At 39.7% G+C, this 57,671-nt stretch carries 59 protein-coding genes (1 of these 59 running past the window's edge); 40 read left to right on the plus strand and 19 right to left on the minus strand.

Annotated elements, in window-relative coordinates:
• Window positions 1-602: 602 nt before the first annotated feature.
• From BM100_RS15965 to BM100_RS15980, 4 genes are all read right to left on the minus strand, one after another.
• The gene (locus BM100_RS15965) at window positions 603-851 is read right to left on the minus strand and encodes a hypothetical protein (RefSeq protein ID WP_092512711.1); all 249 of its coding nucleotides are present in this window, start codon (window positions 849-851) and stop codon (window positions 603-605) included.
• 810 nt (window positions 852-1,661) lie between these two features.
• Window positions 1,662-2,201 carry a helix-turn-helix domain-containing protein gene (locus tag BM100_RS23125; protein WP_092512714.1) on the minus strand — a complete coding sequence of 180 codons (540 nt, stop codon included), beginning with the start codon at window positions 2,199-2,201 and terminating at the stop codon, window positions 1,662-1,664.
• A gap of 261 nt (window positions 2,202-2,462) precedes the next feature.
• Window positions 2,463-3,746: a DGQHR domain-containing protein gene (locus tag BM100_RS15975; RefSeq protein WP_092512716.1), complete on the minus strand. Its 1,284-nt coding sequence runs from the start codon at window positions 3,744-3,746 to the stop codon at window positions 2,463-2,465.
• Window positions 3,747-3,818: 72 nt separating this feature from the next.
• Entirely contained in the window at window positions 3,819-4,244 is a 426-nt protein-coding gene (locus BM100_RS15980; RefSeq protein WP_092512718.1) for a hypothetical protein, read from the minus strand.
• 75 nt (window positions 4,245-4,319) lie between these two features.
• Between BM100_RS15980 and BM100_RS15985 the strand changes: the two genes are divergently transcribed.
• Window positions 4,320-4,601: a hypothetical protein gene (locus BM100_RS15985; protein ID WP_092512720.1), complete on the plus strand. Its 282-nt coding sequence runs from the start codon at window positions 4,320-4,322 to the stop codon at window positions 4,599-4,601.
• A 263-nt stretch (window positions 4,602-4,864) separates the two neighbouring features.
• Here the strand turns inward: BM100_RS15985 and BM100_RS15990 are convergent, their stop codons facing one another.
• Window positions 4,865-5,113, minus strand: a complete 249-nt coding sequence (locus BM100_RS15990; protein ID WP_092512722.1) for a hypothetical protein — start codon at window positions 5,111-5,113, stop codon at window positions 4,865-4,867.
• A gap of 41 nt (window positions 5,114-5,154) precedes the next feature.
• The gene (locus tag BM100_RS15995) at window positions 5,155-5,844 is read right to left on the minus strand and encodes a division plane positioning ATPase MipZ (RefSeq protein ID WP_092512724.1); all 690 of its coding nucleotides are present in this window, start codon (window positions 5,842-5,844) and stop codon (window positions 5,155-5,157) included.
• Between the two features lie 202 nt (window positions 5,845-6,046).
• Between BM100_RS15995 and BM100_RS16000 the strand changes: the two genes are divergently transcribed.
• Window positions 6,047-6,373, plus strand: coding sequence for a hypothetical protein (locus BM100_RS16000; protein WP_092512726.1), 327 nt, complete (start codon window positions 6,047-6,049; stop codon window positions 6,371-6,373).
• A gap of 78 nt (window positions 6,374-6,451) precedes the next feature.
• Here the strand turns inward: BM100_RS16000 and BM100_RS16005 are convergent, their stop codons facing one another.
• The 7 genes from BM100_RS16005 to BM100_RS16035 are packed head-to-tail and all read right to left on the minus strand — an operon-like array spanning window position 6,452 to window position 12,743.
• Complete coding sequence (locus tag BM100_RS16005; RefSeq protein ID WP_092512728.1) at window positions 6,452-6,715, minus strand: PAAR domain-containing protein; 264 nt, start codon at window positions 6,713-6,715, stop codon at window positions 6,452-6,454.
• A 3-nt stretch (window positions 6,716-6,718) separates the two neighbouring features.
• Window positions 6,719-7,441 (minus strand): Imm52 family immunity protein, encoded by a 723-nt coding sequence (locus BM100_RS16010; RefSeq protein ID WP_092512730.1) that lies wholly within the window; start codon window positions 7,439-7,441, stop codon window positions 6,719-6,721.
• 11 nt (window positions 7,442-7,452) lie between these two features.
• Window positions 7,453-8,067 (minus strand): Tox-REase-5 domain-containing protein, encoded by a 615-nt coding sequence (locus BM100_RS16015; RefSeq protein ID WP_092512732.1) that lies wholly within the window; start codon window positions 8,065-8,067, stop codon window positions 7,453-7,455.
• 1 nt (window position 8,068) lies between these two features.
• Window positions 8,069-8,416, minus strand: a complete 348-nt coding sequence (locus BM100_RS16020; protein ID WP_244590705.1) for a hypothetical protein — start codon at window positions 8,414-8,416, stop codon at window positions 8,069-8,071.
• The gene (locus tag BM100_RS16025; RefSeq protein ID WP_092512736.1) at window positions 8,413-8,907 is read right to left on the minus strand and encodes a DUF4123 domain-containing protein; all 495 of its coding nucleotides are present in this window, start codon (window positions 8,905-8,907) and stop codon (window positions 8,413-8,415) included. Before BM100_RS16025 ends, BM100_RS16020 begins: the two co-directional genes overlap by 4 nt.
• The gene (locus BM100_RS16030; RefSeq protein WP_092512738.1) at window positions 8,904-10,919 is read right to left on the minus strand and encodes a type VI secretion system Vgr family protein; all 2,016 of its coding nucleotides are present in this window, start codon (window positions 10,917-10,919) and stop codon (window positions 8,904-8,906) included. Before BM100_RS16030 ends, BM100_RS16025 begins: the two co-directional genes overlap by 4 nt.
• Before the next feature lie 36 nt (window positions 10,920-10,955).
• On the minus strand, window positions 10,956-12,743 hold the full coding sequence (locus BM100_RS16035; protein WP_092512740.1) for a type VI secretion system baseplate subunit TssF: 1,788 nt from the start codon (window positions 12,741-12,743) through the stop codon (window positions 10,956-10,958).
• 560 nt (window positions 12,744-13,303) lie between these two features.
• Between BM100_RS16035 and BM100_RS16040 the strand changes: the two genes are divergently transcribed.
• Window positions 13,304-13,915: a hypothetical protein gene (locus tag BM100_RS16040; RefSeq protein WP_092512742.1), complete on the plus strand. Its 612-nt coding sequence runs from the start codon at window positions 13,304-13,306 to the stop codon at window positions 13,913-13,915.
• Window positions 13,916-14,030: 115 nt separating this feature from the next.
• On the opposite strand, the gene BM100_RS16045 is transcribed toward BM100_RS16040, so the two are convergent.
• The 3 genes from BM100_RS16045 to BM100_RS16055 all read right to left on the minus strand — a co-directional run bounded on the left by BM100_RS16045 (window position 14,031) and on the right by BM100_RS16055 (window position 16,413).
• A complete protein-coding gene (locus tag BM100_RS16045) occupies window positions 14,031-14,621 on the minus strand; it encodes a DUF459 domain-containing protein (RefSeq protein ID WP_092512744.1) in 591 nt (196 codons plus the stop codon).
• A gap of 610 nt (window positions 14,622-15,231) precedes the next feature.
• Complete coding sequence (locus BM100_RS16050; protein WP_169924772.1) at window positions 15,232-16,104, minus strand: hypothetical protein; 873 nt, start codon at window positions 16,102-16,104, stop codon at window positions 15,232-15,234.
• A 12-nt stretch (window positions 16,105-16,116) separates the two neighbouring features.
• Window positions 16,117-16,413, minus strand: a complete 297-nt coding sequence (locus BM100_RS16055; RefSeq protein ID WP_092512748.1) for a hypothetical protein — start codon at window positions 16,411-16,413, stop codon at window positions 16,117-16,119.
• A gap of 683 nt (window positions 16,414-17,096) precedes the next feature.
• On the opposite strand from BM100_RS16055, the gene BM100_RS16060 reads away from it, so the two are divergent.
• From BM100_RS16060 to BM100_RS16070, 4 genes are all read left to right on the plus strand, one after another.
• On the plus strand, window positions 17,097-17,717 hold the full coding sequence (locus BM100_RS16060) for a recombinase family protein (protein ID WP_092512750.1): 621 nt from the start codon (window positions 17,097-17,099) through the stop codon (window positions 17,715-17,717).
• A gap of 95 nt (window positions 17,718-17,812) precedes the next feature.
• Window positions 17,813-18,172 carry a hypothetical protein gene (locus BM100_RS16065; protein ID WP_092512752.1) on the plus strand — a complete coding sequence of 120 codons (360 nt, stop codon included), beginning with the start codon at window positions 17,813-17,815 and terminating at the stop codon, window positions 18,170-18,172.
• A gap of 82 nt (window positions 18,173-18,254) precedes the next feature.
• Window positions 18,255-18,419: a hypothetical protein gene (locus BM100_RS23130; RefSeq protein ID WP_169924773.1), complete on the plus strand. Its 165-nt coding sequence runs from the start codon at window positions 18,255-18,257 to the stop codon at window positions 18,417-18,419.
• A gap of 121 nt (window positions 18,420-18,540) precedes the next feature.
• Window positions 18,541-18,882, plus strand: a complete 342-nt coding sequence (locus tag BM100_RS16070) for a hypothetical protein (protein ID WP_092512754.1) — start codon at window positions 18,541-18,543, stop codon at window positions 18,880-18,882.
• A gap of 42 nt (window positions 18,883-18,924) precedes the next feature.
• On the opposite strand, the gene BM100_RS16075 is transcribed toward BM100_RS16070, so the two are convergent.
• Window positions 18,925-19,299 carry a helix-turn-helix domain-containing protein gene (locus tag BM100_RS16075; RefSeq protein ID WP_092512756.1) on the minus strand — a complete coding sequence of 125 codons (375 nt, stop codon included), beginning with the start codon at window positions 19,297-19,299 and terminating at the stop codon, window positions 18,925-18,927.
• A gap of 239 nt (window positions 19,300-19,538) precedes the next feature.
• Here BM100_RS16075 and BM100_RS16080 point away from each other — a divergent pair, with 239 nt between their 5' ends.
• Window positions 19,539-20,042, plus strand: a complete 504-nt coding sequence (locus BM100_RS16080; RefSeq protein ID WP_092512758.1) for a hypothetical protein — start codon at window positions 19,539-19,541, stop codon at window positions 20,040-20,042.
• A 161-nt stretch (window positions 20,043-20,203) separates the two neighbouring features.
• Here the strand turns inward: BM100_RS16080 and BM100_RS16085 are convergent, their stop codons facing one another.
• A complete protein-coding gene (locus BM100_RS16085; protein ID WP_092512760.1) occupies window positions 20,204-21,091 on the minus strand; it encodes a hypothetical protein in 888 nt (295 codons plus the stop codon).
• 1,057 nt (window positions 21,092-22,148) lie between these two features.
• Window positions 22,149-23,096, minus strand: a complete 948-nt coding sequence (gene repA, locus BM100_RS16095) for a plasmid replication initiator RepA (protein WP_092512764.1) — start codon at window positions 23,094-23,096, stop codon at window positions 22,149-22,151.
• A gap of 965 nt (window positions 23,097-24,061) precedes the next feature.
• On the opposite strand from repA, the gene BM100_RS16100 reads away from it, so the two are divergent.
• The 32 genes from BM100_RS16100 to BM100_RS16260 all read left to right on the plus strand — a co-directional run.
• A complete protein-coding gene (locus BM100_RS16100; protein ID WP_092512766.1) occupies window positions 24,062-24,544 on the plus strand; it encodes a transcription termination/antitermination NusG family protein in 483 nt (160 codons plus the stop codon).
• A gap of 381 nt (window positions 24,545-24,925) precedes the next feature.
• Entirely contained in the window at window positions 24,926-25,879 is a 954-nt protein-coding gene (locus tag BM100_RS16110) for a TcpQ domain-containing protein (protein ID WP_092512770.1), read from the plus strand.
• A 2-nt stretch (window positions 25,880-25,881) separates the two neighbouring features.
• The gene (gene pilM, locus BM100_RS16115) at window positions 25,882-26,307 is read left to right on the plus strand and encodes a type IV pilus biogenesis protein PilM (protein WP_169924774.1); all 426 of its coding nucleotides are present in this window, start codon (window positions 25,882-25,884) and stop codon (window positions 26,305-26,307) included.
• A 48-nt stretch (window positions 26,308-26,355) separates the two neighbouring features.
• Window positions 26,356-27,990, plus strand: a complete 1,635-nt coding sequence (gene pilN / locus BM100_RS16120; RefSeq protein WP_092512774.1) for a PilN family type IVB pilus formation outer membrane protein — start codon at window positions 26,356-26,358, stop codon at window positions 27,988-27,990.
• Window positions 27,991-27,993: 3 nt separating this feature from the next.
• Window positions 27,994-29,316 carry a type 4b pilus protein PilO2 gene (gene pilO2, locus BM100_RS16125; RefSeq protein WP_092512776.1) on the plus strand — a complete coding sequence of 441 codons (1,323 nt, stop codon included), beginning with the start codon at window positions 27,994-27,996 and terminating at the stop codon, window positions 29,314-29,316.
• The gene (pilP, locus tag BM100_RS16130; RefSeq protein ID WP_244590706.1) at window positions 29,303-29,869 is read left to right on the plus strand and encodes a type IV pilus biogenesis protein PilP; all 567 of its coding nucleotides are present in this window, start codon (window positions 29,303-29,305) and stop codon (window positions 29,867-29,869) included. Before pilO2 ends, pilP begins: the two co-directional genes overlap by 14 nt.
• 5 nt (window positions 29,870-29,874) lie before the next feature.
• Window positions 29,875-31,353, plus strand: a complete 1,479-nt coding sequence (locus BM100_RS16135) for a GspE/PulE family protein (RefSeq protein ID WP_092512778.1) — start codon at window positions 29,875-29,877, stop codon at window positions 31,351-31,353.
• A complete protein-coding gene (locus BM100_RS16140; protein ID WP_092512780.1) occupies window positions 31,350-32,480 on the plus strand; it encodes a type II secretion system F family protein in 1,131 nt (376 codons plus the stop codon). Before BM100_RS16135 ends, BM100_RS16140 begins: the two co-directional genes overlap by 4 nt.
• Before the next feature lie 36 nt (window positions 32,481-32,516).
• Window positions 32,517-33,110: a type 4 pilus major pilin gene (locus BM100_RS16145; protein ID WP_092512782.1), complete on the plus strand. Its 594-nt coding sequence runs from the start codon at window positions 32,517-32,519 to the stop codon at window positions 33,108-33,110.
• 82 nt (window positions 33,111-33,192) lie between these two features.
• The gene (locus tag BM100_RS16150; RefSeq protein WP_244590707.1) at window positions 33,193-33,657 is read left to right on the plus strand and encodes a lytic transglycosylase domain-containing protein; all 465 of its coding nucleotides are present in this window, start codon (window positions 33,193-33,195) and stop codon (window positions 33,655-33,657) included.
• Complete coding sequence (locus BM100_RS16155; RefSeq protein ID WP_092512786.1) at window positions 33,641-34,315, plus strand: prepilin peptidase; 675 nt, start codon at window positions 33,641-33,643, stop codon at window positions 34,313-34,315. Before BM100_RS16150 ends, BM100_RS16155 begins: the two co-directional genes overlap by 17 nt.
• Window positions 34,312-35,604 (plus strand): shufflon system plasmid conjugative transfer pilus tip adhesin PilV, encoded by a 1,293-nt coding sequence (gene pilV, locus BM100_RS16160; RefSeq protein ID WP_175494972.1) that lies wholly within the window; start codon window positions 34,312-34,314, stop codon window positions 35,602-35,604. The genes BM100_RS16155 and pilV overlap by 4 nt, the downstream gene beginning before the upstream one ends.
• A gap of 352 nt (window positions 35,605-35,956) precedes the next feature.
• On the plus strand, window positions 35,957-36,415 hold the full coding sequence (locus BM100_RS16165) for a DotD/TraH family lipoprotein (RefSeq protein ID WP_244590708.1): 459 nt from the start codon (window positions 35,957-35,959) through the stop codon (window positions 36,413-36,415).
• Window positions 36,412-37,200, plus strand: a complete 789-nt coding sequence (locus tag BM100_RS16170) for a type IV secretory system conjugative DNA transfer family protein (protein WP_092512788.1) — start codon at window positions 36,412-36,414, stop codon at window positions 37,198-37,200. Before BM100_RS16165 ends, BM100_RS16170 begins: the two co-directional genes overlap by 4 nt.
• 15 nt (window positions 37,201-37,215) lie before the next feature.
• Window positions 37,216-38,376, plus strand: coding sequence for a plasmid transfer ATPase TraJ (gene traJ / locus BM100_RS16175; protein WP_092512790.1), 1,161 nt, complete (start codon window positions 37,216-37,218; stop codon window positions 38,374-38,376).
• Window positions 38,376-38,642, plus strand: coding sequence for an IcmT/TraK family protein (gene icmT, locus BM100_RS23425; RefSeq protein WP_092512792.1), 267 nt, complete (start codon window positions 38,376-38,378; stop codon window positions 38,640-38,642). The genes traJ and icmT overlap by 1 nt, the downstream gene beginning before the upstream one ends.
• Window positions 38,643-38,650: 8 nt before the next feature.
• Window positions 38,651-42,208 carry an LPD7 domain-containing protein gene (locus tag BM100_RS16185; protein WP_092512794.1) on the plus strand — a complete coding sequence of 1,186 codons (3,558 nt, stop codon included), beginning with the start codon at window positions 38,651-38,653 and terminating at the stop codon, window positions 42,206-42,208.
• 10 nt (window positions 42,209-42,218) lie between these two features.
• Complete coding sequence (locus tag BM100_RS16190) at window positions 42,219-42,755, plus strand: hypothetical protein (protein ID WP_092512796.1); 537 nt, start codon at window positions 42,219-42,221, stop codon at window positions 42,753-42,755.
• A gap of 46 nt (window positions 42,756-42,801) precedes the next feature.
• Complete coding sequence (locus BM100_RS16195) at window positions 42,802-43,476, plus strand: DotI/IcmL/TraM family protein (protein ID WP_092512798.1); 675 nt, start codon at window positions 42,802-42,804, stop codon at window positions 43,474-43,476.
• The gene (locus BM100_RS16200) at window positions 43,476-44,474 is read left to right on the plus strand and encodes a DotH/IcmK family type IV secretion protein (RefSeq protein ID WP_092512800.1); all 999 of its coding nucleotides are present in this window, start codon (window positions 43,476-43,478) and stop codon (window positions 44,472-44,474) included. The genes BM100_RS16195 and BM100_RS16200 overlap by 1 nt, the downstream gene beginning before the upstream one ends.
• 4 nt (window positions 44,475-44,478) lie before the next feature.
• Window positions 44,479-45,696: a conjugal transfer protein TraO gene (gene traO, locus BM100_RS16205; protein ID WP_092512802.1), complete on the plus strand. Its 1,218-nt coding sequence runs from the start codon at window positions 44,479-44,481 to the stop codon at window positions 45,694-45,696.
• Window positions 45,696-46,451, plus strand: coding sequence for a hypothetical protein (locus tag BM100_RS16210; RefSeq protein ID WP_092512804.1), 756 nt, complete (start codon window positions 45,696-45,698; stop codon window positions 46,449-46,451). The genes traO and BM100_RS16210 overlap by 1 nt, the downstream gene beginning before the upstream one ends.
• Before the next feature lie 8 nt (window positions 46,452-46,459).
• Complete coding sequence (traQ, locus tag BM100_RS16215) at window positions 46,460-46,990, plus strand: conjugal transfer protein TraQ (RefSeq protein ID WP_092512806.1); 531 nt, start codon at window positions 46,460-46,462, stop codon at window positions 46,988-46,990.
• 14 nt (window positions 46,991-47,004) lie between these two features.
• Window positions 47,005-47,409 (plus strand): DUF6750 family protein, encoded by a 405-nt coding sequence (locus BM100_RS16220; protein WP_092512808.1) that lies wholly within the window; start codon window positions 47,005-47,007, stop codon window positions 47,407-47,409.
• 108 nt (window positions 47,410-47,517) lie between these two features.
• A complete protein-coding gene (locus BM100_RS16225) occupies window positions 47,518-48,123 on the plus strand; it encodes a hypothetical protein (RefSeq protein ID WP_092512810.1) in 606 nt (201 codons plus the stop codon).
• 25 nt (window positions 48,124-48,148) lie between these two features.
• Window positions 48,149-51,238, plus strand: coding sequence for a P-loop NTPase family protein (locus BM100_RS16230; RefSeq protein ID WP_092512812.1), 3,090 nt, complete (start codon window positions 48,149-48,151; stop codon window positions 51,236-51,238).
• A gap of 34 nt (window positions 51,239-51,272) precedes the next feature.
• Window positions 51,273-52,499: a conjugal transfer protein TraW gene (gene traW, locus BM100_RS16235; RefSeq protein WP_092512814.1), complete on the plus strand. Its 1,227-nt coding sequence runs from the start codon at window positions 51,273-51,275 to the stop codon at window positions 52,497-52,499.
• Complete coding sequence (gene traX, locus BM100_RS16240) at window positions 52,496-53,059, plus strand: conjugal transfer protein TraX (protein ID WP_092512816.1); 564 nt, start codon at window positions 52,496-52,498, stop codon at window positions 53,057-53,059. Before traW ends, traX begins: the two co-directional genes overlap by 4 nt.
• 95 nt (window positions 53,060-53,154) lie before the next feature.
• Entirely contained in the window at window positions 53,155-55,287 is a 2,133-nt protein-coding gene (locus BM100_RS16245) for a DotA/TraY family protein (protein WP_092512818.1), read from the plus strand.
• 31 nt (window positions 55,288-55,318) lie between these two features.
• A complete protein-coding gene (locus BM100_RS16250; RefSeq protein WP_092512820.1) occupies window positions 55,319-55,909 on the plus strand; it encodes a hypothetical protein in 591 nt (196 codons plus the stop codon).
• 141 nt (window positions 55,910-56,050) lie between these two features.
• Window positions 56,051-57,382, plus strand: coding sequence for a secretion/conjugation apparatus DotM-related subunit (locus BM100_RS16255; protein ID WP_244590709.1), 1,332 nt, complete (start codon window positions 56,051-56,053; stop codon window positions 57,380-57,382).
• Between the two features lie 16 nt (window positions 57,383-57,398).
• Window positions 57,399-57,671: the 5' end (the start) of a DsbC family protein gene (locus BM100_RS16260; protein ID WP_092512822.1), read on the plus strand. Its footprint extends 738 nt past the window's final position; the window shows 273 of its 1,011 coding nt (coding positions 1-273); it begins with the start codon at window positions 57,399-57,401; its stop codon lies beyond the right edge, outside the window.

Here is a 57,671-nt window from a genome sequence, read left to right on the forward strand (position 1 = left end):
CAAAGCAGAAGTTGAGACACCTGACAGGACTTAAAGACCCCTCCCGTTTCCGATACGTTGGTCCCTCGTGCGCTCTCCTGTTCCCATCTTGCAAGTTTACAGCCAGTTTTACTCCGCACTTTCAACCTAGGGGGCGCTATCTCACAGCTTCCCTTAACTGGCACTGCTCTTGTTTAGATGGTTCGCTCCAAGCTGGACTATATGCACGAACTCCCCGTTTAGTCCGACAACCACGCTATTTTAGTAACAATCACATGATTCCAATCTAAAATAACACGTAAAAACGCTATAAGTGGAAGCCTAACGGGAACTCGCAGCAGAAGGGGGAAGAAATAGACAGTTGCTATAACTGAATGGAATCTACACAGCACATAAAAAGTTATTGCGACAAATAATAGATGCTGCTAAGATCTTTGAACATATTTTGGAACTTCCCCTGCTGGATGTTCCCGCGTTCAAGAGACTGCGAATCTCGTTGAACATTTGAAGAAAGCGCCTTGCAGGGCGCTTTTTTCTTTCCTAAAAAGGATACTCTTAAATACGCACTATAGTCAATAATACCTTAAGAAAAGGCTCACAGTGTATGAGTCATCCTGTCGGAATTAACCACTCTTACGCTGCCTCATAAGATTGATGGCCTCTTCAATCGCTTCCCAATTAATCCCTATATTGGCATCAAAACAACGCAACACGTTCCTCATAGCTTCGGCAATATCATCATCAGTCATTGGGATTCCCTCAGATTGAGATCTAAAATCATCATCAAACCACAATGAACCTACACATAATTCATCAGGAGAATAGCGCTGTAAGCGTTTAATTAACGCACCAACTGTCGTTTCATGATACATAAAAACCTCTTCGTTCATAGTTAATGGTATCGGCTAACGCCGTGACCACGAACCAGAACGGGCGAACAGTAGCCCAAACAAGGGCGTTTCCGGAAGCCGCAGCGCAGCGACGGAAACAACGTGGACGGAGTGAGAACGGGTGAGGACAACGACGAAGTTTCCCTTGTTTGGGATACGGCCCGGGCTAAGGTCTGGTCACGGCGTTAGCCCAAACGACACGAAAAGTACATAAGGCGCATAGACCGGGGGCCCGGTTCACCGGGTATCCTTTTTGTGGCCAGGCCCTGGCCACCATAAAAAAGCACTGGCAGCGGGAACGGCGGCGATTAAGCATAATGTCGATGTGTGAAAAGCACACCGATATACCCATGCTCACCTCGTCACGCCGGCCAAATCCGGCGATCTCGGAGTGATTACAGTGAGAACAGCGTATGGCGGGCGTAACATAATCACTGGAGATCCAGTCCTGCGCCTCCTTCTTAGTATCAAAAAGGAAACGATAGGTGTAAGAATTAGCGCCATCCATTACACCGTATAGACGATGCCCATCTTCAAACTCAATAACAAAGACACTATGCGATACTTACATCGTCCTCAAAAATAGGCAAAAGAACTAAAACCCGATTGAATTTATGTGATTGTATTAAAGCAGATCAGCAACTAAATTCGGGCAGCCTGATTAAATATTATTCAATTTGTTCTCAGGCTGTTTCTGATGGAAATAGCGAGATCTACTCTCTGGTTTTCAGCAAAGTTATCCACAAATGCTGGGGATTAAAAAAATTAGCACTTAAAAGCCGACAGTTTTTATCAGAAAGAATCTGCAGCTACGATCGCTCTCAGCTTTTGAAACAAAACCTCACGCCGGCATTGAGCTAATCGAGGCAGTATTACCAATAAAGTGATAGCCTGAATAGCAAGCATTACAGTACGTGGCGTATTCTGTTCGTAGCTTTTATAAGTTCGAAGGCAAACACCTAGCGTTTCAGAGACTTGTTTTTGTGTCCAACCCAGGGATTTTCTCCATGATTTAAGCCCAGTAGAGGGCATTTGAATATCGCTTTTACTAAATTTAGCCGGCACAATATCGGGATCACCAACTAGTAAATTAAGTCTGGTCATTACATGAGGTAAAGATAATTTTTCTAGCTCCGGCAACATAATCTGTAATGAGAGTGTTTGAGTTCCTAAAATTACCACATGAGAAGGGCCATTTTTTTCATAATAGCAATAGGTTCTAAAAGCGACACCTAACTGTTCCGCAGCATCTTCCTGTCGCCAATGACCAGAGCGTATAGAACGTGAAGAGTATTGCCCTGAACGCCATAAACGCAGTTCATAACCTGTCACAAAAATTTCTCCAAAACTAAAAAAAAATTATTTTTATATGCAAATATTACTCCATCCTTAACACCAACAAAGGTGCAATATTTGCATATTTTATTTATAAATAGATATTGAATTATGAGTCGTTTTACTATTGAGTCCGTGGCAGATTAAACTGCCACCTTTGAGCAAATTGAAAATACACAAACTACTTACAGAGCTAGTCTCTACTCCTCCATCGCTAACAACTCATGTTAGTTACTCAATTCGTCATTACTCGCAAAGCTATAAGGCAGTAGTTTTTACCCATGCCCGTAATAATCGGATGTTCATTAAAGTTTTTACAGCCGACTCTGGATTATCATTAACTAAACTATTTACCATACCTTGCAGCTGCTCCGTTCTCAGATTTTGCTCTCCACAGATTTTTTCTAATCTTTCCTGCACCTTAACAAGAGAGTCACTGTTTATCTCTTCAAGAGAAAATAGTGCACGTAGCCAACTATACGGATGATCGGGGTTCAGTTTGAACAATGTCAGTAAATTTTCAGCTGCTTTATTTTGTGCCCTAGTATCAGATTTAACGTTGCTCGTTTCACTATCAACACAAATACCAACCCACTCCGAATGCTTAAAATTATCTATATAGTTAATACATTCATTAGAAGATGAGATCATGCTGCTCACCTCCGTTGCCGTGTGATTTTCCAACATCATATTTGTAGCTATACCAATAGCATTAATCATTACCCCATGAGTTCCAAGGTGACATTTCCGATATTCCGCCCCCATAGAAAGTGAATGCAATAATTCCCAATTCATCACATTGGCCCAAGCGTTCCAAAGCAAAACAGCATCCTCACGTTGTTCTGGAGAGATTTCATCACCGATACGTAGGCCCAACATTTTACGAGTAGCATCAGAAAGCGCTTTAAAGCTAATTAATTGAGAACTCTTTGCTGGAACAACATTGTGTTCAAAATCAATACTTCCTTTAAATGCAGGCACAACGGAGGTCAAATACCTAGCTAACTGGTTTAAAGGATCATTATGGTTATAGGCCATATTGATTGCTGCAGCCGGTTTACATGCATTATTGTTAATATCAGAAAAAAATTGTTGGCGAACAGCAAGAGAAACATTTTCAGTAAGAACTACAGTAATCGTGTCCTTAGTTTCCCTTTTTTTCACAAAATCTATCACTCCGCGAAACTTATGTTGGCCATCGAAAACTTTAATGTCTGTATCCATACGAACAAAAACAATGCCGAGATTGCCTAATTCGTGAACAGGCTCAAATTTAACAATTTCCTCAATATTTCCATTTAGTGTAGGCAGAAAATAAGGCGCTTTTTTATCATGGGCATTCACAAGATAACGGGTAATTCTACGTGCTCTAGCGAGGTTAAGCTCTCTCTGAGAACGTTCTAAAACATCATCAGCATAATCTATGATAAAAATGCGCTTTAACATCGACATAGGCACAGTAAGGGCATATTGAGTTATCCCACCTTGTTGACCTCGCGTAGCTGGAAGATTGATGTACATTTCGTTATCTGGCTGTGTCATATATGATTCCCTCTAAATCTGAAAATTGGCCATCAATAATGGCCAACTGAAAATGTGTTTCAAAAAAATTACTTATAAGGTTTCCTTGATGACATGCAATAATGCCTCATCTCTTGATAATTCTTTCAATTCCAATCCCATACGAACTAGCTCAGTGGCTAAAGTAAAAGCGCCAAATGCCATATGTTTCTCACCCGAATGTATAAAATAAGTGCACAAGGCTTTAGCAGTTGCATATTTCATATATGACTTTTTATCATTCGTTTCTAAGTGAGGATGCTCGCTTATTTGACGAATAACATTTTTTTTCCATAGAGGAAAATCATCATATAAACCAGCCTCATAAAGTTGGCGTCCCATATCAAGCAACTCCCCGATAAGACCTTGTAATACTGACTCTGTAGCTTCATCGACGCTATTCTTTGCATCCTTTTCATCATTCGTTTGTTCGCAGTTCTTCATTAAGTCATGTAGTTTTGTTTTTAATGACTGATCCATATATTCCCCTTTTTCAACTTTCTTTCTGGTGTATTCCCTTTATTTAGCTTTCGCTGACGCAGGGTATCTGGCGCCGTGACACTAGGACCGAGTCGGGGTATCAGCAGACAGGGCAAGGGCGGCATAGCCGGCGATAGCGAACCCTTGCGCGGTTTGCGCCCCGACTCAGAGTCTGTCACGGAGAAAGATTCACTGCGTATAAGAGCAAAAAAAGGGATTACACCAGAAAGAAATAGCCAGGCTTTATCCTGGCTAACCTTAGCGCCGGCACAATCAGTGCCGGCAGTGGAAGCGGCGCAAGCAAAGCTTGCTGCAAGCGGGAAGAATGAATCATTGCAGGTTCAATACCTGCAATGATTCATAGGGGCTAGAACAAATTATAAAGTGTACAAATAAGGGGATTTGAGCCTTACAATAACTGTAGGGAAAAGAGCATTAAAAAAAGATAATGGTTATCCAAGTCAAAGCTAAACTGGCTCTACGAAAATGTGATTTTTTTTCTGAAAAGAAGAACAATAAAAAACATAAAAGCAGTATAAAAATATACAAAAAAAATACTAAAAACATACAAAAAAGGTATTTTAAATATACCTTTAAAATACCTTTTCATCACAATCTGATTAATCAAAACCACCGTCTTTATCTAATTTTTCTCTCAATGCCTCAGTAATATATGCAGTAAATAGCAATGTAGTATTACCATTCGCTTTAACCTTCTTATAAGCCTCATCTAACTCAATTGGTATCGGTATGTTTTTCGACCTTTTTGCTTTGACATTTGATCTTGTTTCTAACTTCTCATTTTCCTGTAATGGCGCTGTATTTGATGCAGCCTTGATGCGATTAAACATTTCTCGTTTGTTTTTCATGACATACCTTTTTAATACTATTTATATACATTAATAATACATTAAACGTTCTTATTCTGTATATTTATTGCTATATCCCTCAAATCAAAAAACAATGATCTCATTGCATTTCCTCCTCTCCCATGACGTGTAGCCACATGCTCAACAATTCCATAACCCTCACCAAATTTTTGAGGGATGGCCTTATCAGTAGGTATGATAGTGTCGAGCTTAACCAAATGTTCAAAACCACTAATAAATTCCTCAAAGTCTGAAAAATTTTTGCGAGATGGATGCATCTTATTCAGCAAAACATAAGCAATTTTCTTTTCACCGGTATCTTTTGAGATCTGGTGCAGAACACTATCAAATTCAGCAAGTCCTAGCATATCAGTGAAATCATCAGCTACTGGCGCAATAATTATATCTGCTGCTGCTATCGCGGCTCGGGTAAATGCGGAATCAAATCCTCCACAGTCAATTAATATGCATTTTTTTTCCTCTTTGGCTGTGATGAGTTCATTGATGAAATCACTGACAGAATTTAATGATTTAGCCAACAAACGGATAACGTTCCATTGTTCTTTCTCACGCCTGAATTTATTGGCAGTAGTAATCGCAGGAGTATCATCTGTATCATAGATAACATCAGGATCTACCTCTGGAGCGATATTAATCGTCACACTTGATTTTCCAGTTCCACCTTTCTTTATTGCAACAGCTATGATTAGACCCTTATAGATTTCACTCATACAATTATCATCCTAAAAATGTACATTAAATGTATAAATAACATACTGAGTGCATTCTAAACACATTGGGCACAAAGTCAACGATTAGTATTATTTTAATACATAAAATATACATTAAAGGTATCTTTTATGTATTAAAAACATACCCTTTACTCTAATATAGATTTTTGATTTAACAGAAAAAAGAATGAAGGAAAAAATAATGCAACACTTAGATCAGAAAATTCGCCAGTTTTTAAAAGCAGTGCAGGATCTAAAATCCTTAGAGATCATTGATGACATCGATAATCTAACTCTTTCTCAATTACAAGAAATGTTATTGAAGCAATCCAACAATGGCACTCGCCTAAAGCAGCAATTTCTCCGGCATGGTGCAAAATGGGAACTAGAAGAAGAAGGCGAGCTAAAGAGGCTTTTTTCTATCGGGGAATTAAATGTAGGGGAGTTTGCTAACAAATACCAGAGACGCCCAAAATCTGTTAAAATACGAATGATCAAATTAGGCTTGATAGACCAAGAGAACTCATAATTATCATCTATCATACAATCACGCGACAGCTGGGCAGATAGACTCAAGGTTCACACCTGCCCATATGGCAACACAATATTAAGCGTGAAATCCGCTCTGACTGGCAATCAGTTTTGCACCGCAGGAGGTTTGCATACCTTCCAATGCAATGTTTTTTCCTTGATACTTTAAATCACGACTTCCTTCTACAATCGGAAAGGTTCCTTTGCATTTTGGGCAGGTGACTAGATCACCTTTAGCCGCAACTGGTATACCTTGATAAGCATAACCATCAATAGCGGTAATAACTTGGCCACCATGATCTGTCATGTCGTTTAATCGAATAACGGCTTTACCTGCCATGGGTTATACCTCTCTCAGTAACGGCAGTAACTGCAAATCTCGCAAGCAAATTTCGATATCATTGGCTTTATTGATATGCTCTTTATTTTCTATGTCAAAGACTTCTTTTGTAGTGACAATCAATGAACCAACCCGATCTTCTTTATCAGGGATAGATAAAATTTCTTCTGCCATTGGAACTAAAACAGGCTCGATTACTGTAGGTAAATACAACATCCAACCTGCGCTTAAACGATCTGGGAAAACATTCTTATCTTTTAATGTATATCCCCGAGTTTCTATCAGGATATATGCAGAGCAATAACTAAAAGCTAGCTTTTTGATAAGCTCGATCAATTGTGGAAATTGGTATTCATGTTCATTAGTATTTAGACTAAGGGAGATTTTTGTTTTGTTATAATCCCCATTCACAAAATTGTGACATTGAATACCACTACTAAGCTTACCTTCTTCACCATCCCAAATGGCTTGAACAATTAATGGCTGTTCAGATGTGTATTCTTTTTCAAATTCTTTAATTGCTTCTTTTGTTGCCCCTTGTTCATTAAAAGCAATCCTTTCTAAGGCTTGTTCTCGTGAATCCCCGGTTAAGTACCAAATTTTTTTTCTTCCAAAAAATTGGTCTATATATTTTAATACGTTATCCAAGTTTTCTATTGTACTTTCAGGCGTCACAGGTTCGGAAAAATGGCCATATATCGTTATTCTTAATGGTAATATTTTCATCTTTCATCGCCTTATTCGAAAAATGGTGTGTGAAATACTGTTATATTTGGAAATCCAGAAAATGCCTTTGAAAAATAAGAGGAAGTTACTAACTCCATAAAATGCCAATGTGATTTTGGTATCCCTTCAAACTTAGTGCATTCACCTTGCTGTCTAGCGGCTTGAGACATCATAGAAGTATGTCCGCCTTTCCACCAATGTTTAGGCTCACCATCTTCGAAAAATTGTTCATGTTTACCTTTAGCCTCAAGAAATAAACATTGTTTAGGTTTCCAGCCATCAAAGCTAGCTGCTCCACACCTCCATACTTCGAGTTGGTGAGTTATTTCATTGTATGCTGAATTACAAATTTGAATTTGATAAATTGTCGAAATCGCAGAAATGCTAGCACTTTCCCAATAAGGAATAACGCTCCCAATCGCAGGGCATTCCTTACATTTAGTGCGAGATGTCGTAATTGCTTCCGTTTCGGATTTTGCTTTGTCTTGTTCGTCAGATTTATCTTTCGTAGCTTCATTGATTCCTACAGCCACGCCGGTGCCAATAGCTATCCCAGCAAGGGCCGTTAAAGTATATTCGGCCGCTGCCAAAAGTGCAGGGCCAGCAAGAACTAAAGGTATTGGCATCTTAATGTTTCCTTTTCATTAAGTTATCCACTATTCGCAGATAATCACGGTATTGTTGTTCTGGGTTATCGCCTGCATTCAACATATTTTTAATTTCAGGGGATGCGTGGTAATTGCGATTAGATGCAACATAATAAAGATAAGAACGTATCAATTTCTCATCTTTAAACCCCATATCAATCAAATCCAGATACGTGTCTTTTAGTCGTTTATGTAGGCTTTGTTCGCTTTCGTCTCTGACTAATTCAGCGTATTCTGACTGAATCTGTTTTCGAAAATGAGTGATATACGCCTCATCCTCTGCATCAATAAATTTACCGACCTGTTCTTTACTGAGCTTTATCATCATTGTGCTCCTTTCACAGAATAAAACTGGCCATTTAACCAATATTCCCATTCATCAATCGATTGTGTGAATGCGGCTAGCTGTTCCTGGCTAAAAATATCTGGGATTTGATGCAGAATGCGCGGATCATAAAAACGTAACAGGGCAGTTTCACCATTTTCCAACTGAACGTTCAAATACGGTTCAAAATGACGGGTCAGTACATCCAACGATTGTGCCGTATACACCCATGAAACAGCAGGAAAAGTTTTTTCCAATGTTAAGAACCTTTCCATTAATACCGTATCGTGCGTGACATCAAACAACCATGGCCCAGCAAAGGCGATTTCAGAATCCGGAAATTGACGAAACAACGGATTATTCAGCCCTGCAAGATAAGTTAATTCTTCATCAAAGAGGCGTTCATACTGTAAGCCATCAACCAGTGCATACCTTTTCATATCAGGGTGCATTGTTTGATATCTCTGCCGTTCTTCCTGTGACACTGAAATCATGATTGCCCCCTGATAACCATTGCAGCACCGCCTAATGCTGCTTTCATTAAGCAACTGATACAAATTTTCTCTGGCGGGGTGACTGATACTTTTTCAGCTTGGGCCACATTAATGGATGACAGCTTATCTAACATATTTGGCAATTTTCCGCCCCAACCTGAACCATTGCCCGGAGAGCCGCTCCCCATATTAACGGCAGAGCTGCTAGTAATCCCGCCTGCGTCAATTTTTAGAAAATGGCCAGCAGCTTGAATGGTCAATTCAGAACCAGCATCAATCACAACTTTAGTTCCAGAACTCAAATGAATTTCATTGCCACTTTGAGTTAACAGCGCGTCGTCAGCTTTGATATGAAGTTTTTGCCCAGTTGACAACGAAATATCATTGCCTGCCTGTATGCGGTACTCATTATCAATACGTAAATGGGCGTCGTTTTTAATGTGATGTGTCCGGTTATGACCCACATTGTGAGTTTCATCATTGAGTACCTGCGCTTTAATGTCTTTTTGCGCATGAATGAACACTTCTTCACTGCCTTTGGCATCATCAAAGCGCAGTTCGTTAAAGCCTTCGCCTTTATGGGTTTTGGTTTTAAAGGTGGTACGGGTTTTAGCGGACGGCAAATCCAGAGGCGGGCGATTCAGGCCATTGTAGACACAGCCGGTGACAATTGGGCGGTCAATATCGCCATTAAGATAAGAGACTATCACTTCCTGCCCAATACGCGGTATAGCCATAAAACCAAAACCGTTGCCATTCCAACCCTGTGCCACACGAACCCAGCAAGAGGCACTATCATCCACTTTATCGTAACGGTTCCAGTGAAAGTGGACTTTGATCGCACCGTCTTTATTAACGAATATTTCTTCGCCTTCCGGCCCAACAACGGTGGCGCTTTCATCACCGTCTGCCAGTGGCTTGTAATGATACGGCGGCCGCCAATCAGCAAGCCCGTCGATAAAACTGAAATCATTGCTAAGCGTGGTGCCATCCCCGCTATTATCTCCCAATGCCTGAGGGCAGAGCCCATGATGACTGATTTCAACAATCTGCCAGCGTGTATTTAACGGGGTATGCGGGTGATTTCCGATTTCGAAAATTTTACCTGGTCTTAGTTTGATACAGTTGCTCTGCCCGTTGCCCCGTTTTGTCTGGTTTTTCAGCACTTCATGGCGATATTTTACAAACGGTTTGCCTTCCGCTTCCAGCTGGAAACGCCCATAACTCTCGTAAATGGTATAGGGTGTGAGTGAACCTAATGCCTGATATTCCGGGCTGCTCTCCAGTTGGTACACCGGAGAAAGTGGGCTGTCCGGGTTGTAATCTCGGTGGATGCTTCGCTTTGGTGCCATGCCGACCCCAAGGCGTACCTGATAAATTACATCCTGGCCGTGGGCGGTGTCTGGCTGGGGTTGGTATTGTAGTGGTAGATTGGCCGTCATCCCTAGATGGCTGTCACTGAAAAACAACGTTTCATCTTCAAACCAAAAACTGATCCCTTCTTCTGCAGCCAGTCGGCTGAAAAATTCATAATCCGATTCCCGTTTCTGAGTTGTGTATTCTCGGTTCTGGTGCGGATCTTCCAACTGAGAATCAGTACGAATACGGTGTTTTTTCAGCAAGAGTTTAATGATATCCGGCACACTTTGGCGATGATAAATATGGCTGTCTTGATTCAGCGTCAGTCGCCAAAGAAACGGACGCACGGTGAAAGTGTAGAGTGTTTTATTACCATCGGTGCCGCACCAATCAGCATGGGAAATAATCCCGGTGATTTTTCGTTGCTCCGCCTCGTCGTAGAAAATTTGAAGTTCTGCTTCTTGCATCAATAGTGTGGTTAAATCGATCTCTAACGGAGGCTTAAAGGGATTAGCCGGCAAGGATTGAACTAGAGTGAGATTCAAAGTGAAAAGATTAGAAAGCCCTTCCTGCAGAGTAAAATCCACTACCGCAAATGTATCTTCGGGCAAGTCTCCAACCCGACAAAGAAAACGTAATCCGCTTTTTGGCATTATTGTCTCCTAATTTTTCATCCATATTTCGTTATATTACATTTCGCTGCGTAACCCTTTCTGTTCCTTAAACTGCCACAGTACATCCTGTCCCCCCTGCCGATAAATTCTGAGCATAATGAAATTATTCTGCACAACAAAACACGCCAACAGTTGGTCGATAATCCGACAAAACTGATACATGACGCCGTCATTGTCATAACACGCTGGATCAAGATAAATATTCAGGTAGTTGCCATTAATGGGGCGACCCTGACCTTGTTTACTGTAGTCAAGGCGATTGCCTGACAGGGCTTCAATACTCACAATGCCGTTGATATGTCGCTGCATCAGACGGCTCAGAGTGCGATCATGTTCAGAATAGCAATCATACAGACGTAGAAAGGCTCTCAGTGATTCAGCATCGAACAATAGAAAAGGCGGGCAGTTTAAAAGATTGATCAATGACCAATCTGATTTTCCCATCACCATCGGTGGAAAATCAGGAGAAACTGCCGTGATATTACGGGCATGTAAATGCGCGGGAACCGACATTGGCGTATGTGTAATTTCACCAATATCCAATTGCATGGCCTGAATATGATAACCTGAAAAATGGGCACATACCGTCTGAGGTGATAGATTATTTGCAGCGTTCCCATCCATGCCGATAAAGCGTATTTGGTTACGCAAGCGCCCCAATAAATCGTCTGTTATCAGTGATTGAAAATAAACGTTATCAGGATCGCCTGTGTTAAGCAGCCAGTCACTTTTGGATTGATACTGGTCAATTGGCTGGAAATAACAGGATTTACCTCTCGGTGCATTTCCTTGTGTAGTTTTTTCGCCAGGCTGCTTCGCCGTCTGAATGCTTTCTGTGCGGAAAAGCCGCACGGTGTCTGCCAGCGGCAACGGAAAACACGCATTATCTGGCACCAATGAAATAGGCTGGCTGAGCATCGGCTCTAAATGAACTGCGGGCACGCAACCTAATTGAAAAGCATCTCCCAAGTCATTTATCGGAAGCTCTCCCTTTAGGCGGAAAATTAGCTCACATGAACCATCAGGATTTAACAGTAAATCGCGTTGTTCCTTAACATCTAATGTGATGAAGCTGAACACGTGAGGTAAACAATAATACTCGGTCACCTGTTTTAAATGAGCAAAAAACAGATCTTCGGTAGTCAACAAAGTGTGTTGTAAATTTTCACTCCAGCCAGAAGAGTAACTATCCCTGAGCCTAAGCTCCTCCTCAACCGTTCGCAGATAGAAATCCTCAATATGCATATCCAGCCACAAACTTAATTGGGCTGCACGGTTTTGATCGGTGCCCAGAAAGAAATGCAAACTTCCCCCTGACCAAATAGGCAATGCATTGCCCGTTTGACGCAGTGTCAAAACAATATCACTGTATTCACTTGTTTTTTGGATGCGCTTATTCAGAACAATGAAAGGCTCAATATGCGAAGGAAGGCAGGTGTTAAACCGCAATGCTTGTTCTCCCTCCGTGGCAATAACAGGCGTACCTTGAGGTATATCCACGGCCCCTTGATGAATGTCTTGATGAGGAGTGAATTGGATAATAGTCGTCGGGGGAACAGGGCGCATGGTGTGTGGCCAAATCCGTCCAAGCATTTCATGGGTGATTTCTGGGTAAGAATCCTTAACGGTGCTTAACACGTTTGAAGACAACAACGAAAAACCCTCCATAAGACGCTCAACATCCGGATCATGGGGGTGATTCAAAAAATTGGCCAAATGAGGATATTCTGCAGCCATCGACTTCGCTTTTTCGCGCATATAAGCCAATTCTTTCAGATACAGAGATTCCTTACTGTTTTTCATCTTTTCTCGCAAGCATGTTTTGGTTAATTATCCATCGACACTTTATTGAAAAAATTTATGTATGTTTAGAATTGATGGAATTAATACGGTATCTTACGGGATTGCTCGTTAAATTTAACTTATGTAAGTCTTATTTTTGTGATTTCGGAAAAATCTCAATCAATGGGGTAGAAATCTTTAAAATTTCCCTTAATAGGCAGTGTTTGTCTTGGTTTGTTTAATAAAGGATATCCAAATTTAGCTGTTGATCTACTTTTGGTGTAATTACATGGATAAACCTGATTTTAGTGTTAGTACGTTAAGTCTGATATACCACTGTTGGGCAATTAATCCGAGAAGAGAGGAAAAAAGTGAGAATGCATGATGCAGTGCAAGTTATAGGTATTTCGTACAAGAATTTTAGTTGCCATAATTTACAGACAAAAAACTTTGAATGAGATATATCTGATATGTTTAGAAGGGATTTAAATGAATAATTTACAACTATCAATATCATTGATAAAAACAATAACCACTACAAAATAAAGCCATTAACTTTAAATTGTTAAGGATAAAAAAACATGAATAATCATGAAACTTATTCAACGATAGTAGTACCAATTAGAATAATTGGTGATATATCTTTAAGGCTTGCTGAAATAGCAATAAAAGAAGGTGAAAAAGCATCTTGTTATGATGCTCTAGATATAAGAAAATATACATTCTTTATAAATGGAACGTTATCTCTTGAACTATTTTTTAAATCATTTTCCGCCAAACGAAAACATCACCCGTCCCATTTTAATATAATTAAAAATGAAAATCTCAGTCAGATAAGTGAAGATGAATATAACAATACCAATATTCCTGCAATCTCATTCTTGCATAGCAAGATAGAAATACCAAAAAAACTTCAATCACATGATTTAGAAAAACTTTTTTTAAGTATACCAGAAAAACATCGAAAAGAATTTTTAAAACATGTATATGAAAAATCAAGAAAAATAAAAAATGAAGAGCATTTCATGAAATATATCAGCAGCATAAAAAATTACTTTATAAAAAAAAGATATCCATTTGAACACTTCCAACTTGGATCACCAGAAGATTCATCTAAAATCAATGATTTAATATCAATATTAAAAGGTTTAATCGCATTTATCAAAGAAAATCCAGATAATAGAACCAATTAAAAATAAATTAATTCACTCTTTAATAATTTAAAAATAGCCATCAGTTAACATACTAAAATTACATGTTAACTGATTGAAATAAATTATATAAATAAATTAAATCTATGAAGACACATTAATACCAAAATAACAAGTCAACTACTCTATCGGCACCATTCTTAGTAATATGTATTCCATCCTTAGTTCTGATAGGTATAGAATTAAATTCCTCTATATAATCCATACCTAGAGCCAGTCGCGTATCAATCATTTTTATATTTTGATTTGAACAAGCACTAATAATTGTTTCCCTGCTGTTTTTTAATAAAACATTTTTATTTTTATCAGCCAGCTCAGGAGGTAGCAACCATATAATTGGCCTTCCCTCTGAAAAAACCTGCAATTTACTGATAAAATTAGCCACTTTTATAGCATACTGCTCTTTTTGTTTTTTATTTATAAGATCATTAGTTCCCAATACCACGTAAATCGTTTCATAGTTTGAATAATTTAGGTACTGTAAATAGCCATCCCAATCAAAAATACGATTCGATGCCAAGCCAGAACCTGGCATATAAATAGCATCAAGAGGAGCTTTTTTTTTATAGCTATGAGCTATTTGATAAGTAAGTGAGTCACCTAAAAATAATGACTTAGCATAAGAATTAGAAAAAAAAGAAATAAAAATAATAAAAATAATAAAAATAATAAAAATAAATTTATTCATTATTAGAAGCCTTTCCCTTATCAACCATAAGTGGCAATAGATATTACTGGTCACATGAGTATATTTATTCTCTGGTGAACAGGCTATTCATTATACACAATAGAAAACTAAATAAAAAAGTTTATAACATGGCAGCGTCATATTTTCACACTTTAGATCTGATTCGAAAAAAAACACCAGCTTATCCACCGTTTCTGTCTATAACTCTATATGCCGATTGACAGCCAGTAAGTGGCTAGGAATTGCAGGATTTTAAGCTCTATTTTCATTATCACAACTTCGAGAATGAAATCTCGTAGCATGAATTGCTGATAGGTATTTATTTCCCGTTGGTGTAAATAGTTCCATTGGGCTTTATGCCCCAAACCAATGTGAGAGAATGGTCATAGATTTCGGTGAGAAGGATTGGAACAAAAACACTCTCCAAAACATAACTTCTATGCAAATGCTACAGTTCGCCCTACAGAACTTTGCAGATTTATCGCATCTAGATTCATTATAATGAAGGGGGATCTGATTAAAAAGTTATAATAAACTCCTATCTACACCCCCCATTTTTCGAAGCTCAGTCACATAAATAGTGTAATGGCTATACCTCACACTTAATGATTTATTCAGAAACTAGTATTGCAAGATATTCTTTGTATTTTTTTATAGACTCACTCTCTGTTAACTCTTTCTTTTCAAAAGCTGAACAGGTGTCATTAGAACTTTTGGATGATTTATATAATTGGTTATTTTCACAAGATATGCCATTGGTAGATGCCAAATTATTACTGCCCATCCCGATTGGTTCAAACGTACCAGCATAACTCATTGTAAGCCTCGTGGCGTCTATTACCAGCTGATTCATAATGTAAGGTATGATACTATTACTGGCTTGCCCTTGGTCTCTATAATTAGGGTTACGAACCGTGCCTAATATTTCATAAGAATTAATCCTTTCAATCTCGTTACGTTGATCATAATCAGCGTTGGCTCTATATAGTGTAGCAGATTCTATTTGTTGCGCATTAATAGCCCGTATAGCAGCCCATTCTTGCTCTTCTCCGTAATCATTACGTACATTAAAATAAAAACTTCTACTTGTTTCATTCCTACCGTTTTGCATACCGTAATTAAGTGATTCATTAATGGAATGAAAGTTACCTGTAGGTCTTATGCGATAAACCCAAAACACTCTACTTCTATTAGTATTTTGATATCTACCAGCGCTCACAGCTCCAAAAAATTGTGCGATTCTTAATTCACTACTTGTAGATATATATGCTGAATCACCGCTATTTTCAGCTACATGCCTTATTACATGAATGTTTGTTCCTTTGCTGCTAAATCCTTCTGAGAAAATAGTTGTTACATTTCTAGTATCACCTCTATAAACTATATCTGGAGGAACGATTGCATAAGCTAAATTTATTGATGAAATAATAACATTAATTAATATATAACATATAAAATTCTTAATGTTAATTTTTGCAATCATTATAACCACCATTTATTTTTTGAGAATCAGGACCTTAATAGCACCGACTGAATCAGTAAGGTTGGTATTAGCACTTATGAATTCATAAGAAATTTGCCTATTTAGTAATAAAGCCCTTTCAGCAAGAGTAACTTGGGAATTAGAAGACAACTCATATCGTTTACCATTTACTGTTATTGTAACTACAAATTGACTATCCTTATTATATGCTCTTATTTCCTCTATAAATCCTTTTTGCGCTTCTCCTTGAGCACCAAAAGCAACAACGGACATAAAAATTGATAATATAAAAATATAAAATTTTTTCATATCGGTTCCTATGATTTATTTTGTGAGATTAGACTAATGTTTGTTTTTATATTAAAATATGATTATTTACAGATTCAATCCTAACACATATAACAGATCAGAAAACCATCAAAAATACATTGTCCATTAAAATTAAATCAAGTATTGACATAAAAATTAACATATGGAAATACCCAAGGTTTTTTATGCTCCTCAAATAATAATTAAAACACGTGCCCATTCTCCCGCAGGCTTTTTACTGCTCATTCCAACCCAGAATGAACAGGAGGCGTTCAATTTGGTCTAATTATCGTAACACCACAGCCAATCCGTTTATTCCGTTTATTCCGTTTACTGAAAATCCCCTATCTATAATTAAAACGTGCCAAATATCGGTGCCAGACCTTCCGGGCTGCCTCATCATAAATACGGTAAATTTCCCTAATATGAAAGAGTGTATGCTAAATAAATATAGCGGATGACATTGTTAATGGATCGTTAACCTTATAATAGGCAACAAAACTTTAAAACAGAAAGTTATTGTATCAAAATCTAATTTCAGTATCATTTATGATACATAGAATAAGTTACGTTAAATGTTACATTTCATACGGCATAGAAACTAAAAAACAACCATGTACCACAAACGACCGTTTAAGAGACATATATCTGGATACTACCTTTATCAGTTATCAGGTGAATAAATGAAATTGGGTTATGTGCGAGTGTCAAAAAATGATGGTAGTCAGACGCTAGATTTACAGGTTGATGCTCTGATAGAAGCCGGTGTAGAAAAAGAATACATCTACCAAGATTATGCATCGGGCAAACTTGAAAATCGCCCTGGTCTAGAATCTTGCCTTAAGGCATTAAGGCAAGGAGATATTTTGTTGGTTTGGAAATTAGATCGCCTGGGCCGAGATTTAAAACACCTTATCAATACAGTGTATGATCTGTCAGAGCGCCAAATTGGGTTCAAGGTACTCACTGGCCAAGGAGCTGATATTGATACTACAACGGCATCTGGCAAGCTGATATTTGGAGTTTTTGCCGCCTTAGCAGAGTTTGAAAGAGAGCAAATTCGAGAAAGAACCATTGCGGGATTAAAATCAGCAAGAGCCAGAGGAAGACAGGGGGGGAGAAAATTCCTCTTAACAAAAACACAAGTTAGATTAGCTCAGGTCGCGATGAAAAACAAAGACACAACTATGAGCGAATTATGTAGAGAACTAAACATATCGCGCCAATCTCTTTATCGTTATATTGGACCAAATGGCGAGTTAAGGGCACACGGTAAAAAAGTACTGGGTATAGTTGAAACTTAGTTAATATAAAAAGCAATAGAAAGGCATTAGATTAAATCTGTAATTCTTCTTATGAAAAAACTATCAAAGTGATCGCACAACAAGAGGATGACATTATGATTCAGAAAGAAAAAGATTTTGACGAAGCATTAAAAGCAACATTTCGTCAGCCGGCTACGCGATTAGTTATCCCCAAAATTGAAGATCCTTATAATCGTTTCTTTTTTCTGCTATTGCAATCAGATTGCCCATCATTACATGAATTTTGGGATCAAGATGAGAAAAAATGTGATGAACAAGGGCTACTAGCTACATTACCGTCTCTTAACCACGGTGAAAATATCATGGCTAGATTTCTGATGGCTGTATGGTTCAGCGATAAACGTGAATTTGACATAAGAGAAGCGGCAGCAACATTAGATTTACCTCGGCGTCGTTTGATTGCAGAATGGCTGTCAGATCCGTTCTGGCCATGAGCACTTAACTTTATTGATAATCACACCAAATTCATACGCATCAAATAATACACACACAAAACATAACAGGTAATACATATCAATGGCAGAAAAAATTCAACATGATGAACTTGAAGAAAAAATACAGAAATTTTTCAAAGAAAAAGGGTTTATCCAGCCCAAAAATGTTCAACTAATTGTCACCATTAAGGATAATGAAATCGCCAATATTGAGTTAAGTGAAGGGACCCTACAACGAATACATTAGATGAATAGTTCGGAATTAATATTCCAGAATGGCAACTAGTCATATTAAATTATCTTTGTTAAACAATAAGTTACATTATTAATGCGATTTTTTTCAAAATAATCAAAAAGTGAATCACCAAATGTCCATAAAAAAAAGAAAATTTTTTAACTTAAAAAATATGTTAATAATGTTAGCATTAATTTTAAGTTATTTTTTATTTGTATTGCCTATAGTCTATTTTAGACTTGCACCCATATATCCACTTTGGATGGCAAAAGATGTCTATGTCAAACCGCCCGAAGAAAAAAACAGTGGTGTTGTTATGTCTGGTAAGGATGTAAGAAAAATTTGTGGTCTTCGTGATGTTGATGATCTTGAAACTAATGCCGATGTAGCTGTTAAGAAAAATGGCATTTTTGTTCTCTGCAAAAATGATTATTTTGATACTGTCTATCATGTTAGAAGAGATTTAGGTGAGTAATTTCCTGTTATCAGGGCTCTGAAAAAAACAATAAAGCCCTCCTCAGAGGGCTGTAAGATTATTTATAATAACTTTTATTTTTTTTAACGCTTCCTCATATTCTTCTTTCTTATTCTGATTTTCTTTTAGCACAGACACCAAACTATTTTCCAATTCATTATAAGTATTGTTCTTTTTATGTAAGTTTAAGACTCTTTCCGAAAAGACATCATCTTCTATATAAAAATAACATGCAGGAACATCTAAAATATCTGCCATCCGGCAAGCAACTTCATATGTAGGCGATACGAGCCCTTTTTCATAGCGGTAAATTCTTAAACGAGCCTTTTCTGAATCTTCGACTCCTAACTTTTCTCCTAATTGGCTCTGAGTCAATCCTTTTGCTGTTCTAGCTGATAATAATCGATGTGGGTTCATATATAAAAACAATTTTCTAATTAACTTGACTATCTTCTACCACTGTTCCAAAATCAACGTTATATTCATGATATGAATCAGCTTCATGTTATGAATACATAAGATAAAAGACCTAAGCATCATTTACCTATGCTTCACCAGGGAAACAATACCTTATTATAAACTTAAGTTATTATAACAATAAGTAGCTTATATTCACCCCTCAAAGAGGGGTGAATAGGTTGCTTTAAGGCGGATTTATGAGCTTTCTTCTAACTAAAGAAGGTATACAATATTTTGAAATAATTGATCGATTGACAGAATTATCATGGGAAAATGATTCCATTGAATCTCTAGCAGAGCAAGTATGCGAAATTATTTCTTCATACACAAATGAAACGGAGGTTGGGATCAGTTGCATCATGATCTTGTTAAGAAGGTTACAGGATAATGAAAACTCAATAAAAATAATATTCAAATATGAAAACACTGCCTTATTTGTCGTAAATAAATTTGGGAACGTTGAAATAATAGATCAATTATTAGAGTTACAATGGGAAAATGATTCCATTGAATCTTTAACAGAACAATTGCATAATATTATTTATTCACACCCAAATTATACAGGGGCTGGAATAAAATCTGTTTATCTGTTATTTAAAGAACTACAAGAAAAAGAAACATCAGAAAAAATAAAATTCAAATACGAAGGAACAGCAGTGTGCTTGATTGATAAAGTTAAAGATAATCAATTTAAAAATTGATAAATTTAATTAAAAATCAAGCATTACCTCAAAAATCCAATGAAACCATAGCTTATAGTTAGAGTATTTATGCTACAAAAAATCTGTCATATGATAAAAATTATGTAGATTAAAACTCACCAATTATATTGTATGGAATCATTGGATTTTAAAAAAATTAATTAATATGCTTTTTTTTCATTTAATTTATCACCTATTTCTATTTTTTCTTCCATATCTATAATCAATCGTTGTAACATATTTACAAGCTCAAACATCAGTTGTTGAGCAGCTTCAAAATTTAATTTTAGAATGCTCACTTGACCGTTTACAATTCCTCCTTGAAGCATCGATTTTTCAAATCCTTTCTTTTTATTGTAATTTTTTATCATTTGTGAAATACGACGAGTAATAACCTTTTCTATATCAGGGTATTTTTTGTTATAAAATATGTGAGGGTGACTGTTAATAAATGGTTCCCATGAAAATAGAATATCATATCGATGGGAGTAACTTTTTTGCTTAGGTCGATAGTGCCATAAAACAATAAATGGAATTCCTATCCTTAAACATTTTTCAAAGTGATGTTGCCAAGAATTAGGAATAGCTCGACCTTCACATAAAATATAATAATCAAATGGTAATAGAGTTGGTACAGATAAGATAGGTGAGGTTTCTGTTAGGGCTGTGCTTGTAGCGCTACTCAACCATAATTTACGAACTTGATCTCTAACTGGATTAAGTGCGATGCAATACCAGTTTAACGGGATATAAACCGTCAATTGAGGTATGTTTTCTTTTATCCTTAGATAAGGTTTCGTAATTTTTAAAATCTCGTCAATTCGATTGTTATACTCTAAATTTTCTAACCAATTGATAAATTGTACAGCATCTACTGAACATAAGCATCCAAAACTTTTACCGTATTTGTATAAGGACCAATCAGATTGAGAAGAATATTGGTTCTGAACATATAGCACCAAGCTTTGAACTAAAGCCTCTTGCTGGTCGGTTTTTATAGTAAATCTCTTACGTGGTTTTATCAATAAGTCAATGAATAGAGTTGGCATAGAGGATCTCTACTTATCTAAGCTTTTGATAACATATTAATATATTTGGAAATTAATTAAATCTTATTTATATAGAAATTTCCTAAAGCATCAAAAATGACTTCGCTATTAGGCATGCAACCGCTTGCTCGAACAATGATAAACTATAACTCGACTCAAATCGAACCGGCTTTGGATTGAGAGGGCAATTAAGCAACGATCAGATTAACCTCAAAAGCAAGTATAAAGTGTTTTTTGTGAATAATGTGAAGGCTGTAGAACGTAAGAATTTAAGGACTGGCGTCAAGAAAAAGTTGGAAAGAAGCCGTTTACTGAAAAAATATTTAAAATTCCAAAGCAATAAAAGAAAGTTAAATATTGCAGTATCAAAATTCAAATGTTTCCTTTTACGTCTTTATATCAAGGATCAGCAAAGGAATCCTGGGTTCTTCACTGGTTTTACACAAAAGCTGGCTCTCTGAAATAAAGAGTAACTCAGTAGGTTAGCCAGCGAGCCCGGCGTAAGCCGGCACAGGATCGGAATAGATCACTTAACCTCCCTCCACCCTATAGAGCCAGTCCATCTTATAGCGATAATTAAAGTTATATAAGCCCTGTAACCCCGGTGAGGGGCGTTAACGGCGTTACGACGTTAACGCCATGATTTCCGGGGCCTTAGCAACGGCAGTGTACTGCCGGGGCTTAGGGGGCTGTTATCTTTGATGCTATAGCAATTACCTGAGCACGTGGCCGTTAGGCCGCTGTATGCGAAGTCATTATTTGTTTTCACCGTTTTTCACAGTCTTTATTAAATAGAACAATTAGTTTTTTTTGAATAAAAGATAAGACGTAGTCTTGATTATCTTGCAGGTAAAAAGGTGATTATTTGCTGTTAATGCTTTGATCTTAATTGCAGGTAATTGTGTATAAGATTTTATTACACTGCTTTTATAGCTTCCATTACCCTTATGTTGGATTTTACTTTAATTGAAATGGGCGTTTATTGAACAAATGAAGAAGAGAGAAAAACGCAGATACCGCCAACTAAGGCGGGAAATTTTAATTGCTACAAAAATAATCAGTGAATAATATCGGGTGGGGTATCAGGTTGAGCGGCCATCACCTCTGGTCCCAATTGTAATTGATACAATTCATTCCAAACTCGTTTTTCAAACTCAAGTTCAGTCATGGTGCTTAAGAGTTCAGGAGTAAGAGAATGCAGCAACCTGTTCGCCACTTTATATTTTCTATCATCAAATGGCAGGCGACTAAGAATTTTCTGTTGTTTCCTTTTTAAGGCTTCGGTACGGCGACGTACCAAAGTAGCTAGCCGGCATTGATTATACCAACGAGCCCGAGATGCTTTCACAGATAGCACTTCACCCGGTGCAACGATTCCCTCTGATTCTGCAACACGGCGTTCATACTGTTCAGCTCTTAACTTATCCATGTTAATACCCGTTAAACGCCAGCCAGCATCAGTGATAATGACATGTTTAGGAAAATAGATACCGTTCATGTAATCAAAAGATTGTTCAGATTCAGGAATACTGAGAATTCCAAATTTAATCATTTCATCAATAACTCGTGATATCCGACTTAAAGTTACCATCGTATCAGGAATGACATTCCCTAGTTCGTCTTTTGGGCTCAGTCTCTCAGACAATTTTGTCAAATTGATAGTCACTATGCTGTTAGACAAATTTACTGTGTCTAACATAACAACAAACAAGGCATCTAATAATGCACTACGCTCTGGGCGAAACCCTCTCTGACGTCCAACAACGGGGCGCATAAAAACAAAGTAGGGTGAGCGTGATGGTCGACGACGGAATGACCATTGGCCAGTATTGCGATCTTTGATTACTAAATTTCGCTGTGCACGCCCAAGTTCACCTGGTAAAGGTTTATATCCCGTAGGGCGAGTATAGAATGGACTTGGACACTTGCACGCAGTAGAGTGATTACCTCGCCTGCGCTTGGTTGTTGGTCTTTTTTCTAAAGAGACTGTTGTTTTTTCAAACACCAGTACCTGCGCTTATGGCAGAATCATATTGATCTAAGTCGTACATGCGTTATAATCCTCAACAGGCACCCTAAACTAATGGGCAGCGCCTGCTTTTTTATCCCCTGATATCTTTCCTGGTCCGCCAAGATTGAGAAGATATCGGGGGATTTTGCATTTATAAGGCTCTAACTCTGAGCCTATTCATCCTAAGCATTTAAGGATATGCCCTATCCAATTACGGAAAGTGGCTTGAAGCCCCTTTCAATCGCATTTTTATGCGCCTGCCAGATCTCTAGCTTAATAAAAATTTAGCACAATATTTTGCAAATATTACCGTATTTTTAAAGGGATGCAACCAAACTATCATTAAATCCCTTTTTCCATCAGAAAGCCCACTAACTCGCATTTTCCACTACTCATGAACAGTTCGTCAAGCAAACTCACAACAATAAAATCAGTGTAAAGATAAACCTTAGTAATCTAAATTTACCGGAAAAAACATCGAATCGTTGTTTAACCAACCAATGCAAGCCTATAAAACAAGCAATCGAAAAAAAATTTAACAGTAGATATTTATTCTGTATTTTTACTTTAATGTCTAAATTCATCTGTAAAAATGATCCTTGGTAAATTTTTTTATCTTTAAATTACCCTTAACAGAACTTAATAACTGTTTTTTGTTGGTTTACAAAATTTATGAATTCAATAAATCATTTTACAACAGATTAAATTGAAAATACTATTCCATACAGACATAAACCCATGTTAGCTCGGATAGTAAATACTCCTATTTTCTACCCATCAAAACAGTTCAGGCTAAAGCGCAGTCATAGTTAAGGGGAAAATCAATGCCTATCTCCTCTATATTAAATTTTTGCCAATTGCATTCCTTGGGTGCGATTTTGGCGGAGCCTGTCCTTTACACCGCGCTTTAATATTCTTCTGCAGTTCTTCATTTCATCATTGGGAAACATTAGAACATCATGGAACGCTGGTATCTCGCTTGCCATAAAGCTGGTAAAGATAACGTATTCAAAGCCCAGATAGCTCTAGGACGAAGGAATATAATGGCTTTTAGCCCTACAATCCGTAGTTATCGACCGAGATCAGATAGACCAGGCCAATTTAGACAAGTAATGGAGCAACTTTTTCCTGGCTATTTATTTGTTTTCTTTGATCCTGAAATAGATCACACCTCAGAAATTGAACTATGCCCTGGGATAAGTCAGCTCGTTCGTTTTGCTGGTGAAATAACGCCTATCCGCGATTCTGTTGTTGATGAAATAATGCAGCTACCAGTTTGTACTCAAGCGTTTACCACTAAACATCCTGGTAAACATAGTTGGCGAAATAATACAAAGCCTTTGAATAATCAACAAAGAAGACAAATCCAATCTCTGGTTGAAGAAAATAACGGATTAACTCGCAGTGCGATGTTTTACGCATTTGCAGAATCCTTGCGCTAACGGTCAAGAACGTTCACTCAACATAGATATTCCACATTACAGTCTTCCCGTTAAATGTCGGAAAAAACTAATATTACGACCTCCCAAATACTGGCAAATTCCAATAATTACGCCATCGCGTATAACCGAGATGATTTTAATGATTCAACGCCAATCACAATCAAAGAGCTATTCTCTGAATGCTCAATACGACCAACTCCTTAATGAGCAAGCTGTTAGTTTGACCGATATTCTAAATCGACCGGTGTCTTGCCGTAATATTCTTGAAGCTGCAATTGGACTATTACCAACGATAGATAGGGATGTTTTAGCCCAGAAAGTACTTGATAGCACAAATAAACCTAGAAGGGGCCGACGTCCCATAGACAGGAAAATAAGCCAATGAAAAAACTCCTTCCCGTCGCACTAGCGCCGGCGATGTTGAGCGGATGTGCCACAACGATTCAAACACCCCCGGCTGTTCCAGCTCAAAAATTTGTCACAACACTAATCCAAGAACAGTTACCAATAATAAAACAAGCGCACAGCGAATTAGCTCAAGTCAGCCGAACACAACTTAATCCTAAATATCCAGCCACTTCTCTAGATAGCAATAAAGCAACAAAGAGCACTCCAAGTACTTCAACCTCTTCATCATTAACAGCAAAAGCAGTTAGCGGATTACAAGCTATACGTTATATAGGTACTCCTCCTAAACTACTTGTGCCGGCGAGTGCTGGAAAATCTGAAACTCTAAACCAAGCTGTTATGCTGATACTTCCTGTACACTGGCAACAAAATTATGGGAAAAACATCAAACCAGAAGTGCATGAATCATTACAATGGGAAAGTAATTCCCAATGGCCTTATGTACTCAATCAGATAATGATGAAAAAAGAATTGATAGCTACAATAGATTGGACAACACAACGTGTGTCTATATCGTCAAAACCAGTATCAGAAAAAAGCATTCCAGCACTATCTACATTTGGGGCAGCTAAACCCAAGCTAGAACAAACAATGGCTAGCTCAGAAAAAACAGCAGTTATAGGGATTACACCTAAGCCTATAACCCAAAGAAAAGTATGGCGTATTGAGGCAGGAGATACTTTAAAAGACGCATTATTCAATTGGTCGACCAATGAAACATGTACCACACCAGGAATAAAGAATTGGTCAGTGGTATGGGCGACATCAATTAACTATCGCGTTGATGCTCCTTTAAAATTCGAAGGTAGCTATCACGACGCATTGAATAGCCTATTCACTCTATACGGTGCTGCTAAAATTCCTTTATATGCTGGTATTCGCAATGAACAGTGTGTGCTAAGTGTAGATGATAAGGAGATCCATTAATTGTGTACTACTGGTTACTGTCATTTTTTATTGGTTTCCTTGTCATAGGAGACATCACTAGCAGCATTCCAATAGAGTACCAACGACAAGAAAGTGATTTGAACCAACGAGCTATTCAAACTGCACGTTATATTAATGAGATCAACGATTGGCGTTATAACAATCCAGCACAAACCGAAGGAACTATTTCAGATAATACTTTAGGTTGGGTGCCAGTACCGGGTTTACACCATGTATTACAAGCTAATCGTGTATTTGTATATCAAGATAATCAACCTGGTTTAATATCAGCATTACAAGCTCAAACTCATAATTCAGCATTGATTGGTACAGTGATTAATCGACGTTTGATCGATTATTCTGGCAATGATATGCAAGTTGCCGTCCCAGCCCATATTGCTAACGGTCAGTTGGTATACCTTAACTAACTCCGTATCTTACCCCAGCCTTATTCGTTCTTAATCCAAGAGATCTCCATGAAAAACAGACTTCCCTTAACTGGGGTAGCGGCAGCTTTGTGCCTGCTATTATCCGGTTGTGCCCCATTGGATCGTATCGATAAAATTGATAACAAAGTGGTATCAGATGAAAAACAAGCGGATAAGAATTTACAGGCCATAAAAAGCGGCTCAGTTGTCCGTAATCTATCCACACAATGGATTAACCCTTATCCTATAAACGCACCATTGAACGGCAATATACCGCTTCCACCTTGTGCTGTTGCCATCAACCGCCCAGGCAATATTACCTTAGCAGAGGTCAGTGCTTTTATTAACAAACAGTGCCGTTTATCGGTGATAGTAACGCCTGACGCCAGAGCCATGCTAACCCCAAAAAGCAGCGGGAAGACTGAGCGTATTAGCGGACCAATACCTGCTCCAGATCCAAACGGAATGCTTCCTCTTTCAATAATTGGAGGAGAAAACTCTCAATCAATTCAGCCCACTCACGATTCCTCTTCTCTGCGTAGTTTATTCTGGCAAGGTGAATTGGGAGGCATGCTAGATAATGTAACAACTCGGCTTGGTTTGTCTTGGCGTTACGAACAAGGCCGAATTACTATTTTTTACTTGGATACACGCACCTTTCCTGTAAATTTTATGGATAGTAAAGCAGCCTTTGGCTCTAAAACTATTAGCGGTACAACATCATCAGTAGGTGCCACCGGTGATAGTGGCAATGGCGGGTTAAGTGGTGATTCAAATACATCTCAATCTACAGAGATGGAAATTAAATCCAATCTATATGAAGACGTGGCCAACACAATAAAATCGATGTTAACACCAAGTGTAGGCCGAATGCATATGTCTGCCGGTGTACTAGTTGTCACGGACACACCAAGAGTACTGGAACAAATCGGTCGTTATTTAGATGATCGTAACAAACAATTAAACCGACAAGTTGTTTTGAATGTTCAAATATACAGTGTTGAAAAACGCCAACAGGATCAACTGGGCATTGATTGGAAATCCATACTTAATACAAGCAGTGTCGGGGTGTCCTTAAGCAATGCCTTTACTGGTGCGGCTTCCGGTGCTTTAAATGGCGGCATTTCAATTCTGGATGGTAAAGGTGAAGGATCAACAGCCTTTATTAAAGCCCTTTCAGAACAAGCCAATGTTAGCGTTATGACCGAAGCCTCAAGCATGACTACAAACTTGTCAGCAGTGCCTATTCAGGTCGCATTACAACAAGACTATGCCTCAAGTGTTACAACTGAAAATACTCCTAACGTTGGTTCATCCAGCAGTATCACAAAATCAACAATCACCACCGGATTTAACATGACTGTATTGCCATTTTTGATGCCTGACTCATCAAAAATGCAACTGCAGTTTGCGATCAATATGTCTGATGATCCCACGATGCGAACATTTACCAGTGAAAAAACATCGGTAGAACTCATGAGAACTCGCCTCAAAACATTTACTCAACGAGTGATCATGAAATCAGGTCAAACATTGATATTGAGTGGCTATCAATCATTGAGTAATACAACTAATCGTCAAGGAGTAGGAAGTTTTCGCTTCTTCGGATTAGGTGGGGGGAGTAAAGGTGAAGACAATAAAACTATGTTAGTCATTCTCATTACACCAGTTATTTTGGGGTAAAATATGACTCAACAAAACATACCAACATATCACCTGTTACAAACAGACAATGGTTGGTTAATAGCTGGCCTACAATGGCAGTACTTATCTATACGCGGGCGGAGAAACATGCTCCTACGCGCTAAAGAGAAGAAAGCTAATTACTGGTCAGCGCGAGCTGCCGAAGATAATCAAGCACAAGGGACATTATTGGGTACAGTGAATATCACTGATACACAACCCATAAAAAAAAGTGGCCATATCCTTGCATCAATGGCACTCACTGTTCTCCCTGATTTACCAGACAATTGTTACGCTGTTTTTCAGCTTTCTGGTGAGCAATATTGGTTTGTCGCAGTCATTGACAAGAAACTATCTTCTCTTGGTGATGTAATTGGTGACAAAAGTTCGATTTTGACTGCAGTAGACATATTTCTACAAATAACTCCACAGCCCGAGAATGGATGGTCAGTATTTGGGCCCGCTAATTTTTTTCACGACATACATGCAGAAGAATTAGAACTCTCTTCGCTACTCACCAATAAAATAAACATTCGCCGGGCTCGTCTTCATAAAACACATAATCAGCAATCGTTGTGGATTTTAGGAAGTACTGCACTCATTTTATTTGGAGGATACTTAGCTAACAACGCTTGGCAAGATCATCAATCTCAAATGCGCATTGAGGCAGCTCAAGCGGCACTCTCAGCACAGCAAGCCAGTAAAGAAAATCAGCAGAAAATCGCCGACAACATGAAACCATGGAGCTCGCTTCCATCATTTCCTGACATGGTGAAAGCCTGTAGCAAAGTTTGGGAAAAAGCCCCTATATCTATAGCAGGATGGATTTTCGACTCAAGCACTTGCAACAATTCAGGAAGCATTACACTGAATTATTCATTACCAAGTGGGGGAACAATCGGTGATTTTACTGCCCGTCTTCCTTTGTTCTATAGCGAAGCAAAACCAATTTTCAACATACTTGGAGGAGCGAATTCAGCATCATTCACTCTGCCATTTTCTCTAGTTCCTCCGGCACACCCTGAATCTTTATTATCCGAGGATCAACAGATTCAAAATTTAACCAGCTATGCGCAACGTATTAACGCGCAACTAAGGCTGAGTGAAAGTACCGTCACAATTCAACCAAACCAAGGTGAAGCTAATAACTTGCCGTTTCAGTTTCGTGCTTACGATTTTGAATTTATCACTGATATACCTCCTGATCGATTGTTTGCACCTTCCCGTTTTAATAGCAATGGGATTAGAGCCATGAGCATAAGGACGTTGCTTAGAAACAACCGATTGGAATACAACATTGAAGGAGTTCTGTATGCAGAACATTAAAGTCTGGCTCTTAAGTATGGCACTGATAACGCCAGCAGTTAATGCAAATCCAGATACTGATTCACCATCTTCATCAACAGCTATCAACGAGCCCCCAGAGTCCTCTATAACCACACCAACTCAAACTGTAACAACATTCAAACGAACAGAAGCAGGACGCGCCTTAAACTTGGGGCAACTTGAATCTATTCAAGCTGAAACTGTTCTTTACGGAGCCCAATTAGCCCGAGCTAAGGCGTTGAGCGAACTGCAAAAAAACGGTTATGACAGTTCATCTGAACTTCTATTCAGCCCTGTTTCATCAATACAAGACAGCGATCAAACAGATATTAAGGGAGCAACCCAAGAGACAACCCTACCACAGGTGATTGAAATTTCTGGCAGAGGAAAAAATTTTACTGCATTGCTTACCTTAAATAATGGTAATCAGGTCACTATCCAAACAGGCAGCCAAATACCGGGAACAGATTATGTTGTTCGGCGTATTAGTATTAACGAAGTCATTATAGCAGCACCTAATAAGTCACTTATTTCTCTCTCTTTTGCGAGGTGACAATAATGTCCATTGGATATAGTGGAGAACATTTTTACCTAGATAAGTCAAACCCAGAACAACCTGTAATTTATGTATCTGAGAGTCATCGGGGTAATCATCAACTACAATCAATACTCGCTGAACAGCGTCTTAAGTATCCAAATCTACTCATCGAGCTAGTTCAACTCGATAAACTTAAGGATATTCAACAAAAACAACTAATAAAAAATGAAAAAGCATCTAACCCTCAAGCGAAGGTCATTGAATACTTCCGAAAGGCGAAAAAGTTAGGGGCCAGTGATATCCATTTCCTGATTGGTATGAATAAGATCACCTTAGTACAATTTCGTATACATGGAGACTTAGAAACAATCGACAAATTGGATGAAGAGGAAGGAAAAACACTGGCATCCACAATAGTAATGTCCATGTGCGATGTAGCAGAAAAAAGTTTCAATGCACACAGACCGCAAGATGCTCGCATACGTAAAGAATTTCTTAAAGCTACAGAATTATTTGGTGCGCGTTACTCACATACTCCTGCTGAATTCGGCCTTTATGTGGCCATGCGCGTATTGCTTGATGAAGGGAAAGCACCTCCAACACTTGATGAGTTGGGCTTCCTACCTGAACAACAACTCCTAATTCGCCGTATGCTTTCAACACCAGAAGGAGTCGTCATCATTTCTGGGCCTACAGGCTCAGGGAAAAGTACCTCTCTACGGACTTTTAGTGAGATATATCTAAGTTTCACCAATCATCGCAAACGGTTATTAACGTTAGAAGACCCTCCAGAAGGGCTTATTCGTGGAGCTGTCCAGATACCCATTATTGCGGATAAAAATAATCCTGAGACGGTCAGCCGAGCTTGGGTTAGATCTATATCAGCATTATTGCGACTAGACCCTGATGCAATGATTGTCGGTGAAATTAGGGATTCCCATTCTGTGCAATCAGGATTATCTGCCGCTAAATCAGGGCATCTTGTATTTACCACTCTACATGCGAACTGTTCTGTCGGTATTTTAGATAGATTGACAGATACGCTGGATATTCCAATGGGGCAGATTGCTGATCCTCAAGTGATGATTGGTCTAATATCACAACGATTGGTACAGCTACTTTGTCCTCATTGTAAAGAATCCTGGAAAGACGTTAAAGAAACCTTGGAACCAGAAAAAAAGGCTCTCTTACAAAATTTCTGTGATACAGAAAAGCTATTCTTTCAAAATTCTTCAGGATGCAAATACTGCCACAAAGGTGTTACAGGACGTAAGGCTATTGCCGAAGTTATTCGCCCTGATGCAAAATTTATGAGCATTTATCGAAACAAAGGCAAACTAGCCGCACGCAGTTATTGGGTTCATGAACTTGGTGGCATCACTCGTGGCCAACATTTGCAGAGATACCTCAATGCCGGTTTAGTTGATCCCATCAAAGCTGATTACATTAGCCCATTAGATGAAGATAGCCTCACCTTGTTACCAAGGGAGGAAATATGAAACTTGATTTTTCAGCGTTAAAAAGTCTTCTATCTGGTGTAAGTAAGCAATCTGATAGATTCTCAGTTAACAATATTAATGACAGGTTGGGTCGTTGGTTGGCTCAAAAAACATTCACAACCACAGACCGTTTAACGCTCTACGAAGATCTCGCATTTCTTCTGGATAACAATCTTCCTGTTGAGAAAGCCTTAAATGCAATGATCCTCAGTTATGGAACAAAACGCCCGCCTGTTGTTTTTTGTTTAGAAGATGCGCTGTCTGCAATTAGCCAAGGCAAATCGGTTGATCAAGGATTTTCTGAATGGGTTCCCAGACAAGAAGCCGCAATTCTTAGCGCTGGTGCGCAAGATGGTAACCTCGCTGCTGCACTCAACCGCGCCATTACAGTCGTACAGGGCATGGATGAAATGAAGTCTGCTCTTATGTCCACGCTGGCTTACCCAATGCTCTTATTGGGAACAACTTTCGCCATGATGAAAATGGTAACAGTCTATTTTTTGCCACGCTTAGAAACGCTATCAAGTAAAGAGAATTGGGGAGGAGCCTTATGGTGGTTAAACTCAATATCTGAATTTTTCGTTAATAATGCTCTTTTACATGGTGTATTTATTCTATTCATTATCGGCTTTGTTACATGGTCAATGCCTAACTTAACAGGCAACGTTCGTAAACATATTCTTGATAAGATAATGCCTTGGAGTATTTATCGGGATGTCTTGGGAGTCGGATTTTTACTGAATTTTAGTGCCTTGATGCGAGCACAAGTAACCACTCAAGATGCCATCAATATATTGAGCAATCATGCACAACCTTGGTTATTCGAGCGGTTAGCAGCCACTCAACAACAAGTAAGCCAAGGTGATCATCTTGGAATAGCATTACGAAATGCTGGTTTCGGGTTTCCATCACCCCGTGCTATCGATAAATTGGCGTTACTTACCGGTGGCGATAATGCCGAAAATATTATTGAGAATTTTGCCCGAAATTGGCTTAAACAAACCGTTGCTAAGATCAAGAAAACAGCGAAGTTACTTTCTAATATCGCATTAGGAACTAGTGCCGGTTATATGATTCTCATTCTTTTAGCAACTCAAGACCTCAACAACCTAGTTGGCAATCACTAGCCCAACAATCTCATTTCTATATACACAGGAAATAAAATGAAGCTATACATTAGTTCGCCTCGCCGTGCCATTAATAAAGGCGCTATCACACTTATTGAAGCAGCCATATGGCTCGTTTTGGCTCTGGTTGTGTTAAGCGTAGCCGTTACACAAGGAGGAGGATTATTTAATCGCAATGACGCCAGTACCGAATACAATAATGCCGCTGAAATATTAAACAACACCCGCGCAATGACAAAAACATCAGGTACATACAATTTTAGCACCGCAGATGCCATGACAGGAGCACTCATCCAGTTCGGCGGCGCTCCTGCTAATATGACGATAGTGGGAACCAAATCATCTGGCACTGCGAAATTACAAAACTTATGGGGAGGAGCTGTCACAGTTCAACCTGTAACCTCAGCCGGTGGCCAGAAGTCCAGCTTTTCTTTGACCTACGCTTCTGTTCCTCAGGAAGCATGTATCACTCTCGCAACTAAATTAAGTGCAGCTCCTTCTATTGTAATTACGCAAGTAAACGGAAAATCCACTAACGGCCCAATAGCAGCAAATGCCATTGGCGCTCAATGTACTCCTGATAATGGTTCTGCTGGTCAAAATACACTGATATTCACCAGTAATACCTAATCCTCCTTGCCGATAGCATTTTGCTATCGGCATCATTTAGTCGGAGCGCATTACCATGCGATGTGCTTTACAGCAGTTCCTGATGCTAATTGTGTTCACAGGAATAGTTTTGTTATTTGTGCCAATACAAGCTCAAGCATTCTGTTTTAACGAAGCAGGAGCACGCTACAAAGTAGATCCTTTATTGCTACGTTCGATAGCAACTGTGGAAAGTAATCTTAGCCCCCGTGCTATAGGAAAAAACCGCAACAAAACAGGTCGTATAACCAGTCGTGATTACGGACTCATGCAAATAAATGAAATACATATTCCTCAGTTGCAAGCTCAGGGCATCATTAATGATGAACAAGATTTGCTCAATAATACCTGCCTTAATGTCCAAATAGGGGCTTGGGTATTAGCCAAACATCTAAAAAAATGTGGAGTAACTTGGGAGTGCTTAGGATCTTATAATGCTGGATTTGCAAATAATAATAGTAGCAGGAGAATGCTCTACGCTCGCAAAGTTTATTCCGTTTATCTAAGGCTTTATGGAGGCACTAATTAATTTAATGATTTGGTCCTTTCTCTGTATTGCTATACCACTATTCGCAGCATTATTTGCAAAAATATTGGTTATTCCAGCCAAGCTGTTTATACAAACACACAATGGCCTCTCTTTGACACGCTTACAAATAAATAGCGTTATAGCAACTTTCACATTAGCCAGTACTTCGTTACTTATAATGGGGGTACTTTCTAATATAAGTCCTATAGGAATAATCAAATGTTGGGTGCTATTGGCTTGGGGAATACCATTAGCGCTTCTTGATATACGTAATTTTTGGTTGCCTCTCCGTTTTACTACAGGGTTTTGGTTGACGGGAGTCCTGTTTTCTCTACTGCCAGATAACAAGATTCAATTTATTGAATCAGTGATTAGCAGCTGCACCATGTTTGCAATCATGCGTTTATTTCATTATTGCGTTAATCGGAAGCACCCCGAAGAAAGATTCGGACTAGGGGATGTACATCTAATTGCAGCCCTTTGTGCTTGGATTCCTTGGCAGCAAGCCAATGTATTATGCGGTATTGCTTTTATCATGTTTATTGTCGGCGCACTTTTTACTAAAAAGCATGCTCAGCCGTATGCTCCTTGGTTGTTCGCACTTCTTGCTATTTTGGCCACATTCTTTCCCCTGCAAACTATACAAGGTGTTTTATGACAGTCGATACAGTCCGCCCCCCTATTAATCGGGGGTTATCATTAGTTTCCTTGGCGCTGGTTTTAGCCATCGTATTACTCGCAGCCCCTATCGGGATGCAAAAATATGCTGATTATACTGATCAGCGAGCTTGGAATGTGACTGCAGAACATCTCACAATTGTTAGCCAAGGTAGTCGCCGGTACATAAAGGACAACTACACTACCTTGCTAAATCAAATAAAAGATGGAAAGCCTAGATCCATATCAGGTCAAGATCTGCGTGATAAAGGATATTTACCTCATGGCTTTGCTTTAACAAATAATAACAATCAGACCTATGTCCTATCTGTGGCCAGAAACCCAGCCAAGAAAGATAGTATGGTTGCATTTATTCTCACTACTGGCGGTAGTGAAATTCCATTTAAAGGGCTGCGCTTTATTTCCACAGGAATAACAGGGCTAGGCGGCTATATTTACCCTGACAATATTGCCAACGGTGCAGGCGGGGGCTGGCAGGTAAAATTAACTGACTTTGGCCTCAGTGGTCAGAGTGGGCATATCGTCTCTTATCTATCTTCCGAGGTATTGGGTACAGCTGCAGAAGAAAGTGATCGCCTTTATCGTTTTAAGGTCAATGGAAGACCTGATTTAAATCGAATGCACACATCCATTGATTTGAATAATTACGATATTGATAACGGTGGAAACATAAATGGCAAAAAAATTAATGCTCAGAACGGCAATTTCAGCGAATCCCTAGCTGTAAATAAAGATATTACGAGTAACAACGGATGGATCATTACACAGAACGATAAAGGTTGGATGAACAGCACTCATCAGGGCGGATTTTATATGTCGGATGAAAACTGGGTTCGAAGCTGGAAGGACAAAGGCATTTATACTGGAGGCCAAGTCAAAGCGGGCAATATTGAATCTAATGACAAAATTCATTCCAAGGGACGAATTTCTACGGATGAATTTTTACAGTTAGGTGTAGCACAAGTTAATAAAAGCTGTAATTCAAACGGCCTTGTTGGTCGGGATTCCGATGGCAATATACTTTCCTGTAAATCTGGGACTTGGCAGTCTACATCACAACTCAACGATGCAGTTTTCTTCTCAAAATCTGCGTGGGATGGAGAAACTGTAAACCTTGGAAAACATAAATTTTGTGCGCTTCACCGCGCGGTTTATGATTACACCAACTACCGTGGTTGTCTTGTGTCTCGAAACAACAATGGAGACTGGATATTAAAGTCTATAGTCGGTGGTAATGGAGAGGCCAGCTGTGCAGCCGCCTGTATTTAGAAAGCAATAGGCTTTAAATAGTAATCCATATATTTCCATATTAGGGAATTGTATTTAAATTCTATTCGGTTGATTGCTGCCCTATATACATCGATTAAACGGTAATCTGTCAATTTGTTATGATTTTATACGTTCACTAACGCAGACAATAAATACCACGTCTTCACATTCATCACTTTATTTGGTGCATATCAATTTACTTGATATTCATGGGATTAGTGGCAAGAAGATCCGGCACTAACAGTTATTGGTCACTGGAAATAATCCGCCCAAAAGCAACCTTTTTCTCTCTACTTCTATCTGGAACAACTCCAACCTCTACTTGCATGCGCAGTAAAATAGGAATACATCAATGATGAATCGACTGATTATCTTTATTACTTTATCTGTGATATTAGCCGGATGTCAGCAGAAACCAATGGCTTCTCAATATCATCCTCCCAAGTCCCTAACTCTTTCAATCCAGCAAATGCAAGAATTGCGTCAAGAACTACACCAGAAAGGGGCATTAGAAAAGGCTATCACTCAATTTCCCACAAAGATTAGCTCTAATTCTCAGCGCATTACCATAACTTGGGATGGTGACGCGATTGAACTCCTTAGCCAGATAGCACATCAACGCGGTTTAGTTTTCGCATATACCGGTGTTCGGCTACCACTTCCTATCAGTGTTCATGAACAAGACATCACTTTTGAAAATTTATTACGTGTAATTCGAACTCAGATCGATTGGAGAGCCCAACTGGAACAAAATCCCGTTGAGTTGCGTCTTTACTTTATGCTGCCGCTGAAAAAAGGAACATTAGCATGACACTAAAAGTATTGCCCCTGTGTCTAGCACTTGTCACCATGCCAACGATTGGGGCGACAATGGATACTGCACCACCAGATATAAACGCTTACCTATATCCTCAATCAATTGATAAACATGGCTTGAACGATACATTATGGCAATTATTGAATGACGCTGGACAAACAGTTGGATTTAGAGGAGGAAAAGCCCAACGAGCCTGGGAATTACAACAAGAGTTAAATAACCAAAATGATATCCTAAGCCGTCTCTATGAATTCGCTCCATTAATAAACCGGCAAGGCTGGCTGCCTCCAGTCATCGTGGTATCAGAAGATTTAGCACACATTACTGATAAACAAATTCGTACAGCGAACAAGGTTTATAACATTTTAGTATCAGAGCGTTTTGTCAGTAATCCTCCAACTTGGCGTCAATATTTACTCTCAGGGTTGGCTATCAATTTTGATGTTTCCTCAGAGATAAAACCGAAAAACAGCGCAGAAGAAAAAGTATGGCGGGAGGCGATCAAAAAAGGTTGGCAAGATGGCCGTGAAAGTGCGGACCGTATTTTAGAAAGTAATTTCCATCGATTAACCCGAGATTATTCTGGGATGATACGCTATTCAACGTTGATTCAACAAGGCATGATCTCACCACCGGTGATCAGCGAAGAACTCCAATCTGTGACTGGCTCTCGTAACAAATTGATGATTGGCGATAGAGTTCGGGATCTGAAACAGCGTGCTGGATTCGAATTAGACAAAAAACGTTGGAAACCTGTCATTACCCCCTCAAAGAAATAATTCCTAGGACGCACTATGACTCCCTTAACACACTACGATTTCGGTCGTGGCGGGCCTAATGCTGATAAGTTACGTGGTTTTTTTGTTCACTGCTACCGACACAATGTATCTGATATTCATTTACAAAGTGGAAGACCTATCACTGTTGATCACTATGGCCGCAAAGTCATTTCGAGCCAATTTAAACTAGAACACTCCAATCTTATACGGCTTACTGATGAAATTTTTTCGCCTGAAATTAAAGCACAGGTACAAAGCGGAAATGGTGTTGACAGAGCCCTACAATTGGAAGGTGATAATAATGGGCGATATCAATTAGAGCGGGGTGAACGAGTCAGATTCCGTTCTAATTTCGTACAAGGCACAATTGGTAGCCTCAGCACTGCACTCGCCGTAACACTCCGAGTTATTCCCTCTCTGATTCCCACACTTGATAGTTTAGGGTTAGAAGAAGATCTGCGAAAAAGCCTTCTACCACTAGATGGCATCGGATTAGTTTGTGGTGTAACTAGCTCTGGAAAATCAACCCTTTTAGCATCGACCTATCAGCATTACGGAGAAACACATCCTGACGGAAAAGTTGTTACTTATGAAGATCCTGTTGAGTATTTGCTTGGCGGCCCTAAGTGGGTTCTACAACCTCAACAATGCCAAATAGGTCGGGATGTTAAAAGTTTCGCTGATGGGCTGCGCCTTTCATTACGTCAAGCACCAACTGTTATTGGTATCGGAGAAATTCGTGATTTAGAAACATTACAAGCAGCAATGGCATGTGCTCAATTCGGTCAGCTAGCATTAAGTACCCTTCATGCTTTTTCACCCGGTCATGCATTCTCACGTTGTTGCATTATGGCTCCCGAAGATTCGCGAGAACAAATTGCATTCGATTTACTGAATGCTCTTCGTTATATCATCGTACAACGTTTGATACCAACTACAGATGGAAAACGAACGGCAGTACGAGAATACGTAATATTTGACGACGAATGGCGCAAGGCATTATATCAGCATCACTACACACGCTGGCCTGAAATAATTAACTCAAGTTTACGCGACAACAATAGACGCATTGTTGATCAGACATGGCAATTATTCGTCAACAATCGTATCGATGCAAAAACTGCAGAGAAAATCATGGGATGGCGGGAATTCTCGAATAAGCGAAAGGTTGCGTAATGAAAAATAATTACAACGATTGGCTAGATGCTGGAAAGCCTATCTCCATTTATGGCATTCCCGTTTTAGCCTTCCTAGTTTTTCTACTGTTATTCATAGGGCCAACGCAAATTACCTTTTTCATCTGCTGCTCTCTGCTCATTTTATACAAAGTGCTATCCATATTCGGTTACACACTAACAGTGTTAGTCCAGAGGATTCACCACTGGCTGCGTGGAAATAAAATCACGGGACGCCCTTGGTGGTATCGAAAATTCTTTGAATAGGGCATGTAATGAAAGCAACTGAACCTACCTATCTAGTAATTCCTATAGAGCAACTACAAGAAGCCAAAAAACAAGCTGGAAAACTTGAGAATGGCCAAAATGCTCTAGAGTTCGATGCCAAAAAAAAACTGTGGTTAGCTCGCCCTGGCGCAGATCTTGAAAGATTATCAAAATGGCATATGGATACCACTCTAGTTACAGAAGGTAATCATAGACAAGATTTTGGGGACTTCATTCGTGCACATGGAGGTAAGCTAAAAGGCAATCCTGTCATGAATGGAAAAAAACAACGCATTAGTATGGTTGGTGACACGCAGGGGAAGAAATCTGGTGTCTATGTGGGACATGAAGATGGTTATCCAAACGGGTGGTTTGTTGATCATCGCGACGGAGGCGACCTAAAAAAATGGTCCTCAAAATCAACTAGACCTGATCCTAAAAAACTAGCTCATCTTAAGGCTATCGCCGCTCAGGAACAGTTACGTCGGGACAGAGAAACAAGTATTAAACGAAACTCCAAAGCCAAAGAAGTTACTACTCTCTATAACAAACTTCCTCAGGCGGGACACAATCACCCTTATCTATTACGTAAAGGAGTGATGGCTGCCAAAGGTGTACATCTGGACACCCAAGATAATCTAATTATCCCTCTTTCAAATGTCGAAGGTAATATTCGCACACTACAAACTATCGACCCTGACGGAGATAAGCGCCTTACAACAGGTGGAGAAAAAGAAGGGAATTTCTATGTGGTAGGCGGCACCTTAAAAAATGGCTCACCGATTATATTTGCCGAAGGTTATTCAACCGCAGCAAGTGCGGCAATAGCCATTCAGCATCCGGTAGTTATGGCCGTTGACTCCGGCAACTTAGTTAAAGTTGCTCAAGCTATACATGAACGTTATCCCGACAGCCCAAAATGGTTTCTAGCCGATGATGATATCCCAAAACCTACACGCCCCGATAATCCAGGCAGGGAAAAAGCATCTCAAGCCGCTGAACTAACTGGGGGGCATTATATTCTTCCCGTATTTACGGACGAAGAACGCCAAAAAGGTCTTACAGATTTTAATGATCTTCATAAATCTAGAGGGATTGATGCTCTAAAACATCAGCTGCAGCCTGTAATTACAGTTATACAAGCATCTTCTCGCATGGAGCCAATAAAAATGGTTGATACCCCGACAGAAAGCCCATCAAAATCAACAAAAATACAGAACGATGTATTTGAATCAGATAATTCTGAATCCCATTCAAACATTGATATTACGCCAAAATCTCCCATCTCCAATGAGGATTATGCAGATTATAGCCACATCATCGAAAATGTTATGGAGCAGGAACAACAAGAACACCAATTCGAAAACACCGCATCTGAATTGCCAAAACAAGATGTCTCTGAATCTTCTGAAATGTTAGAGCCGACAACGGCTGAACTGGTTCCAAATGAGCATGATGCGCCAATTAACAACGACAACTTTGCAAATATTGCACCACAAGAGGCGCCCCTTGGTAAAAATGAGCCATCCGATGTTGTTAGTGAGTTAGTGTCTGCGGGCAACAAGCAGGACGTACAACAAACTACTCCAACGGAAATTCAGCAATCCCAGAGCGTAGAAGCAACAAAAGTTACAGAAACTTCTGAACAACAGCAGCCCGAACCGGATATCGAGAAAGAAAAAATTCAAACGGCAGATGAAGACGCTAAAGAATGGTTGCATTCTCGCCGCCCTTCAATCGAAGAAATGATATCAGAAGATAAAGCACATTCTCACAATATAATACGGGATTCAAAAATAACAGGTTTAAAAAATCAAGAAACGGCAGCTGCAGCGTCAGCAAAAGAAGAGGAAAAATTAGCTACTGATGTAGAACCGGCAAAACAGAATGAACAGTTAGAAAATGCGATTCTTATCGAAACTTCACGCCAATTAGCACCAATAGACCTTGATGCTTTAATGCAACAAATCACACATGAAATAGCCAATGATGGCCGTTCTGTAAAATATTTGCTCAGTGGTGAAGATGCATTTGTTGACCATAGTAATCGTATCGTGATGGCAACTGCTCAATCTAGTCAAAATGATTCCATGATACTTGCGGCTCTTCTTGTCGCTCGAGAGCATTATCGTGGCCGAATCGAATTAACGGGTAGTGATGAATTCAAACAACGCGCCATTAACCTCATCGCAGAATATAATCTCGATGTGAAAATGAAGAACCCACAGCAACAACTTATGCTGGATGAAGCAATCAAAAACCTTGCTAACGAACCGGTGCCAAGCGATACACCTACACCAGTAGGCAGTCCGGTTGCAAGTATTGTCACAGAGCCCAACGAAAAATCAGCGCCCGTTTCGGCTGCTCCATCATCAGGATTATCGTCAGAGCTGCCACCTAAATTACGCCCAAGTGAACTTTCCCAGAATAGTGCTTCGGATGCTAGCTTCAAACCTATTATTTCATCAGAATTACTAGCAGAGATGCCACCTGAATTACGCCCGGCAGTGCTTCCTCAAGCTCCCCCACAAAATGCCAGCCGTAAAGAAAGTCAAGCAGGTATCACCGGAGCTATCTTGGGATATGGCCCTGCCAAATATAATTTTGACCCTTCTGAAAGTAAAAGCTATTACGTGCACCTACGAACTGCACAAGGAGAACGATATATCTGGGGTAAGGACTTAATGAAAGTCATGCCTGAAAGTGGATTAAATAAAGGTGAGGTTGCCACGCTTAAATGGCTTGGCAGTGAAGAAGTGACTGTGTTGGCCAAAGTAAAAGACAATCAAGGAAAAATTGTTGTAGACGAGAATGGAGTAGAAAAAACACATCAAATTACTACTAATCGTAACCGGTGGGAAGTTACTGCGGCGATTGATTCTAAGCTTCTTGTCAGCAATGAACGCCAATCAGCCCCCCCTGCCAGCCTTATGCCCTATGATATGAATCACTTTAAATCCATACAAGAACAAGTAATTCAGCTGGCCACAAATGCAGGCGTAACTGTACCGGACTTACCATCACCACCAAATGATCTACTGTGGTTTAAACCTAATGGTGAAGGTTCACAGCCTCCGACAATACGCCCAAGCGATATGAAGTTGCCTGCCCACACTCAAGATGCGGGAACCGTACTTATGAAGGCCACGAATGACGAGAATCAGCTTAAATTACTTCTGGTGAAAGGACTAGGCGAATACATACAAGGTGTGGTGCATTATCAAGGCGAATATCATTCCGTATTAGGTAAACTGTGCACCCGAGAAAATGGCAGTCGTTATTTATCACTTAATTCAATAACCCCTGATGGCCCCAAAGTCATTGGTTATGGGAATGCAGTCAATCATGAAGACGGAGCCAATAATGCCTTTGTATTCAAGTTAAAAGATGAAAATGAACGCCTCTATGCTCCATTAGTTGACGTAGCAAAGTGCCCTCCCGCTCTGCACAAACAACTTGGGTTTACGAATGACTACACTCCACCGTCGCAAACCTCGCAGATCCGGGAGGACATTGTGGAACATACCGCTAAACCTACCCCATCAACACCACGACCAGGGGCATAAAGGAATCATCATGCGATTACACTATCTTATACTGGTCATGGCTATGATCAGTTGTTTTTCGCTTCCAGCTCAATCTGCAAATTGTCGTGCTGGGGCAGCTGCTCAAGCTGGGGCACAAGCAGGATATGAGCGAGCTAAAAAGGCAGCTGAATCTTGGTCGCAACGTGAAAACCAGATATCCCGAGAGCTGCAGCAGTGTTTGGGAAGTATTAGTACTTCAATTACAGTACCAACTTTCCCTGATTTGAGCGGAGTTCTAAATGGTATTAAAGATAGAATCTGCCGAGCTGCACGCGATAAGATCCGAGATTATATTCCCAGTAAAATTGACCCTTGGGGAGATTTACCGCCTGTTTTAAGTCGCCCTATAAATACACCAGTGGGAAGTTTGCCTCCGCTTGTGGGGAAAAACTCACGCCCAGTGGGGATAGATATAGGGAAAAGTTTGCCACAAATTACGTCACCAACTCAAAGAACTCCAGCAACACCCGCTCCGAAACGTTCCGTTTCTGATTCATCTGGTGATTCTTATCTCTTCACTCGCTAGTTTCCTCCTTTGAGGATACCGAGAAAATATAAAATCTGGATATTCCATGAAAGAAAAAGAACAGGTTATTACTCCGGTAATTGATCCTGATCCGTATGCGTCCGCTATTGCTCAACACAACGCGAATCAACTTAATGTAGGATTTACACGTAAATTGCTCACTGCCAATGTTTGGTTCGCTGCTAGCACATTCATAGCAATGATAGTAATCGGATGTTTGGTATACGCTGTGTTACACCCTCCGGTGAAATATTTTGCAACTCAAAATGGAAGAATCATTCCGCTACATCCAACAAATGTACCGGCTTATAGTGATGCTGATGTAGTTGACTTTGGTAACAAACTTATTCTCGATGCCTTCACACTTGATTTCGTTAACTATCGTGCTCAGATGAATAGAGTAATACCTCGTTTCTCTGACGAAGGATTTCAGAACTACCATGCAGCCTTTACTCTCTCCAATGTTTTATCCTCAATAAAAGATAAAAAAATGAATATGTCAGCAATGACATCTTCTGGTGTCATTGTCAGCAAAGGAACATTAGAAAACGGACTCTATGCTTGGAAAGTGCAATATCCCACAAAGCTAAAACTCGTTGGGCAAGTTAACTCCTTACCTGAGCAAAGTTTCGTTATTTCCCTATTAATTCAACAAGTCGATCCTCGTTTGAAAAACGCAGGCTTAGAAATTGGTCAGTTAATTACCTATGAGGCTCCATAATGCTAAAAGCTCCACTATCTGGTTTAATCCTTCTGGCAACCTTTAATAGTTACTCTGCACAAACAGCCTCTACACCGCCAATACCAAGTAATTGGCAACCTGCAGAAAGTATGAACACTCAAACACAGTCAGCACCTACAGCTCAAACATCTACAATTCAGCAAGTACCCGTTCAATCGACAGCGCACCCTGAACCTAATGCCCCATTACCATCGCCGGCATTATCTTATGCTCTTGATCAAGTAGCTCCCTTGACACCAGAAGATGTTTCAGAATTACATCAAACATTTGATCAATTACAACGTAGCGAAAGCCGAACTCCAATAACTGCAGTACCACGCATTAGTTCACTCACAGTTAATTTATCTCCTGGTGCATCGTTACCTTTGTTACGGGCTCTCCCTAATTTTCCAAGTACCGTATCATTTACTGATGAAACAGGAGCGCCGTGGAATATCGGAGCCCCACCGATTAACGGAAATGAGGCAGGTTTTGAAATAAAATACATCCCGAATAGCCCTGTTATGTCAGTTCAAGCTAAACGTGCTTATGACACAGCCAGCGTCAGTGTATATCTTCAAGGGCTACCAGTTCCTATTGTAATCTCACTCTCTAGTGGAGAAGCCGGTAACTCAAATAAAGCACAAATCACAGATAGCCGACTTGATTTGCGAATTCCTTTACGCGGTCCTGCTGCTAAACAACTTCCGATCACCCGAGAAAAAATTAGTCTTGAAGATCCGTTAATACAAGCATTCTTAGATGGCGTTCCTCCCAAAGAAGCTAAGCGCCTTAAAACTAGCGGGGATGTACCAATGACCAGCGTTTGGCAGATGGGTGATGATCTCTATATTCGCTCCCGCCATATGATCAGGGATTCTTTTGTTGCGACATCTTCCTCCGCTGACGGCACCCGCATTTGGAAACTCCCTGTCACGCCAGAAGCCGTATTTTCAGTTCAGGGACGTAATGCGACACTCAATATCAATCTGGAGTAACTAGATGGCCATTGAAAATGATGTCGCCAGCGATGGTAAGAAAACTGGATTATTAATTTTATCCGGTGGAATACTGATTTTTGGGGTAGCGTTTATCGCCTGGGGTTATCTTAATCAACCAGCTCCAACGCCTTCTAATATCAAATTAAACAAAGTGGCAAACAATGCCTCTGTTAAAAGTACTGAAACCGAGCTATATCAACAACTACAGAGCCAAGCCAATAAATTGGGCTCCCAAACTGCGGATGCTGATGGAACCAGTTTTGTTGCTTCATTGAAGATGAGCGATATTAAATACGAAACACCTTCTACTGCCCCTCAGCCTGTAGAGCTAAATACACATCCTATTGAATCTCAAGAAAACCCAACGACAACACCTGATGGTATTTCGGAGGATAAAAAAGCAGCCCTTAAAGGTTATTTAAAAGTTCTAAATGAGCGTTGGAAACCAGGGGAAATGCAACTGGCCAGTGCATTTGGTCAAGAAAGCGAAGGAAATGGTTCAAACCAAGCCAATACATTTAGCACTTGGACAAGCGGGTTGCCCAGTAATGAACCGTTGGAACCTGTCAAAACAACAATGGAGAAAAGCACATCACAAAATAAGGTCATCGTACCGCCAAACACTCGTAGGCCCGGCGTTATTGATACTGCTATTGATTCTGACAACCTTAACTCAATTGTTTTAGCTCATATCCCCGCAGGATTCTTAGAAGGGGCAACATTTAGTGCCAAAGGGGTACGACTGGCCGGAAATGGTGTTGAGATTCACCTAACTCACATGACATTAAACGGTGTTGAATATCAAGTAGATGCATATGCGTTACAAGACGATACGCTTCAATCTTCGGTTGCAAGTGAGGTTAACAATCGCTATTTCAGTCGCATTATTTTACCTGCACTTGCCAGCGGCATTGGTGGTGTAGGTCAGCTCTACAAAGATCAAAACACACAAATTCTCTCCACATCCAATGGAACAATCACCGGTGGAACAGGAAAGGTTAATGGCTCAGCCGTTGTGGGTACTGTCATCGGAGGAATTGGAGAACAAGCAGGTCAAGTCATAGCTAACGATGCTGCCAAGCTTCCCATAAAACAAGTTCACGTTAATAAAAATCAAGTAGTTGCAATCCAGTTTATGAAAGGTGTGTATGAAAGTGATCGGGTGAATAAAAACGTCTCCACACTCACTGAACCACAAATAGCCTCAGGAAAACATTAATGAGCTCTCGTTTCGATTTAGATGCCCCCCCGCAGCCCCCTTTACCGGAAGATGTGAATGTTGAACCCCCTAAAACTGCCCAACAAACTAATAAAGTTAAACTAATTACTGTACCAGTAATAGGAATAAAATTTACTATCATGCAGTTAGTGATGATAGCAGTTATGTTCCTTGGTCTTATTATATACGCCCTTTCCAAGGGCTCCCCGCAACAAACAACAAGCAGTACGCCAAAATTTACATCGCAAGAACCTGTAGCAGAACAACCTGTATCTTCCTCTGCTGAGGAACAACCATTTTCTTCAATATCACAATCAACTGTTATTAAAGAAAATTCACCCCCACCTATATCAGAAAACACCCTGATAGAAAAAGAAACGGGAGAAATTAAAGAAAGCATCAACAACCTACAAATTTATAGCGAAAATAATCGAGAAGGAATCAAGGCACTTGATCAACGACTACGCGCACTTGAGCAGCAGTTTTCACCCCAACAACCGCACCTATCGGCACCTGTATCGCCAATAAACTCAACAGCACCCAAACAAACTGCCAAGAAAATTTCCCAATCCGGCAGTAAAAAAACCAATTTCCAAGGAGCTTCTATAGCCAGCCTTTATCCGGGGCTTGCATGGGTAAATTATAAGGGAAGCACTTGGGCACTACGTCAAGGAGATCGTATAGGAAACGCTACAGTTAAAACCATAGATATACATAAACGTGAGGTGATAACTACAGCTGGCATAATTCGCTAAGGGAATTTATGGATTTAGTTCAAATTATTGCTAATGCAATCAACAACATAAGCCAGGCCGGTATCAAATTGATGCTAATCCTTGGTGTTATGTCCGGACTAATCATTCTCATGGGGCATTTCGCCAACATTGCAAGCAGGGCAAGGCGAGGCCAGTTGCAAGACGGGCCGGGAAAAATAGTTGGTGTCATTTTAATAGGTGGATGCCTTATCACGCTACATAGCGTAATGAATGCGACTTCTAACCAGATGGCATTAGGTGATATCACATTCGGTGCTATCGCTTACGTCTCAGAAGGAAAATATGGCCCAGCTGCAGTAGCTATAAATGCAGTCCTCACATTGCTTCAGTGGGTAGGCGTTATTTATGCCTACCAAGGAGGGCTCCGTCTTCGCCGTTCACTGAAAGATGGACATACAAGTCTGAGTGCTGGGGATGACGTATATAGTGGTATTACACGTTTAATTATCGGCGCATTGCTCGCTGCTAATCCACGATTGATTGATTTAATTCAAAACACAATTAAATTGCATTGGTAAATAAAAGAGTCATTATGAAAATTATAAAATTCACGAAAAACTTTCTACTATTTGTTTCCGTTAAGGCTATTCTTATCGCCGAAACAGCCCGACGATATCTGCTCAGTGCTATTTTAAGCTTTGTAGGATTGATCTTGTCTCCTGTTGCAAAAGCCGATGGTGATCTTGCCGACATGTTAAAAGGCGTAGCAAAGGGTGCTGATTCAGCAACAGAATCAGTATTCAGTCTATCCACATTTATGGGCGTATGCTTCATTTTGGGTGGAATTATTTCTATGATTGCCAAAAAGAATAATTCTCAAATTAAAGTATGGTACATCGCTCTTCTGTTTGCAGCTGGTGCAGCATGTATCACTCTTGATCAAATTGCTACACGCAGCCAAAAACAATTGGGTTTAACTCCAGTTTCAATCAGCTAACGTTGATGGCCGGCCTATTCAGGTCGGTCACTTCTGTTGCCTTATATTAATCCCAATATCGAAAGCAAAATTCTCCAGCCATATTTCTTCGAAATATAGGGAAGTTATATGTTAATTTTCTCTATTTCCCGTCATATAATGGGACATACAATATCAATTCAACAACAGCAAAAACTAAATGATATCGCTAAAAAAAGTGGGCATCATTGCGAATTCTGTGGTTATGAATCACAAAATAATAGCGCCATATTCCGTGATAATAATCCATTAAATACACAACCAAATAACCTCAGTGTTGCAGATCCCCTTTGCCAAGCTTGGCGACAGTTAGACACCGTCACTGCAGAAGCTGGCGCTATAGTCTATCTCCCTGCATTAAATCCAGAAGATGTTAATCATCTACAGCGCGCCATTGTTCAAGCATTGGATTCAGATGATGAATCTTATCAAAAAGACGCTAAGGCACTGCTTAACTGGCTAACCTCCTATGAAAAGCCTGTTCAACAAATTTGGGGAACATCTCACCCCCAAGCATTTGGAGAGGCTATCAAACGCATAACTGATGATAACCGGCCGACCTTATTAGAACGCTGGCGCTATTTAGCACTTGTGCTACACCCAGCCCAACTTAAAGGCAAACTGGCCGCAACCACGCTAGAAACCAGTACTACTTGGTGGGGGCATCTATATCGTGATTATTGCTCTCGGAACTAAATATGATTATTGATAAAATCGAAATATGATTATTGATAAAATCGAAGACGCCTTTGCTTATTTTTCTCGCTATACGTTAGGGCAAGACTTCTCACAGTATTGCGATCTGCGAACTGTCATTGGATTGACACCAGATGATAAAGTTCGCTATCCATCATTAGATGCACCCTATATCCACGTCACCGAAAACAACGATTATGCCTCCTGTTTCGAAGTATTAGGTGCATTTCGTGAATTCAGTGAAGCTGAACCAACAACATCAAATGAAACACCTGCCCCTGATAGCTTATTGCGATTCATTTTGAAAATGCGTGACAATTTGACAGGTGACTTCAAGTCAATGGGACATAAATTAAGTATCGTGTTTGAAAGGGACCCTACACGAGGTGAAGAAGAAATTAGCCGATTAGTTGCTCCACAACGTCAATCGTTCCAAAAGCTAGGGCTTGCATTAGATGATCTTGTCGATGAACAGGTTACTAAAATGACGCCCTATATCGCACGGGAGCGTGTATGGTTAACGGTATACACAGCAATTGCTACACTCCCAAATGCAGAAAAAAAAGAAGAAATCCAACGTCAAGATAAACAATTTAAAGATATTCCCGAATCTCGCTATGGGCAAAACCCCATTTATGCTGAATTCGAAGGATTAAAACTAAGGCACGATGCCTTTATTGATAAATTAATGACTGACCTTTCTGATGGCAATGAAGGTGTGATGATACGTCTGCTAGACGCACATGAAGCTGGTTACGTCATCCGAGATCAAATTGAACGAGCCAGTACAGACAAAACTTGGCAACCATTACTGCCCGGCGATCGAGTTATCCCTCATGGTAAAATGCGTGGAGACGATATTAGTGCTTGCCTTGCCCCTCATCTCAATTTCCAATATTGCGACACCGAAGTAAAATCGCTGGGAAACATTGTTGAAGTAGATGGCCTATATCATGGCCAACTAGCTATGACATTGGCCCCCCAACGCCCAGAACCGTTCAGCCAGCTATTTAAGAAAGTTCCTCGTCAAATTCCGTGGCGTCTACGTTTAGACCTGATGCCTGGAGGAGGAAAAATGCTAAGTAGTAAGAATGCATGGTTAAGTGTTGTCGCGTTTATCCCCTCCTTGCGCAACATTTATAACTCAATATCGTGGTTGCTTGAAAAAGACAAAGAAGATCCCGTTTGTATAATGAGCATTACTGCTAGCACATGGAATGAAGACAAAAGCAGAATGCAACGTAATTTAACTTTATTGCAAAAGTCGATTCAGTCGTGGGGAGTTTCTAGTGTCACACGAACGTTCGGGGACCCAATTAGAGCATGGATTAATACATTACCATCAGCATCCAGTTTCAGTGCTCCCACTATAATGTTTCCACCATTATCGGAGGGGTTAAAGTTAATGCCGTTACAACGGCCAGCGAGCCCTTGGGGGAATGACGGTAACGTAATATTTCAAACGATTGATGGCAAACTTTATCCAGTTCAATTAGCCAGTAGTATCCAAGAAAAACATACTGAGTTATTAGCCGGTGCCCCAGGTTCTGGTAAATCACTATTGGCCAACAGAATGCATTTGGACGGAATATCTGCAGGCAGTACAGAAATTCCATTTATGGCTATGGTTGATAAGGGTTTTACTGCGCAGGGATTCTATGATCTGATTAGGGATAGCTTACCGCCTGATCAATTAGATAAAGCAATTAGCATTATTCTGCGCAATGATGATGAGCATTGCCGTAACCCATTTGATATTTATCTAGGCTTGAAATACCCAATCAGTATAGAACGTGAATATCTGCTGAAAATGTTGGTCAGTTTATGTATTGACCCACAAATTAACATGCCTCCCGATGCTGCCGCTTGCAGACAAATCATATCGATGGCCATAAATATTGCCTATAAAAAGAATAGTGATACAGAGCCATTGCGCTATGCTCCTTCTCTGATCCCAGAAGTGGATAAGGCATTAAAGGAAAGCGGCTGTCTTTCTGAATATGACTCGCAATGGTGGGAATTAGCTACATGGTATGAAATTCGGGATATGCTATTTGATAAAAATTATGTGTATGAGGCTTCGATTGCACAATCTCAGGCAGTACCAGAACTTAACGATCTACAGGGAGCTCTTAACACAGAGGAAATGCGGGCAACTTTCGCACGCGTTAATCGCCCAGGTTCTGATGAATCTATGTTGCATTATATTTCACGTTGTTTTACTCAGGCGCTCTCTGATTACCCACTGATTTCTGGGCGTACCCGATTGGCTATCAGTCCTAACACACGAATTCGAATTGTTGATGTGAACAACGTAGCTGGCGATGACTCCCCAGAAGGAAAAATCCGCACAGGCATTATGTATCAATTCGCTCGCCATCTTGCCGGTGCAAATGATTTTTATCTTCCTCAGGTCCAAAACGAATTATATTCCAAACTAGCTCCTCGCTATGTTGCTCTACACAGAAAACGCATCGAACAATTGGATCAAGAAAGCAAGCTCATATTTATGGACGAATTACACAATATCAAAGGAATCGAAACATTGTGGGCCGCTCTGCAGACCGAAGATCGCGAGAAACGTAAATTTGGTGTCCGTACTGTTTTTGCATCTCAATATCTAGATGATTATCCAAAACAAATTTTGGAATCGGCGAACTCCTTATACCTTATGCGCGTTCGCCCCAGCGATTTCAAAGTATTGGAAGAAGTATTCAATGTCCCGCGTTCAACACTGAATAAATTGCTCAATACTACAAGAGGCCCTGCACCAGATGGCAGTGGCACTACATTTCTGGGTGTTTTTCAAACCACAAACGGGAATGTTGCTCAGCTTTTGAAAAATACGGTTGGGCCACGCCTTTTGTGGGCTCTCAACTCTACCCCAAAAAATCGCGCTCTTCGCAATATGCTATATGAAACTCTAGACGGAAAATTAGCTCGGGAGTTACTGGCCACAGCTTTTCCTAGTGGCTCCGCTGAGAAACATATTGATATGTTAAAGAAAAAATCCAATCTCGAAGATGAGGATGGTGCAATCAGAATGTTAGCTAACGAATTACTGTCCAAAGCTGGATACATTCAAGGTAATTCAGTTTCCAATTTCATCCACTAAGTTAAAAATTTCTCTTACTTATCCTAGGAATATAATGAAATACCATCTACTGATCACTCATAGGGTATCCCTAGTTTCTGGTTTGATACTTTACATTGCATTATCTAATCAATCATTTGCGGGGTATCCCGTTACCGTATTGGAAAGCGTTCCCGTTACAACACAAGTTACCCCTGCACTTGGAACAATAAGTACAGCTTTAAGTGAGATCGCCACAACTCAGCACCAAGTCGGCGCGGCTATTAATCAGAACGGTAGTAAAATTGCCACACAAATTGAGCAATCTGCGCAAGCACAACGTGACCAAGATATCTTTGCTCGTCAGACAGATAAATTAGAGCAAGCACGGCGAACCTATACCGTTCCTGATAGTATCTGTACCGAGTCTGGTTCAGGTGTGGCATCACAAATACAAGGCGGAGCACGAGCACGGCAAAGCTCGTTATCCAGTGGGAACGGAATTAGTCATAGCAAAATTCGCCATAGTGTAACCTCACCGACTCCAGCGCAAGGACAAACACAATTTCGCACCGCAGCCATTCATGCTGATTATTGTGACGCTGTAGACTTTGCTGCCTACGGCGGAACAACTCTATGTAAGACCGTTTCTGAGTTACCTGGTGGTGATAAACGCCTAACGTCATTATTGGATGGAGCCGGTAAAGATGGGAAATCTCCGGATCTTACTTTTGATCAAAAGCAAACCGATGCGGCCATAGCTTACGTCTTGAACAGTTCCTCCGCATCAGCCGGCAAGCAATTAAGTAAGGGTGAAGTTAAAACGACCTCAGGGCAACAATATGTGGGGTTAATGACACAATACGAAGCTATCAACTCTGCTGCTCGCGAACCGATGATGGCTATGGTGGCAGCAAGCCAACCCAATGAAGCTACACGTGATGTACTCAAAGAAACGCTTATGGCACCTTCCGCATCTGCATATTTCAATCAAACAGCATCAGACGAAGCTAAACGAACCGGCTTAATGTCTGAAAGAGAGTTTGAACAATTTGAAGTCGGTAGGCGTTATGCCAACACAAACTACCAAACAGATTTACAGAATATGGAGGGTGATAACTTAATGCGTGAATCAGTCCGAACTCAATCACTGCAGAACTGGTTGTTACTGGGTATAAAACAGCAATTGCAGAAAAATAACATTCTGCAAGGGCAATTGCTTTCACTTAAAGCGACTGAATCCTACCGCCCTCAGTTACAGATGAAAATTCAAGAAGTGAATGCAGGGGTTGCACGACCATGATTGATAAAAATGAAAAAAAAACCATTAATTGGCGTCGCCGAACTGTAAAAAGTGCTTATTTCATTTCTAACGTATTCTTACCATTATCTGAGGTACGTTACACAGCATCAAAAATAGGCCCATCACTTCTTAAGAATATCAAACGAGTAAAGTACCTACGTCCTTCTTTTCAACTTAACAGAAAACTTCAACAACCCATACTGAGTTTTGATGAAGCAGTAATCGCCAGCAGTATGACAATTGAAACATTGAAACAATGTTTTCTGCGTCGTAAAAAGTTATGTTTGTCTTTAGCTACTATTCCGCCACTATTAGCCATTAGCATCATTTTTGTTGTGTTATTTAATGGGATATACACACCATTATTATTGATAAAAACTCTCGTATTAACCCTAGCCTTACTCTCTCTAGCCGCATTACCGTTTTTTCAAGCGTTGATATGTAGCTGGCGATTATGGCAACTAAGTCAGCGTCGAGCATCACCAATTGAACGAGGAGGATTATCGGATTTTTTAGCTGAAAATTCATGGATTAAAACAACACTAAGCCTTAGGCAATAAACACTATAGCGCCAGAAAGCACACTTATAAATTCTGCCCCTACCTCAAAATATATCAGCTAATCAGCGAACATCAGCATCTTATACGAGACTTCAATGAATACCATTCGAAAATTAATGGCCAGCGTATGTCTTTACTCATTTACTATCAACGCTTGGGCGTCTTCATCAATCAATTTTGACACTATAGAACAAGCGGCCAAGCGTTCCAGTGATCTTTCACGTCAAATCTTAGTCATGATATTTGGTGACGTTGTAACAGATCCACTTTCAACTAACTCCAGCATGATTGGAGAACTATTCTTTGTTTTTAACGGCATAGTAATGATTATTGCCGTTATCTGGTTCACCATCGTCGTATTAAAACATCTAGTAAAAGCGGGGCAACACGGAAAAGTTTTCAATAATGGAAAGTCTATGGTAGGCCCAATAACTACTGCGGCTGGTTTCTTCACCTTGGTTCCCACTGTCTCGGGATGGTCAATCGCGCAGCTAATTTTTTTATGGGCAGCCTCTATAATGGGTATCGGGAGCGCAAACGTTGTTACAGATCGCATCGTTGATTTACTTGAAGATGGATATTCATTAGTGGTGCAACCAACCGCACCACAAACTTTAAGTTCAGCCCGTGCTATCTATGAAATGAATTTGTGTATGTACAGTATCAACAACGAACTAAGCACTATGTATCAGCGGTTTGGGCAAGGAGGCACCCCTCTTATGAGCATAAAAAGTACCATAGATGGATTTGAGATTGGAAATGGTAATGCTCTATGTGGCTCAGCCCGATTACCTGACTCCATAAAAGATAAAACAATGAATTGGCTGTTTCCAGCCTCTGTTAATACTGATCGAATTATTGACGCTCAACGTAGCGCAATGAATGAAATGCAAAATAAATTATCTCAATCAGCTTCCGAATTTGTTACTGCTCTGCTTAATAAAAAAATGAATGATAGTGGCACACTGCCTGATGCAGAGACTAGCATACAAAAAGCAGCACAAGCATATGAGGATCGCATTAACCAAGCATTGAGATCTCAAGGACAATCAGACGAGCTAGCTTCTGTATTATCTGCTCAATTAAGACAGAATGGGTGGTTGGCTCTGGGTTCGTGGTATCAAACATTTGCAACCGCAAACAATAAAGTTAACGATGCAGTGCAACTAAAACCGATAATTAGCGGCATATCTGGATTAGGCGACTTAGGTGCCGGGGATACCTATAAAAGCATCATGACAGCCTACCGAACACAGTTACAGAATTCACCCTACACACCACCATTGGGCACTCAGAGCCCCAAAAACACACAACAAGCAACTGATGCTTCAGATCCTGCTGCCGTATTTGTTGGTATTTTTAATTCACCAGGGCAAAGGCTATCAAACTATATAGTGCAAAATATCGGAAATGGAGATTTTAATCAAAATGGGCAGATAAACCCTTTATTAAAAATGAAAAATATAGGTGATTACGTCCTTATTTATACTGAAAGTATTTATACGATATTTGCAGCAGCAAAAATCGCAAGTGACACCGCTGGAAATAACTTCATTTTAAATATTGCATCGTTAGGTTTCATTAAAGCAGCACAAGCAGTAGTGAATGCCATTACTCCATTAGTTCAATTTACCTGTATATTATTATTTGGCATTGGATTTAGTTTATCTATTTACCTACCATTTATACCTTTCATATATTGGATTACAGCCATTGCAAATTGGATTGTTAGTGTATTAGTAGGTGTCACTGGCGGTTCATTATGGGCTGCTACACATATTGGTATTGAGAATGAAAGTGGTCACCGCTCATCATATGGCTATATATTTCTTATCGATGTTATTATTCGCCCAATGTTAATGGTATTTGGATTTGTTTTTGCCAGTATAGTAATCGTAGCGATTGGAACACTCTTGAATATAATGTTCGGTGCTACAATTGCGAATGTACAGGCGAACTCTATAACTGGGTTAGTTTCGTTAGTTGGTATATTAATGGTTTATGCAAGAATATGTACTACTACTGTTAGTAGAGTGTTTGCATTACAAGTGACCATGCCTGATTATATCATTTCATGGCTAGGTGGCCGAGAAGCTGCTAGCATTCTTGGGGGAATGGCTGAATCCACAAAAAGTATCTTTGCCGGTTTTAGTCGTGGACTTGAACGCAGCCCAGATGTAAACTATATAAAAGATAATAAATCACCACATGGGGATGGTATAAAATAAATAATATCATTCCTTATATAGGAGATATTCCATGGCGTTTATAAATAGCATAAGGAAATCATACGTTCCTGTGGTATTCGTTTTACATTTAATTATCACTCCGCTTTGTATAACTATCATTGGAAATTATTTATTTTACATGGACTTTTTTAGCCCTACACCTTACATTGCCTTAATGGTAATATTTTCATTCTTTTTATCTAAGAAACTTGTTTTTTCAAAAACGACCTCAAAATTAAACAATTTAAAGAAATCGTTTGGTGATGAAATATTTTCCCCCATCCCAGAATTAGAATATTTTGATCTGGCGAATGGTAAATATATTGGCATTGATAACGAAAATGGAAGGATACTAACCATATCGCTCTACGATAGAGATAAACCAATATTAACAGGGTATGATTTTTATGACTGCTCTGGTTATGATATAAAAGGATACAATCTAACATTAAAATTCAATAATATTTTTCGTCCATACTTCAATCTTAATATTAACAGTAATGCTGAAATAAATTCATTCTGTTGTAGACTCGATGCACTATTTTCACCATCGTTTAGCCCAAAAATAAAAACATATAATTCATTCTATGAGATTGTGCAGAAAAAAACTAAATTCTTTTGATTTCTCTGTAGAAAACACATTCATCTAAAAGAACGTTTTATCAGCGTTCTTTTTTATTTTCTGATAATCCATTCTGGTGTAATTCTAATTTTTCATAGCGTGTAGGCTAACCTACACGCTATTTCTTCTTTCGGAGCGACAATGTATTCAAAAACGGCACAGTCGCCACAGCAAGGCCAAGAACGCGGCCTTATGTTGCTATTAGTCTTTTTCCTATTATGTTTTTTAATTTGGATATACCAACCCCCAATCATGTACGGATGTTGTTGGTTCCTTTATCAACTTTGGATGCTTTGTGATTTTCCCAGAATTCATGGTTATGTCGCAGAACGGCTTAACTTGTTAGCTTGGGGGGCCAATAGAATTAATGATCTTAGTTGGAGTGAGTTTATTAGCATCATGAATAAAACAGCGGGTATTCTGATGCTTCCTCTAAGTGTCATCGTCGCCGGTAGCTTGTTTGTAATCCGCAATCATCCAAGTAACCGTACTCGCAGGAACATTGATGTGTATTCATTACCCCATATCATGGCTCAATTTTCACCATCGATTATTCCAGCTCTTTGTTACGGTGATAAGAAAACACAGCTGCTTAACGTTGATCCTCCTGAGCACCGAAGCGCCCAGACTCCTGACGAATTCGCTTTGCAGCACCAACTTATTATTGGAGAACGTCTAGAACGAGATAAAACCCGAGAAGTATTCATGAAACAATTGGGAAATCCATTAACTGGGTTTTCTTCTTTCAATAACTATGAGCGAGCCCTATTTGCAGTATTCGGCCTACAGTTTTTTTTGGATGACCGTAAAGCAGCTGAAAAATTGCTAGATGATCTTAATCGTTCTTGCCTAGCCAAAAGACGGCGTGATAACGGAAAGAAAGGTTATCCAATATTAAGCCTCGCCAATAGCGCTTTTAACCGAGTTACACAGCATTCCGAAGCTCAACATTGGTTACGCCATTACAGTACTACACGCACAGCAATATTTGCACTTCATGATCAAGATTTACGTTTACCCGGTGCCCGTTTTCGCTGGCTAAAAGGCTTAGATAGGGCTCTTTGGTATGCTTTAACTTCTTCCGGACGTCCCAAAGTGTTTGTTGAAGGTGCTGGAATTATTGCCGCTGCAAAATGGGAACGACTCATTTCCGGTGTATCCCAAAGATTACAGGTAAATATACCTAGACCTGAAAATTGTATGGATATAGCTATCGTTGGGCTTGAAGAGGATCTTAGAAGTATTGGGTTAATCTTAGAAGAACTTACCCCACAGGACAGTACAAGTACAATAGGCCCCAAAGATCTAGAAGATGATGAAAATGAAGAAGATAACGAAATAGTCATACTTCACTCACAAGAGCTTACTGAAACTGATACCTCACCCGATTCAATACAAACCAATAGCCAACAAACAGAAAACACACCCTCTAAACAAAAAACTTTTTCCCGCCCGAGAGCTAGACGCCCTTAATAACAGGAACACAATTATGTCGCATTCATATTCTGCATCACTGCATGGCAATACCCTGTCTGTTATCTCTGATCAGTCAGACAAAGACACATCTTTAGTAATTATGAAATTGGGAAAAAACTATCGCTTTTATATCAATGATAAGAATGTTTTTCATGACAACATAAAACAACGCCCAGCAATGATTTATATGGCACAAAGTAACGATGAAGCAAGGATGGTTCTTCATGCTATCAATAAGGAAATAATCCGCAGCAAAAAGCAGAGAGAAAATAGAAGAAAAATCGCT

This window comes from Xenorhabdus mauleonii (genome assembly GCF_900113945.1).
GTDB lineage: Bacteria > Pseudomonadota > Gammaproteobacteria > Enterobacterales > Enterobacteriaceae > Xenorhabdus > Xenorhabdus mauleonii.

Excerpts from the sequence above, each read along its gene's own strand:
- BM100_RS15965 (WP_092512711.1), bottom strand. The coding sequence starts at position 851 with ATGTATCATGAAACGACAGTTGGTGCGTTAATTAAACGCTTACAGCGC.
- BM100_RS15975 (WP_092512716.1), bottom strand. The coding sequence starts at position 3,746 with ATGACACAGCCAGATAACGAAATGTACATCAATCTTCCAGCTACGCGA.
- BM100_RS15980 (WP_092512718.1), bottom strand. The coding sequence starts at position 4,244 with ATGGATCAGTCATTAAAAACAAAACTACATGACTTAATGAAGAACTGC.
- BM100_RS15990 (WP_092512722.1), bottom strand. The coding sequence starts at position 5,113 with ATGAAAAACAAACGAGAAATGTTTAATCGCATCAAGGCTGCATCAAAT.
- BM100_RS15995 (WP_092512724.1), bottom strand. The coding sequence starts at position 5,844 with ATGAGTGAAATCTATAAGGGTCTAATCATAGCTGTTGCAATAAAGAAA.
- BM100_RS16000 (WP_092512726.1), top strand. The coding sequence starts at position 6,047 with ATGCAACACTTAGATCAGAAAATTCGCCAGTTTTTAAAAGCAGTGCAG.
- BM100_RS16005 (WP_092512728.1), bottom strand. The coding sequence starts at position 6,715 with ATGGCAGGTAAAGCCGTTATTCGATTAAACGACATGACAGATCATGGT.
- BM100_RS16010 (WP_092512730.1), bottom strand. The coding sequence starts at position 7,441 with ATGAAAATATTACCATTAAGAATAACGATATATGGCCATTTTTCCGAA.
- BM100_RS16015 (WP_092512732.1), bottom strand. The coding sequence starts at position 8,067 with ATGCCAATACCTTTAGTTCTTGCTGGCCCTGCACTTTTGGCAGCGGCC.
- BM100_RS16020 (WP_244590705.1), bottom strand. The coding sequence starts at position 8,416 with ATGATGATAAAGCTCAGTAAAGAACAGGTCGGTAAATTTATTGATGCA.
- BM100_RS16025 (WP_092512736.1), bottom strand. The coding sequence starts at position 8,907 with ATGATTTCAGTGTCACAGGAAGAACGGCAGAGATATCAAACAATGCAC.
- BM100_RS16030 (WP_092512738.1), bottom strand. The coding sequence starts at position 10,919 with ATGCCAAAAAGCGGATTACGTTTTCTTTGTCGGGTTGGAGACTTGCCC.
- BM100_RS16035 (WP_092512740.1), bottom strand. The coding sequence starts at position 12,743 with ATGAAAAACAGTAAGGAATCTCTGTATCTGAAAGAATTGGCTTATATG.
- BM100_RS16040 (WP_092512742.1), top strand. The coding sequence starts at position 13,304 with ATGAATAATCATGAAACTTATTCAACGATAGTAGTACCAATTAGAATA.
- BM100_RS16045 (WP_092512744.1), bottom strand. The coding sequence starts at position 14,621 with ATGAATAAATTTATTTTTATTATTTTTATTATTTTTATTATTTTTATT.
- BM100_RS16050 (WP_169924772.1), bottom strand. The coding sequence starts at position 16,104 with ATGATTGCAAAAATTAACATTAAGAATTTTATATGTTATATATTAATT.
- BM100_RS16055 (WP_092512748.1), bottom strand. The coding sequence starts at position 16,413 with ATGAAAAAATTTTATATTTTTATATTATCAATTTTTATGTCCGTTGTT.
- BM100_RS16060 (WP_092512750.1), top strand. The coding sequence starts at position 17,097 with ATGAAATTGGGTTATGTGCGAGTGTCAAAAAATGATGGTAGTCAGACG.
- BM100_RS16065 (WP_092512752.1), top strand. The coding sequence starts at position 17,813 with ATGATTCAGAAAGAAAAAGATTTTGACGAAGCATTAAAAGCAACATTT.
- BM100_RS23130 (WP_169924773.1), top strand. The coding sequence starts at position 18,255 with ATGGCAGAAAAAATTCAACATGATGAACTTGAAGAAAAAATACAGAAA.
- BM100_RS16070 (WP_092512754.1), top strand. The coding sequence starts at position 18,541 with ATGTCCATAAAAAAAAGAAAATTTTTTAACTTAAAAAATATGTTAATA.
- BM100_RS16075 (WP_092512756.1), bottom strand. The coding sequence starts at position 19,299 with ATGAACCCACATCGATTATTATCAGCTAGAACAGCAAAAGGATTGACT.
- BM100_RS16080 (WP_092512758.1), top strand. The coding sequence starts at position 19,539 with ATGAGCTTTCTTCTAACTAAAGAAGGTATACAATATTTTGAAATAATT.
- BM100_RS16085 (WP_092512760.1), bottom strand. The coding sequence starts at position 21,091 with ATGCCAACTCTATTCATTGACTTATTGATAAAACCACGTAAGAGATTT.
- BM100_RS16100 (WP_092512766.1), top strand. The coding sequence starts at position 24,062 with ATGGAACGCTGGTATCTCGCTTGCCATAAAGCTGGTAAAGATAACGTA.
- BM100_RS16110 (WP_092512770.1), top strand. The coding sequence starts at position 24,926 with ATGAAAAAACTCCTTCCCGTCGCACTAGCGCCGGCGATGTTGAGCGGA.
- pilN (WP_092512774.1), top strand. The coding sequence starts at position 26,356 with ATGAAAAACAGACTTCCCTTAACTGGGGTAGCGGCAGCTTTGTGCCTG.
- pilO2 (WP_092512776.1), top strand. The coding sequence starts at position 27,994 with ATGACTCAACAAAACATACCAACATATCACCTGTTACAAACAGACAAT.
- pilP (WP_244590706.1), top strand. The coding sequence starts at position 29,303 with ATGCAGAACATTAAAGTCTGGCTCTTAAGTATGGCACTGATAACGCCA.
- BM100_RS16135 (WP_092512778.1), top strand. The coding sequence starts at position 29,875 with ATGTCCATTGGATATAGTGGAGAACATTTTTACCTAGATAAGTCAAAC.
- BM100_RS16140 (WP_092512780.1), top strand. The coding sequence starts at position 31,350 with ATGAAACTTGATTTTTCAGCGTTAAAAAGTCTTCTATCTGGTGTAAGT.
- BM100_RS16145 (WP_092512782.1), top strand. The coding sequence starts at position 32,517 with ATGAAGCTATACATTAGTTCGCCTCGCCGTGCCATTAATAAAGGCGCT.
- BM100_RS16150 (WP_244590707.1), top strand. The coding sequence starts at position 33,193 with ATGCTAATTGTGTTCACAGGAATAGTTTTGTTATTTGTGCCAATACAA.
- BM100_RS16155 (WP_092512786.1), top strand. The coding sequence starts at position 33,641 with ATGGAGGCACTAATTAATTTAATGATTTGGTCCTTTCTCTGTATTGCT.
- pilV (WP_175494972.1), top strand. The coding sequence starts at position 34,312 with ATGACAGTCGATACAGTCCGCCCCCCTATTAATCGGGGGTTATCATTA.
- BM100_RS16165 (WP_244590708.1), top strand. The coding sequence starts at position 35,957 with ATGATGAATCGACTGATTATCTTTATTACTTTATCTGTGATATTAGCC.
- BM100_RS16170 (WP_092512788.1), top strand. The coding sequence starts at position 36,412 with ATGACACTAAAAGTATTGCCCCTGTGTCTAGCACTTGTCACCATGCCA.
- traJ (WP_092512790.1), top strand. The coding sequence starts at position 37,216 with ATGACTCCCTTAACACACTACGATTTCGGTCGTGGCGGGCCTAATGCT.
- icmT (WP_092512792.1), top strand. The coding sequence starts at position 38,376 with ATGAAAAATAATTACAACGATTGGCTAGATGCTGGAAAGCCTATCTCC.
- BM100_RS16185 (WP_092512794.1), top strand. The coding sequence starts at position 38,651 with ATGAAAGCAACTGAACCTACCTATCTAGTAATTCCTATAGAGCAACTA.
- BM100_RS16190 (WP_092512796.1), top strand. The coding sequence starts at position 42,219 with ATGCGATTACACTATCTTATACTGGTCATGGCTATGATCAGTTGTTTT.
- BM100_RS16195 (WP_092512798.1), top strand. The coding sequence starts at position 42,802 with ATGAAAGAAAAAGAACAGGTTATTACTCCGGTAATTGATCCTGATCCG.
- BM100_RS16200 (WP_092512800.1), top strand. The coding sequence starts at position 43,476 with ATGCTAAAAGCTCCACTATCTGGTTTAATCCTTCTGGCAACCTTTAAT.
- traO (WP_092512802.1), top strand. The coding sequence starts at position 44,479 with ATGGCCATTGAAAATGATGTCGCCAGCGATGGTAAGAAAACTGGATTA.
- BM100_RS16210 (WP_092512804.1), top strand. The coding sequence starts at position 45,696 with ATGAGCTCTCGTTTCGATTTAGATGCCCCCCCGCAGCCCCCTTTACCG.
- traQ (WP_092512806.1), top strand. The coding sequence starts at position 46,460 with ATGGATTTAGTTCAAATTATTGCTAATGCAATCAACAACATAAGCCAG.
- BM100_RS16220 (WP_092512808.1), top strand. The coding sequence starts at position 47,005 with ATGAAAATTATAAAATTCACGAAAAACTTTCTACTATTTGTTTCCGTT.
- BM100_RS16225 (WP_092512810.1), top strand. The coding sequence starts at position 47,518 with ATGTTAATTTTCTCTATTTCCCGTCATATAATGGGACATACAATATCA.
- BM100_RS16230 (WP_092512812.1), top strand. The coding sequence starts at position 48,149 with ATGATTATTGATAAAATCGAAGACGCCTTTGCTTATTTTTCTCGCTAT.
- traW (WP_092512814.1), top strand. The coding sequence starts at position 51,273 with ATGAAATACCATCTACTGATCACTCATAGGGTATCCCTAGTTTCTGGT.
- traX (WP_092512816.1), top strand. The coding sequence starts at position 52,496 with ATGATTGATAAAAATGAAAAAAAAACCATTAATTGGCGTCGCCGAACT.
- BM100_RS16245 (WP_092512818.1), top strand. The coding sequence starts at position 53,155 with ATGAATACCATTCGAAAATTAATGGCCAGCGTATGTCTTTACTCATTT.
- BM100_RS16250 (WP_092512820.1), top strand. The coding sequence starts at position 55,319 with ATGGCGTTTATAAATAGCATAAGGAAATCATACGTTCCTGTGGTATTC.
- BM100_RS16255 (WP_244590709.1), top strand. The coding sequence starts at position 56,051 with ATGTATTCAAAAACGGCACAGTCGCCACAGCAAGGCCAAGAACGCGGC.